This is a genomic window from Pedobacter sp. CFBP9032 (assembly GCF_034045265.1).
GTDB lineage: Bacteria > Bacteroidota > Bacteroidia > Sphingobacteriales > Sphingobacteriaceae > Pedobacter.
In genome coordinates this window covers 57,672-115,342 of record NZ_JAXCWE010000011.1, presented here as the reverse complement: position 1 = coordinate 115,342, position 57,671 = coordinate 57,672, and the positions used below count along the sequence as shown (strand labels likewise).

Genomic DNA, 57,671 nt, shown 5'->3' with positions numbered 1-57,671 from the left:
TTGCGACTAATAAAAAATAATTGAAACTGCTTTCAGGGCGAAACAGTATGGTAAATTTAACCTCTTCCCTACGTCGGCATTATCCGAATCAGGTCGTTTAAGGTAGAAAGATTAAAGGCTTAAAAGTAGAGGGTAAATCATCTACCTTATGGCCATCTGTCTTCTACCTTTTTTGGGTGTAATCTCAGCCTCCGATTGCAACAGGTGTTGCACCATTCGAAAGCACCCCTTTGAGTAAGGCAAATATAAGTTTTAAATTGATAGGTTTTTGTTCTATATGGAATTTACATTCCAACCTACCTCGGGCAAATTAATCGCATATTGTTGTTCCAAGGATAGCGACTGGGTTAAGATTAATTTATACCTATGCGTTTTCGGTTCGTGAGACACCAAACCGATCGATGTCTGGGAATAGCTATAGCATTGAGATTCTTCATTGTTCCTCCTCCCAGTGATAACCTATGTTAAAACAACCCTAGCTGGCCTTTATCATCTATCTCGATATCATTAGGATTGGTGATTTCAAAATCTACCTTCTTTGCGGGCTTTTCCGCTGCTTTTGGCTTCTCTTTCACTTTGGAATCCTCTTTCTTCAAAGTTGCAGGTTTTGGTTGCTCAGGAACTATTGGTTGTTCAGTTACTACTTCTACAACAGCAGGTTCTTCAACTGTCTTTTCTACGGCTTTAACTGACTCTGGAGCAGGCTTTTCGCTTACCAACTTTTCTTCTGGCACAACCATCTCTTCAACAGCGGGCACTATCTTGCGTTCAAACTTAGGTTTCGGCGGCTCTACCATTGGTGTTTCAGCTATCTCCCCGCTAACTTCTGGCTTAGGAGTGTCTTCGATTGCGTCAGGCTCAACAAGGTCTTCAACAATTTCTGGTTCCGCTACCTCAACTTCCATAACCTCATTTAAACCGCTATTATCTCCACCCTCTTCGTTTTCATCCAGTTCTTCAACTTCTGGTTGAGGTTCTTCTAATACAACCTTTTTCACCTCATGTGGAGATAATCGATTACCATTCGCTTTCAAACCTTTCACATCAATTAATTCAGAAAGCATTAAATCTAATGTCTCCGGAATTTGCGTTTTACCTTTCAATACATCCACAACCACCTTTGCTGCCGGGTGTGCAGTTAAAAACAAGAGCTTGGATTTCTGCTCTTCACTAATGAAAATCGTTTTTCTACCTACAGATTGTAACTCGAAAACAAAACGTTTAATGAAATAATTCTGGGCTTTACCTTCAAAATGAACAGCTGCAAAAACTTTCTCCGGATCAAATTTTTCAATCAGAATCAAACCATCATCAAAGTGATTGCTCAATTCAAAAGAACTTAATTCGTAATAGCCATCTTTATGAACCTGTAAAATGCGGTCGTCGCCATCAAATTCACCAAGATATTTACCTCTGCCATCAACGTTTAGTCGTTTTAATAAATCATCATACCAGATCTTTAATCCTGATAAAGTAGAAACGCCTTTACTCTTCAATGTAACCTTCTTGATCGGGAATTTTGAAATAATATTTCCTTGCGAACCGCGACCTTTGATTGCCACCTCTGCAAAATCCTGATCGAATTGCAGTTTACGCAATTTTGAATGCGGTTTTAGTGCAACATTAATAATTTCAGCTTCACCGTTAGGGTTAGCCGTGAAATATAAAACTTTAGAACCTTTGGTTCCTTTGGTTAAATCGTATTCCTTATCTCTTGTTACGCCAACAACGGCAAAACGTTTAATGTATGATGTTCCGGTACCACCATCTTTATAAATCATATTGTAGATGGTGCGCTCATCGTTCTTTTTAAACACCTGAGCGTGAATAATCCCCTTACCTACAAAGGTTTTATCGGCCACTTTGGTAATCATACACTTTCCATCTTCACGGAAAACAATCACCTCATCTATATCTGAACAATCGGCAATAAATTCATCCTTACGTAAACCCGTACCAATAAAACCATCTTCACGGTTCATGTATAACTTCACGTTTGCCAGGGCTACTTTCGATGCTTCCACCCGATCAAAAAGGCGGATTTCGGTTCTCCGTTCCCTTCCTTTTCCGTACTTGTCTTTCAACCGTTGAAACCAGGCAATGGTATAATCAGTAAGGTGTCTCAAATGATTTTTAACCACCTTAATTTCATCTTCCAGATTTTTCATCTGCTCATCTGCCTTTTTCACATCAAAACGGGTGATGCTACTCATTGGCTTATCGATGAGTTTTTTGAAATCCTCCGGTAAAATTTCGCGATAAAGGGAAGGTTTGAAAGGATCAAACAACAAGTGTAAAACCTCAACAACGGTATCGAAATTACTCGAATTTTCATATTCAGGGTTTTTATACATGCCCTCCTGAATAAATATCTTAAGCAGCGAACTAAAGAAAATTTTCTCCTGCAGTTCATGCAATCGAATCTCTAATTCCCGTTTTAATAATCTTTTGGTATGCTTTGTATTTTCAATCAGAATGTCGTTCACACTTAAAAAATGTGGCTTATCATCCTGAATGATACAAGTATTTGGTGAAATCGAAACTTCGCAGGCGGTGAAAGCATATAAGGCATCAATAGTTACATCAGGCGAGATACCAGGTGCCAAATGAACAATAATCTCTACATGAGCAGCTGTACTATCCTCAATCTTTTTGATTTTGATTTTGCCCTTATCGTTAGCGGCCAGAATACTATCAATCACCGAGCTGGTGGTGGTGCTATAAGGCACTTCCGTAATCACAAGCGTTTTCTTATCCTTCTCTGTAATTTTTGCCCTAACCCTGATTTTGCCACCACGCTGACCTTCATTGTAATTCGAAAAATCGGCCATGCCCCCGGTAAAAAAATCGGGAACTATATTTGGCCGGATATCTTTAAGCACCTCAATGGATGCATCCAGCAGTTCATTGAAATTATGCGGCATCACTTTCGTGGCCAAACCTACCGCAATACCTTCTGCCCCTTGTGCCAATAACAAAGGGAATTTAACCGGTAAAGTAATCGGTTCGTTATTCCGCCCATCGTAACTTAACTGCCACTCGGTGGTATCCGGATTAAAAACCACTTCGTTAGCAAACTTCGATAAACGTGCCTCGATGTAACGGGGAGCAGCTGCACTATCGCCAGTTATGGGATCGCCCCAGTTCCCCTGCATGTCTATCAGCAAATCTTTCTGACCAATCTGCACCATCGCATCGCCAATGGAGGCATCACCATGTGGGTGATATTTCATTGTATTTCCGATTACGTTAGCGGCTTTATTGAAACGCCCATCATCCATTTCCTTTAATGAATGCATAATGCGGCGTTGAACGGGCTTTAAACCATCATGAATGTGCGGCACGGCACGATCCAGAATTACGTAAGACGCATAATCCAGAAACCAGTTTTCGTATAAACCGTTAATTGGGGTTATGGTATGTTTGTGTTCTTCGTTTACGTTTTGGTCTAATTCTTCACTCATTTACTTACAAAAATTGGCAGCCGTAAATATAGGAAAAATGATGTGACCGAGTGAATAGAGGTTATGCACATTTCGATGTTAGAAAAGCTGCTCATTTTAATTTGGAAAGCAATATTTCTAGCTTTTTTTAATGTTCTTCCTGCTTTACGCTAAATCTGTTTTGCACCTCTTTTGAAGAATAATAATTTATACTCTACAAAAAGATATCGCTGCAATCAGGTTTAAATGGCAAGTTGGTGCAGATGGCCAGAAAAAACCTTCCCAAAGCCGATAGTTAAAGGTAAATTCGAAAAAAGCTAAAACGCTGAAAGACAGCAACCTGATATGAGCGCTAATACTTAAAGACAAGCGCTGAACATTTCATTTGCTCACGCAAAACTATTCCGTTCCCATCAATAAACCTGATACATTCCAGGCACTGGCATACGAACCTTCCGGAAGCCCCATTGGAATCGCGACCTTGATCGTATGTGTTCCTGCCTTCAAATCACCTAAAGGAATGATGTTCGGATTTGTTACGGTTCCCGGGCACCAGTTCGAACGGCTCAAATCTGACGAAGACAACCCGGTTTCAAAATTTCCGGATGCCGGATTAGATAAGCGGTAAGAACCACAGTCCATTCGCCAGGGCACAAAAGCAAACGTTTCTTTGCCATCCAAAATGATGGTGTTTTTCTTTGGTACAAATTCATCTCCACCACCCCAACCACCATGGCCGGTAGTAATGTAGCGCAGTTTAGCGTCTTTCAAATCTTTGGCAATGGTAAAAGAAACTTCCAATCCTTTTTCGCTACTGAACATGGTAGCATACTCCTGACCGGCCATTTCCATTACATTGGTAGAATTAAATAAAGGCAGCAAAACCTCTTTCTCAACTTTCTCCTGCCTGTCTTTATGTAAAGTAATATTCATTGATACGCGATGGCCACCTTTATCATAGTTACCAATAAAAACAGCTACCCAAACTTCTTTGCCATTCATTAATGGAAAAAGTTCTGATACATCTTGCCTGTAGTAAACTTTTTCTGCCCAATTTTTATCTTTCAGCTTGAGGTTATTATATTTCCCAACACCAAAAGGCGTAAAAAAACGCATCAACTCAATAACCGGATCGTAATTCGCGGTTGCAATAACCCCCTGGTAGGTTTTGCCATTTCCATTATTATAAACAGGCAAAGCTTTCACCGAACTCTTCAACGCGTCCATTAAACTGAGCGATTTATCAGTGGGGATGATAAATACAGAACCTGTCCGATCATAAGCATCGCCATTAGATTGCTCGGTTAAATCAACAAAAACATTCGGCCTGGATTGCAGTTCTGGGAACTTTACTTTCCTGGCAATCACGGTTCCACCTGCAAACCTGAAAATGGAATCGTTTGATTGTGGTTTGTCTATAAAATTGATCGTTTCATGATTAAAAACGTTCAACGTAGTAAACCTGCTTTTCCATAACAGGTCTTTATAAGATAAACCATCGGTTAACTTTAAATGTGCTACATCAATAAATTTATAACTCTTGACCTCTTCAATCTTAGTAGCCGTAACATAACTGTTTCCGTTACGAACCTGTTCTAAAACCAGCCCAAGACTTTGCCCCAAAGCCGTTGGTGCTGCTTTAATACCAGCATCGGTAGTATACCACAATTCGATGGTATTCGAGTTAACCACCGTTTTTGCTTTCTTGCAGTTATAGCCAAGAATCACTTTAGTTTCATTGCTAAACTCAAAAGCCTGCTTTGCTATAGCAGAACTATCTGCAAATGCAATCTGGCTTTGCTTAGTCAAGCTAGCCATCTGAAATAAGATATTTTCTGGTTTGGCAACAACACTCTGCTCATAAGGATAATTCGATCCGTTGCGCTGGATGTTTTGCGAAGTAATTAAATTCTGCTGCTCGTTAACTATAATTATTGTTGGGTTTCGATCTTCTTTTGGTTTCCCGTCAGCAGATCGGCTATAAGTAATCTGATAGGTAGCCTTTGGTTTTAAAGCTTTTTGAGCTTGTGCAACAACTGAAATGACAAGCAGAAAACAGAGGATAGAAAATCGTTTCATATATGGAGAAAGACCAAATATAAGCAAGCGAAATCTTATCTTTCTAACCGATCTTCCACAAAAGAAAATGGCAACAAACTCTTTACACTCGGCACCTTTAAAATCTCGCCATTCAGACAATAAAAAATTACCGCAATTGGCATTGTTTGCTTCCGTTCGAACTCTGCCATTACCTGTAAGCAACCTCCACAAGAAGTAACAGGTTTAGTAATTTCAAAATTATCCGTTTGAGCGGTAATGGCCATACTTTCGATAATTGCATCAGGCTGATTAGAACCAATTGCAAACAACGCCACCCGTTCTGCACACAATCCGGATGGATAAGCAAGGTTCTCCTGGTTACTTCCTAAAATAATTTCTCCGGATGACAGGCGAATAGCCGTACCCACCCTGAACTTGGAATACGGAGAGTAAGATGTGGCTAAAGCCCGCTCCGCATTTTCACATAGTTCCTTGTCGTTTTCTGGCAATTCACTGATACCACTGTATTGTTCAAAACTTATATTCAGATTTAATAATTTCATTTTTAATATTTTACGAAACCGCCTATGTTAAATTTTTGTGGCGGGCGAACAATTTAGGTTATTTTTTGTATTATTTGTAAACACGCTATTAAAATTAATTTTGATAGCGTGTTTATAGTATTATAAAATCACCAAACACCATCCGCTTTGAATAAATACGTACGTAAAAGTTTAAAAGTTTTACTTTGGGTAATCGCTACGATAATTATCCTGATTGTAGGTATTGCACTCTCACTCAACATTCCTGCAGTACAAAACTTTGTTAAAGGAAAAGCAATTAATTATCTCAAAACTAAAACCAAGACTGAGGTTAGTTTAGAAAGCATCAAGATTGCATTACCGAAAGATGTAGTATTAAACAAATTTTATATCGAAGACAGAAAAGGAGATACACTTCTTTATGCAGAGAAATTGGCGGTAGATATTAGTCTTTTTAAACTGTTAAAAAACACTGTTGAGATTAATAACATCGAGTTAAAAAATATCCGCGCAAATGTAAAACGGATTGATCCGGATACCACTTTTAACTTTTCTTTCCTGGTGGATGCTTTCATGAGTGATCAAAAAAAACCTGAAGAAAAAGTTGACAAGGATACTACCTCAACGCTTAAATTCTCTGTAGATAAAGTTTCTTTCGAAGATATAGGCATTACCTATCGTGATGATGTTGCTGGTAATGATGTAAAACTTTATCTCGGCGCACTTAAAACCAAATTGAAAACGTTCGATTTGGCTAATCAGCATTATGTAATCAGCAACCTTAATTTAGATAATACATCTTTAAGCTATCTGCAACAGAAACCGCTAACGCAACTGGTGCAACACCTTACCAACAGTGTAGATAGTACAGAAAAAGAAACAGGAAAGCTTCCTCTAGTAGAGGTAGAAAATTTCGCTTTTAATAATGTGAAAGTGAATTACGATGACCAGATCTCTACTACCAAAGCGATAGCCAACATAAATGAACTGGGCTTAGTAAATTTAAAGGTTGATTTAACAAACAGTAAATATGCTGTTGAAGATGCTAAACTGAATAAATCCAATATCCTTTTCGCTTTCAAACCAGCAGCAAGCAATGATTTGAAGACAGTTAAAGATACCGTTGTTCCTGAAAAATCTTCATTAGGATTGATCATTAAAAACATTAGCCTTGCTGATAATAATGTACAATTTGATAATCTGGGTGCCAAGGCTGCTCCGAAAGGAATGGATTTCAACCACCTTAAAATTAGCGGACTTACTTTTGGCGCAGGAGATGTAAGTTATAGTGCAGATGGAATTAAAGCCAATGTAAAAAATGGATCGTTAAAAGAGAAAAGTGGCTTTGCACTAACTGAGTTGAAGGGTAATGCTATTTATAACGATAAACAGATTAAGCTGAGTAATTTCGTTTTAAAAACACCAAATACTGATATTGAAAACGCTACCGAGTTAAATTTCACCTCAATGGAGGACTTAACTAAACATCCGGAGCGGGTTAAAATGGCTTTAAGTTTAAAAAACACCACTATAGGACTTAAAGATGCAGGCTATTTTAGTGATGCCATTCCTGCCAGTTACAGGAATGAAAAGATTAAAATCAACACTGAAGTGAATGGTTATTTGAACGACCTTAAAATTCCACGCTTACAAATTACCGGGTTAAAGAATACGCAAATAGACATTAGCGGTACGGCCAAAGGTTTACCAGATGTAAATAAGACCTATCTCGATCTGAACATTAAAAAACTCTATATCACCAAGGGAGATATTTTAGTTGTTGTTCCGAAAAAATCTCTTCCACCATCTATCGAACTGCCGAATGTAATAAACGCAAGAGGTAAGTTCACCGGATCAATGACAGATTTTAATACCAACATGAATATTCAAACCGATATGGGTGGGGCTGTTGTGGTGGCTGGTATGAAAGGACCAAAAGGCCGTGAAAGTTATCAGGCAGATATTAGCCTGAATAATTTCAACGTGGGTAGATTGTTGAAAATGCAGCCTAAATTAGGTCGTGTGTCAGTTAAAGCAGATGTTGCTGGTACTGGTCTGGATCCAAAAAAGATTAACGCAAAGTTCAATGCACGGGTATTAAGTGCCTTTTATAATAAATATACTTATCGCAATTTGAAACTTGCCGGTACGTATGCCAATCAGAAAGTGGCCATTAAAAGTAGTATGCCAGATAGCAATGCAAACTTTGCTTTGGATGCCAATGTTAACCTTGCCGGAAAATACCCTGCTATACGAGCAGATCTAAATTTAAAGCAAATTAACCTTCAGGCATTAAATTTCAGTCCGACAGTTTTAAGTGCTGCGGGTGTTGTAAAGGTTGATCTGGCCACAGCAGATGCAGATTATTTAAATGGAAATATTGACATTACAGGACTTCAGGTTGCAAAGGATGCACAACGAATCAATGTAGATACCATCTCTGTTTTTGCTAAATCTACAGATACAGAAAATCTGCTAACATTAAAATCAGAAATTTTATCAGCAAAGCTGGATGGTAAGTATCAGTTAACGAAAGTGAGCAATGCCATCATCAATGAAATTAACAAATATTACGCTTTTGGCGAGGTAACGAAAATCCCGGATCAAAGAATGCGTTTTGCCGTTCAGGTTTATGATTCTAAATTATTAAAACAATTCGTTCCTGAATTAACTGTATTTAAACAATCCCAGTTTTATGGATTGATTGATACCCAAAAAGATAGTTTGCAGGTTAAAGGTAACTTCCCGCAAATTGTTTACGGCGATTTCAAAGTGGATACTACCGTTTTAAACATTAATAATGATAACAATAAGTTAGATTACGCTTTAACAGTTAAAGCACTTCAAAGTCCGTCAGTTTCACTTTTCAATACCGAAATCAGCGGTGATGCGGCAAACAATTTATTAGGTTTAAATATTTTCCTTCGCGATAGACAACGAAGAGATAAATATGTAATTGGTGGAAACTTCCAATCGATTAATAAAGATTACAAATTCACCTTAGATCCTCAGAAACTATTACTCGACTATCAAAAATGGGTAGTTTCACAAGACAATTATATTCAGTTTGGCTCATCAGGAATCCTGGTTAATCAGTTCCAGATCAGCAATAACGGTCAGTCGCTATCCATTAACAGCAATCCAACACAACCAAATGCACCACTATCTGTTGAGTTTAAAGATTTCCAGTTAGAGACCTTAACGAAGTTTGCCGAAACGGACACGACTTTAGTTGGCGGACGTTTGAACGGAACAGCAAATGTGAAAGACCTGGCGACTAGTGCTAAATTCGAGGCCAATTTAACGATCGACCAATTACGTTACCAAAAAGACCAGTTGGGAACGTTGCGTTTAGCCGTAAATAATGATACCCAAAATGCTTTTGAAGTTAATGTTGCGTTAACTGGTGTTCATGATTTACGTGTAAATGGGTTTTACTATACAGCGCCACAAAGTGCACTGGATTTAACCGTAAATATTGATAAGATTGAGATGAAAAATATTGAAAGCTTATCTGCAGGGCAATTAAAAAATGGAACCGGAACGCTTACTGGCGCGCTTACGGTTAAGGGGGCACTAACCGCTCCTAAAATCCTGGGTGATTTAACTTTCAACAATGCCGGCATTAATGTGGCCTACGTGAATTCCTATTTCAGGATGCCGAACGAAAAGATTTCCTTCACCAATGAGGGAATTTCATTTAATAACTTTACGTTAATTGATTCACTTAACCAGAAAGCAACCATTAATGGAAAGGTATTGACAACTGATTACCGGGATTATCGCTTTGGTTTGGATATCAAAATGAATAACTTCCGGGTGATTAACTCTACTGCCGCAGATAACGATATGATTTATGGTAAGGTTTTCCTCACTACTGACATTAAAGTTAGGGGAGATTTAAATCAGCCTGATGTGAATATGAATATCAAGGTAAATAAAGATACCAGGTTTTTCTTTGCCTTACCTACCAGCGATCCATCTATAATTGATCAGGATGGAATAGTTCAGTTTATTGATGCAGATGCGCCGCCATTTAATGGGCAGAAAGCGCTAAAGATAGATAGTATTAGTAAATCTCCGGTAAAAGGAATCAACCTTGTCGCGGCGATTAGCATTGATCCAGAAGCAGAACTTAATGTGGTGGTAGATCCATCTAATGGCGATGCATTGAATATAAAAGGTGATGCAAACCTAAATGCCACAATGGATCCAAGTGGAAAAATAAGCATGACTGGCCGATATGAAGTGATAGATGGTTCTTATAACTTATCTGTTGGTCCGTTAGGTAAAAAAGCATTCAAACTGGTAAAAGGAAGCACTATTGTTTGGACGGGCGAGCCTACCTCTGCTAATGTAAACTTAACGGCCCTATATGAAGTAAACGCTGCACCAATCGACCTACTTAATCAGCCTGATTTATACGAGGCAAGAACGAAATTACCATTTCAGGTTTATTTAATGATGAAAGGTGAATTATTAAAACCAATTATATCTTTCAGACTGGATTTACCTGAGAATGAACGTAATGCTTTAGGCGGACAAGTTTACACTAAGTTAATTAATGTAAATAGAAATGAAAGTGAATTGAACAAGCAAGTGTTCGCTTTACTTGCGCTGAATAGATTTATAGCCAATAATCCTTTCGAAAGTTTAGCTGGCGGCGGCGGAGGGGTTTCAACACTTGCCCGTTCCAGCGTAAGCAAGCTTTTAACTGAACAGTTAAATAACCTGACTTCTGATTTAATTCAAGGTGTAGATCTTAACTTTGGCGTAAATTCTTCAGAAGATTATTCAACAGGTTCGATGCAGCAAAAAACCGATCTTGAAATTGGATTATCTAAAAAATTACTAAATGATCGGTTAACAGTTACCGTTGGAAGCTCATTTGCTTTAGAAGGTCCACAGGCACCTGGAGAAAAATCTACGGATATTGCAGGAAACGTAAATGTAGAATACGCATTATCAGCAGATGGAAGATATAGGTTACGGGCATACAGAAGAAATCAAAACGACGTAATTGTTCAGGGCCAGATTATTGAGACAGGTTTAGGATTTACCCTTGTTGTAGATTACAATAAATTCAGAGAGATATTCCAGAAGAAAAGAAACAGAAGAACAAGAAACATTGAACAGAAAGCACAAAATGAGAAAACTAACTAGACCTATCCTATTTTTATTGGCCTGTTTAGTTTACGCGGGCTGTAGCAGTACCAAATCTTTAAAACCAGGTCAGATTTTATATACTGGCGCTGATGTAAATATTAATCCGGATTCTTCTGGAAAAATTGATGATGAAAAGCAGGTAAAGGCAGATCTAAAAAGTAAAACCCGGCCAAAGCCTAATAATAAATTGAAATTAGCCATCTATAATTTTGCCGGTGAACCGAAAAAAGCTAAGGGAGGTTTAAGAAACTGGATCAGAAAAAAAGGTGAAGCACCTGTGCTGTTGAGTGAAGTAAAGCTAAAGTATAATAACGATGTATTAACCAGTTATCTTTTGAGTGAAGGGTATCTTCAGGCTACGGTTACAGGCGATACCGTAGTAAAAGAGAGAAAAGGAAAAGCCATTTATACAGCAATAACTGGTGAACGATATAAAATCAATAGCATAACGTTCCCGCCAGATACGGGCACATTGACCAAAATTATTAATAATAATAAAGGCAAAACCCTGTTAAAAGTAGGCGACTATTATGATTTAGATGTATACAAAAACGAACGGATTCGAATTGACAACGATTTAAAAGAAAATGGTTTCTTTTATTTCAGCCCGGATTACCTGATTATGCAGGTAGATAGCACCATTGGCAAAAACCTAGTAAATATATCAGTTAAGGTGAAGGACATTGCTCCTGATGCAGGCTTGAAACCATATACGATCAAAAACATTAATATTTACCCGAGTTACTCCTTAAGGAGAGACACTGTTCTAAGGCGTTTAAAACCGTTAGAATATAAAGATTTTAATATTTACGATGACAGAAAAACCTTTAAACCGAGGCTGTTCGATCGTTTAGTATTTTTCCAAAAAGGAGAACCATATAACCGTAGGGATCACAACCAATCTTTAAACAGAATGGTGAACGTGGGTGCTTTTCAGGATGTGCGGGCAGAATTTCTTCCAGTTGATAGTTTTAAGAACAATGAGCTTGATCTGAATATCTATTTAACACCACTAAAAAAGAACTCGTTAACTTTTGGTGTAACCGGAACGAGTAAATCAAACAACTTTGTGGGTTCTGAAGTTAGGGTAACGCAAACCACCAGAAACCTTTTTAGAGGTGCCGAGCAATTGGATTTAAGCGTAGCCGGGGGCTTTGAAACACAAACAAGAGGAACATCATTAGGTAAAAACTCCGTGTCGCTTACTACCGAGGCGAAGTTAACCTTCCCAAGATTCATCATTCCATTTTATAAGCCAAACAGTACCACCGCTTTCATTCCTAAAACCATTGCTTCGGTTTCCTATCAAATGCTGAACAGAGGCGGTGAATATACCTTGAATGCTTTTAAAGGTGAATTTGGTTATAACTTTAAAGAAAACCAATATAAGGAACATAATTTTAATCCTATTTCGGTGAGTTATATTTCTACGGGCTTTCCGAGCACTGATGTGAGAGATAGTTTATATGATGCAAACCCACTCCTTAGATCAACCCTTGAAAATCAATTCATCATTGGTAGTAATTATAATTTTACTTACACCAATCAAATGGAGACTAACCGCAGAAATAATACTTTCTTCTTTGGAAGCATAGAAACTGGCGGAAATTTATGGGGAGCTTTTGTGCCGAAAGATGATGAAGGCAGGCGTGCAATCTTCAATGTGCCGTTATCGCAATTTGTTAGATTGGAAGCAGATTTAAGAGATTACTATAAGGTTACCAGAAATGTAACCTGGGCAAATCGTTTAAATTTTGGCTATGGTTATGCCTATGGAAACAGTACTTCCCTACCCTTTGTGAGGCAATTTTTTGCTGGAGGAAGTAATGATATCAGGGCTTTTCCAGCCAGGACATTAGGACCTGGGACATACAAAGTGGGTGAAGATGCTACCTTTGCAGATCAGGGTGGAGACATCAAAATGATGCTAAATTCAGAATTAAGATTTAAATTGGTTAGCGTTTTATATGGTGCACTATTTGTAGATGCTGGAAACATTTGGTTAAGAAAAGAAGATGTAGGGGTTCCAGGCACTGATGATACTGGCCGCCCAGGTTCCGAATTTAAACTTAAGAATGCTTTAAATGAATTGGCGGTGGGTACCGGAGCTGGCTTACGGGTAGATGCAACCATTTTTGTGGTTCGCTTAGACGTAGCTTTCCCTGTTCGGAAACCTTATCTGCCAGCAGGACAACGTTGGGTATTTGATAATATAGCCTTTGGAGACAAAGCCTGGAGAAGAGAGAATTTAATCTTTAATATTGGAATAGGATATCCATTTTAATTTTTCGAATGAAGTTAGTTAAGAAGATCAAACATTTTTTTATTGCCCTATATCATTTATTCATAGCTGCCGGAAAAGGCTTTATGGAAGATCGGGTAATGAAACTTAGTGCAGCGTTAGCTTACTATACTATATTTTCGCTCACTCCTTTAATTATTATTGTTTTATCTGCAGCTACCATTTTCTTAGGCAATAAAAGTAATACGGATACGCGTGATAAGTTTTTCGCGCAGGTTACAGATATGGTTGGTCAGGATGCTGCAACGCAAATTCAAGGTTTTGTTGAACATTCAACCAAAAGCGGACAATCTACAATAGGCCTTATAATCGGGATAGGGACACTTATTATTGGTTCTACAGCAATTTTTATTGAAATTCAGGATAGCATCAACATGATCTGGAAGGTTAAAGCCATCCCTAAAAAAGGCTGGCTGAAAATGTTGACTAACCGGTTGCTTTCTTTCTCTCTGATCGTTTCGATGGGTTTTTTGCTACTGGTTTCATTAGTGGTCAATAGCGTAGTGGTTGGTCTGGGAGATAAATTAATTTCATTGCTTTCTAAAAGTCAGATTGACGAGGTAATTCCTGTTGCTGATGATACCATGGCATTGATTATTTACATATTAAATAACGTGATTACACTCGCTGCAGTTACCGCAGTATTTACCGTAATTTTTAAGGTACTCCCAGATGTGGTGATTAAATGGAAATCTGCTATAATTGGTGCATTATTTACAGCCGTACTTTTTAGTTTGGGTAAATATTTAATTGGCATTTACATTGAAAAGGGCAATCCTGGTTCTGCATTTGGTGCAGCAAGTTCAATCATTGTGATTTTACTTTGGATCTACTATACTTCTATAATCCTGTATTTTGGAGCTGAATTTACACAGGCTTACTCTGAGAAGTTTGATGGGGGTATAGCGCCAAGCAAATATGCTGTGTTTACGAAAATCACCATTGTAGAGAAACAGGTAGATGTTCTTCCGCCTCAGCATCCTGAAGATACACTTAATCCTCCGGATAAATAATCTGGTGATTCATATAATCAACATGCAAAGTTTGGAAGAAACCCATAGCTGGATGCCATCATTTTGGGTAATTGGAACTTTACATCGTCGATCGAGTTGAGAAGTAATAGTGTGAGCAGACATAAAAAATTCACAAGCACCATCACGCACATTATGTTAATTTAGGAGATCTATTTTATTTAGCTAACTGATAAACTTCAGGATTTTCTCCAATAGTTCGTGTTCAAGAAATGGTTTCAAAACCAATTCATTCATTCCAGAGGCAAGGTATTTTTGTCTATCCTCTTGTAAAACATTTGCAGTTATGCCAAGTATAGGTGTATTTCTTTTATAAACTTCTGCATGTTTTCTTATTTTATGCGTAAGTTCAATCCCACCCATTTCTGGCATTTGTATATCAGTTAAAATAAGATTATAATCATTTACAGAAAATAAGGCATAGGCTTCTTCTCCATTGTACACCGCATCAAAGATGATTTTGTATTTTTTTAGGATTGTGCTGGCCAGTAAAATATTTAAGATACTATCGTCTGCCAGCAAAATTCTTTTTCCAGCCAGGCTTGCAACTTCATCATAGCATTTTGGCAAAGGATAATTGGTTGCAATTGGTTTAGCAGCTAGTGGATACAATAGTTCAAAAGAAAAAGTAGAACCTTCATTTTCAGCACTTTCTACACTTATTGTTCCACCTTGAAATTCTACAATTTTCTTGCAGATGGCTAAGCCGAGCCCAGTACCTTGCTGCCTTTCTTTTGTAGATGCATAATACACCTGCGCAAATTCATCGAAAATAATTTGCTGATCTGCGGCTCTTATACCTAAACCAGTATCCTTGATACTTACTTTAAGTTTGGCTTGCCCTTCCTGAGTGATGGTTAAATCTCCATTCAGCTTCACAGTTCCATTTAAGGTGAATTTAATTGCATTGCTTAACAAATTCATCACCACTTGTTTTAAGCGCAGAGGATCACCAAGTAAGTAAACATCTTTACTGATATTCAACTCCATATTAAAGCCAATTTCCTTCTTTATGGCTTGGACACTCATACTATCAAAAACATCTTTTATGGCCGTATAAGGTGAGAAAGCAACCTGTTCTAACACAACTTTACCGGTTTCGTATTTCGAAAAATCAAGAATATCATTTACCACCTCCAGTAGCATTATAGAGGAAGTTTTGATGGCGTAAACCTGTTCCTTTTGCTCGGTTTCCAGGTTAACCTGAGTTAACTGTTCGGAAAATCCAACAATGGAATTTAAGGGGGTTCTGATTTCATGACTCATGTTAGCCAGGAAACGGCTTTTCGATACCGCATAAGATGCTGCTTTATCACTATGTGCTATTAATGTTTTCTCATTTTCATAAAAATGATAAATCATATAAAAAACAAAAGCCAAGAGGCCCGTGGCCAGCGCAAGCAATACTTTGGTAAACTTATCTAAATTTTCTACCTCGTTAAAGGCATTTATATCTGCAATTTTTTGTGCGGATGTGTTATAATCTCTTTCAATAGATTTATACTTTTTCAGCTCATTAACAATTTTAAAAATCAACTGGTAATTAATCGTAAGCAATTGCTTTTCCTTAATTTTAAGTCTGTTATTGGTAAGATAGAGTTTAAGGTAATAATCGTTAATGGTATTAAGCTGTAGCTTATTGTAAGTTAAATTCAGCGATGAGGTATCAACAGAAATGGTTGTTCTAACGATTGTTGATTTTGCGCTATCTGTCTCATTGGAACTTTTACCGTTAATAGCAGCGATTACACGGCTAAAAAATCGTTTTTTTTGATGGCTGGCTTTCTTTGGCTTAATCGTATCAATTTTTATGATGTTTTTAAATTGCCTTGTGGTGAAAAGCTTAGCCTGAGATTTATTTTTTTTTGCTATCTCACCAACTTGAACAGAAAAATTAATCAGACTATCTGAAAGCCTTTTTAAACGTATAAACTGCTGTGTCCGGAGTTTCTTTTGTCCAATTAACCGATCAAAATCTTTAGCAGAAGAATCATTCTCTTTATAGTTTTTAAGTTCGATGGTTTTCATTATTAAGGAGATTTGTTTAATCTCCTTAATAAATAAATTGTAGTAATTCCGATCCCCACTAACGATATACATTCTGCAGCTATTATCTGCATTGTAAAGTTTAAAGATACAGCTATCTAATTTTGCATAATCGTATTGCACCTGAACAATTTTCTTCACCGACTTTAGCAGTGGTATATTAGAGAAATTCACAAATAAAACTGCCGTTATACCGAAAATCGCTAAAATTGAAGATACGACTATTAAATACTTTCTTGCTGAACTTTTTGTGGGTTTCAAATACGTTGATTTAATTTGTGATTATATCAACGCCGAATTTTATGCTACTTCATCAATAATTTTAGGTTCTTCTTCTACCTCATCTTTTTCTACGCGTAAATTTCTAATAATGTGCTGCTGCCTGTCGGGAGTATTTTTTCCCATATAATATTCCAGCAAGCTTTTAATGGTCTGATCTTTCAAAATAACAGGATCAAGCCTGATATCTTTACCAATAAACAAACCAAATTCATCAGGAGAAATCTCACCTAGCCCTTTAAAACGAGTGATTTCTGGTTTATTACCTAATTTTGCGATGGCATTTCGACGCTCTTCATCACTATAACAATAAATAGTTTCTTTCTTATTTCGAACCCTGAATAATGGGGTTTGTAAAATATAAACATGCCCTGCTTTTACTAAATCAGGAAAAAATTGAAGAAAGAAAGTCATCATCAGTAAACGAATGTGCATTCCGTCTACATCTGCATCAGTTGCAATAACAATATTATTATAATGCAGACCTTCTAAACCATCTTCAATATTAAGTGCATGCTGCAATAAATTAAATTCTTCATTCTCGTAAACCACTTTTTTGGTTAACTCATAACAATTCAGCGGTTTACCTTTTAAACTAAAAACTGCCTGGCAATCTACATCCCGGGATTTTGTAATGGAACCCGATGCGGAATCTCCTTCGGTAATAAACAACGTGGTTTCATAACGCTTTTCATGCGTAGTGTTGAAATGCACTTTGCAATCGCGAAGTTTCTTGTTGTGTAAGGAAGCTTTCTTCGCCCGGTCGTTTGCCAACTTTTTAATGCCAGCAATATCTTTACGCTCACGCTCCGATTGGTTAATCCGCTTTAAAAGCGCATCTGCCACATCCGGATTTTTGTGCAGGTAATCATCCAGTTCCTTTTTGACGAAATCATTGATAAATGTAGCTACAGATGGCCCTTCTGGTCCCATGTTTTGGGAACCCAGTTTAGTTTTCGTCTGCGATTCAAAAACAGGTTCCTGCACGCGTACAGAAATTGCTGCAATGATAGAGGAACGCACATCCGCAGCATCAAATTCTTTTTTAAAAAACTCCCTTACGGTTTTTACCACTGCCGCACGAAAAGCAGCCTGATGGGTTCCGCCCTGTGTAGTGTGCTGTCCGTTAACAAATGAATGATAATCTTCGCCATATTGCTGACCATGCGTCATGGCAATTTCGATGTCGTTACCAATCATATGGATAATCGGATAACGAATTTCTTCTGGCTTATTAAATTTAGAAAGCAGATCGTACAATCCTCTTTCCGAAAAATATTTCTGGTTGTTAAAATTTACAGTTAAGCCGGTATTCAGGAACACATAGTTCCACACCATACTTTCTACAAAATCAGGAATGTAGTGGTAGTTTCTGAAAATCGTTTCATCTGGATAAAAGGTAATGGCTGTACCATTTCGCTGAGTAGTATCGATAATGGGTTGCTCATTAACAATTTCCCCTTTCGAAAATTCGACTTTTTTACTTTTGCCATCACGATAGGATTGTACAGTGAAACTAGTAGATAGTGCGTTTACCGCTTTCGTACCTACCCCATTTAATCCTACAGATTTCTGAAACGCATTACTATCGTATTTACCACCGGTGTTAATCTTACTCACACAATCTATCACTTTACCTAATGGAATACCGCGACCATAATCCCGAACATTTATTTTTTGCTCTGAAACCGTAATTTCGATGGTTTTACCAGTCCCCATCACAAACTCATCAATAGAGTTATCTACAATTTCCTTTAACAAAACATAAATTCCATCGTCTTGTGCAGAGCCATCACCTAACTTACCGATATACATACCGGGCCGTAATCTGATGTGTTCTTTCCAATCTAATGAGCGAATACTGTCGTCGTTATAAACTACTTCTGCCATAAATTTTTAATTGTTATCAAGTTGATAGAACTTCGTGATTACACAAAGGAGCTAAACCGAGGGATGTTCGGAGCAAGCTTTAACGTTCAACATGACAATAGTTTTGGGATGATTTGATATCGAATAAAGGAGAAAAATACAATGATCTTTCTACAAAAATCGAATAGCAAAATTATTATACAATAATACTTCTATTCTTCGAAGCTAGCAAATGAAAATTTCAACATTAAAATGATTGGATGTGGATATTGGTTTGGGATATGTTTTTCGCTGGTCATTCCTGTTTATTCTCCATTTTCCTATTCCCTATTCTCCATTTCCCGTTCTCCATTTCCACTTTTACCCCTTATTCATTTTTTCCCTATCTTCAGCCCATAATTTATTATCCATTTAATGCAACAAAAAAAGCAACTTTCGCTCTTTGATTTATCCATGATTGTGGTCAGTTTGGTTATCGGCATGGGTATATTTCGTACGCCTGTAAACGTGGCAGCAAAAGCCCAGATTCCCGAACTATTTTATCTGGCCTGGTTTATAGGCGGCTTTGTGGCGTTTTGTGGTGCGTTAACTTATGCAGAAATTGGCTCAAGATATCCGGTAACAGGTGGTTATTATAAAATTTTTTCTGCGGCTTATCATCCTTCTATTGCTTTTGCCATCAACTGCATTGTAATTATTTCAAGTGCAGCGTCGGTGGCAGCAATTTCGATTATTGGTGCCGAATACTTAGGTAAAATTATATTCCCTGCAGATATGCAAACCGATTTCTACAGGGTTGCGATTGCGATCACGACCATTCTAACTTTCTATTTCATCAATTTGCTGGGTTTAAAAGCGAGTGCTAAAACCCAAAATGTGTTAACGATTGTCAAAATTGCCTTAATCTTACTGCTGATTTGTGCCGTCTTTTTTGGCTCACAAACTCAGGGCATAGCACCCGTATTCAAAACTCAAACCGGTGCCATACCTATTTGGTCTGATTATGGAAAAGCCTTAGGTTTATGTTTAATTGCCGTTTCGTTCTCTTATGCAGGGTATGCACAAACCATTAATTTTGGAGGAGAAGTAAAAGAAGCCAAGAAAGTTATTCCCCGTTCAATCATTATTGGCCTATCAATAATCGTATCCCTTTATCTAATTATTAATTATGTTTATGTAAAAGTAATTGGCTTTGAAGAATTGAAAACGGCTGAAAGTATTGCGGCAATTCTGGCCTCGAAAATATTTGGTCCGGCGGGTTTTAAAATGCTTTCAGTGATTATTTTTGTCTCCGTAATGGGTTACGTTAATGTGAATTTATTAAGCAACCCAAGGGCGATGTTTGCCATGGGCGAAGAAGGGGCACTGCCGAAAATATTCAGTAAAATGAATAAAAAAACAGAAGTAATTACTTTAAGTTTAACCGTTTTTACGCTCATTGCTGTAGTCATTATTTTCTATGCCAAAACCTTTGATAAGATTCTAAATTACACCATTTTCCTGGAAAGCATCAGCATGGCGAGTTCCGCAGCCACTATTTTCATTTTAAGAAAAAGAACGGCACATCTTGATCAGAAAACAATTTATACAGTTCCGCTTTACCCCATTTTGCCAATTATATTTATTGCGGCTTATACTTTCGTAGCATTTAGCATTTATGCAGACGACCCAAATGCCGCCTTGAATGGTTTGTATATTTTTATAGGCTTTCTAGTTATCTATTTTGCTTCCAGGTATTTTAAAAAATAAGTGATTAATCAGTTTTCTAAACGCCAATTAATCAGCGCTAAATCGCGTTCGCTGCTGTTTTTCGAGCATCAAAAATAATGGAGTCTTAAATCCACACCCCATTAGCGAAATAACGATCAGTTGTAAGACTTAAACTTTCTGGGTAACCAATTTCAGGAAAAAAAACCTTACAAATTGAAGAGAATAAAATGTAAAGCAAAGCTGTTTTTACCAATAAAAAATAAGACCTTGCTTTACAAATTACTTGACCAGATTAATGAACAAAACACTCTCCCTAAAACAAGAAATTGCTTATGCTGCAGGAATGATTGGTTGGAGCACAATGACTAACATCATCATTGTAATGCTTCCATTTTTCTACCTGCCACCAAGTAATTCCGGCCTACCTGCCTTAGTTCCACAGCTTGTTTTTTTGGGTGCATTTAATATTTTATCCATCATTGCTGCTTCCGGTAGATTAGTCGATGCCATATTCGACCCTTTTATTGCCGGTAAAAGCGATGCCAGTGAAAACCCAAACGGCCGACGGATGCCTTTTATGAAATGGGCAATTTTACCCGCCATGATATTTTGTGGATTGGTTTTCTATCCTATTGAAAAGGGAGAAAGTTTACATAATGCCTGGTGGCTCACGATTACACTTTGCTTATTTTTTGTTTCGGTAACTACGTACATTATTCCGTATAATGCCTTACTAGCCGAAGTAACCAATACGCCTCGTCAAAAAGTTAAATTATCCAGTTATCAGCAGGTGGGTTTTGTAATTGGTATTATCTTTTCTGCCTGTACCAACAACTTCGCAGATTTAGTTCAAAATCATTTTGATGTTGCAAACCGAAGCGAGGCCGTACAAATTGCCATCTGGGGTTTGTGTATTTTATCTGGCCTGGTTATGCTGATGCCAATATTCTTCATTAATGAAAAGGAATTCTCTGTGGCAAAGCCCACTCATGTTCCCCTTTGGCCTGCCATAAAAAACACCTTCAAAAATAGCAATTTCAAGTATTATTTAATTTCTGATTTTGCTTTTTATACGGCTTTGAGTATCATCTCCAGTGGCCTATTATTCTTCTGTACTGTTTTGCTTGGCTTACCAGAATCAGAAGGCGGAAAATTTATGGCTGCAATGGTTTTTGCTTCACTTTTATTTTATCCGGTGGTTACATTAGGATCAGCGAAAATTGGCAAAAAACCGTTTGTTTTGCTGGGATTCGGTGTACTTTGCATCATTTTTGTAACTATCTTCTTTCTTGGGAAGCTCCCGCTCAGACCTTACACTCAAATTTATCTTCTGGTACTTTCAGCATCTTTTCCACTTGCTGCCTTAGGCATTTTACCTACAGCAATCTTAGCAGATATCGCCCAAAAAGATACGATCGCAACAGGTGAGAATCATGAGGGTATGTTCTTCGCCGTAAAATACCTATTTGTGAAACTGGGTCAAACCTTAGGTATTGCCGTTTTTGCTATGCTTACCATCTATGGAAAAGATCCTGGAAACGACTTTGGACTACGGTTAAACGGAGTGGTTGGTTTTGCCTTATGTTTGATCGCCCTGGTGGTTTTTAGCAGGTTTAAAGAAGAAAAGTAAGCGGGTAAATTCAAGCTAAAAATAAAACGCATGGAACAAATTGCTCCATGCGTTTTGTTATAAATAGTTTCGATAGTTAGTATCCCGGACTCTGTTTTAATGTCCCGTTACTTCTATCAATCTGATCTTGTGGAAGTGGGAAATATTCATCTCTTGATTCAATTGTTACGCCATTTAAATAATTGAAATACCTTCCTTCAAAAGCAAAATAGCTTTCGAGCGTTTGTTTTGCAATTCCCCAACGCACCAGGTCAAAAAAGCGGTGTCCTTCCATGGCCAGTTCAAGTCTGCGCTCAAAACGAACGACATTCCTGGCGTAAGTTGCATTTGGAAAAGAAGGATAAGGATTAACTTTATAAGCCGCGGCTGGCGCACCATTAATAGTGGCCGGGGTTATTTTTGCTGCACGAAGTCGTACCGCATTCACCAAGGTTAATGCCGTAGAAAGGTCATTCGTTTCAACGGCACATTCTGCCGCCATTAAATAAACATCACTCAAACGAATCAGGTTTACATTTAAACCAGTTACGTTCGTCATGCCCGGACCGGTACCTGATGCAATCTGCGAAGCTTCAATTGAATTTTTTACAGCAACAAAAGGACCTCCGTTACTGGAATCACGAATCCAGCTATCACCGGCCATAATTCCCCAATCGCGATAGGGTACACCACGACGGCCAATTGTAGACTCTATTCTTGGATCAAATGCGATGGTACGATCTACCTGATAACTTGCTTTTGCAGTTGCTGATAAATTTAAATCTGAGGTATAAGGATTGGTTCTGTAACTACCATCCAATAGCGGTAATCCTGAAGCATCTACTTTAAAGGCATTTGCCAGATCAATAGTAGGCTGGAAAAATCCGCAGCAATTGATCGGTGTTACTCCTCCATAAGGAAAGTTAAGCATATCACCAACGTTACCGTTATCGCCACCGGTGCCATCTGTACCAACTGAATGCTCTACCGCTACAATAGCTTCCGGACCACCCTCTTTAGTAATATCAAAATTATCAGTATAAGGCATATTTACCAAACTGCCCTTTGCTACAATTACGGCATTAAGTTGAGCATAAGCTTCAGCATAACGTTTTTGGTACAATAAAACCTTTCCAAGATAAGCCTGAGCAGCATATTTATCCATACGCCCCTTTTGATTTTTTGGCTTAGTGGTGTTCAGATTTGCCACTGCAGCCTGAAGATCTTCAATGATATTCGGGTAAATATCTTTATCATTTGGAACGATCACTCCGTTTGAAGCTTCGGTAACATAAGGTACAAATTTAAAAACCCTAACCAGAAAGAAATAATAATGTGCCCGGAGCAATCTGGCTTCACCTTGAATTTCTTTCGCCCTGCTATCCGAAAACTTGGTAGCTCCGCTTCCGGCTTGTAGGGTTGCAAGTACTTTTAATGTATTGTTACAACGCTGAACGCCTTCAAAGCACCTGTCATATAAGTTAGAAAGATTATCATTTGTACTGGTAGGAGAATGTTGTTCTATGGCATTCATTGGCGGTTGATCACCATTACTACTCCCCTTATGTGCATTATCAGAAGCAACCTCACCAAATAGCCACTGGCTTGGAGCTGCACCATAATTACCCCATGTGCCATTATTATTGCCATTGAGAAGACCATATGCACCAAGCAGTAAACCTTCTACCCCATCCTGGGTGGTTAATTGCTCTGCTGTAAGTTCAGCCTGTGGGTTTAGCGAAAGAAATTCCTTTTTGCAGGATACGCTACTTAAAATCAATATGGAAAAGAAAATATATTTTATATGTTTCATCGTAAAATCTTTTAATTAAAATCCAACATTTATACCTAATAAAAACTGTCGCGGTGATGGATATACCCCTTGATCAACACCTGGAGCGGTGAAACCATCCGTAATCTGACTAACCTCTGGATCTACACCCGTGTATTTAGTGATGGTAAATAAGTTACTGGCTGCCACATATACCCTGAATTTGCTGATCCCTGCTTTTGCACCAAAAACCTTATTTGTAGGGATCGAATACCCAACCTGAAGATTTTTAAGCCTTAAGAAACTACCATTTTGAATGTAATAACTCGAAGAAGCAAATTCTACATCAGATGCACCAGCATAAGCAGATGGAATAGTGCTGGTCGGGTTGCTCGGACTCCAGGCATTTAACAAACGGGTACTTTTAGCGCCATCAAAGGATGGAAAATCGGTAAAGTAACGAGTGGCCTCAAAGATATCGTTGCCCTGTACACCATATAAAAATGCTGTAATATCAAAATTATGATAAGAAGCATTCAGATTTACGCCGTAAGTGAAATCAGGATTTGGATTTCCAATAATTGTACGATCTTTTGGGTCAATCACACCATCTCCGTTAATATCCTGGTAACGTAAGCCGCCTACACGAGCCCCCGTGTATGATGGGTTATTCTGAATGTCTGCTGCACTTTGATAAATTCCGTTGGTTTTATATCCATAGAAAGATCCAAATGATGCACCTTGCTGTAAAACACTGGTTTGCAAACTTCTGTAATTACCATATACCTGGTTAAAAATTCCGGGAGCAAGCTGGTCAATTTTATTTACGTTTCTTGAAAAGTTAACGCCAAAATCAAACTTAAAAGGATTATCAGCTTTTCTGCCATAGTGGTAGGCCACGTTAAATTCAACCCCTTTATTGCTCATATCGCCAATATTAACAAACGGTGAACTTCCTAACCCAACTACACTTGATGGCAAAGGCAGGTTGTAAAGCATATCGGTAGTTTTTTTATTGTACCAATCTACCGATCCATCAAAAGCACCTTCAAATAAGGTAAAATCCAAACCTACGTTCAGGGCCTTTAAGGATTCCCATTTAACATCCGAATTCAGATAAGCATTTTGCCATACCCCGGTAGTAAGCGTATTCCCTCCACCAACGGCATAGGCTGCATTAGTAATCGAACTTTGGTACCTGTTGATATACTGATATGGCGGAATCCGTTGATTACCGGTTTGACCATAACCTACACGAAGTTTTAAATCAGATACCCATTTAATATTTTTCAAAAATTCTTCTTCTGATAATCTCCATGCAACACTTCCTGCAGGATAAACACCATATTTATTTGCCGGACCGAAGTTAGATGATCCATCTCTCCGAACGGTTACGCTGGCCAGATAGCGGTCATTAAATGAATAATCAACCTTTCCAAATATGGAGAAAAGAGAACCGATAGAACCCGTACTGGAGTTACTGATATTGGATGATCCGGTATTGAGGTAATAGTAATCCTGATCACCTAATAAAAAGAAATCGTTTCTTGATCCATTTAACTGCCTTGATCTTGAACGTATGGCTTCAGTACCTACCAACACATTTAACTTATGCTTTTCATTAAAGGTTGCGCTATAATTTAAGGTATTAGACCAGGTCCATTCCGTATTATATCCCTGATATTCGCTTAAATTATTGGAGTTATTACCTTCTGAAAATTCAAGATTTGGATAACGCATAGACAGGCCGTTATAGTTCTCATAACGTACACCGAAATTGGTTCTTAACACCAAACCTTTAACAATATCGCCTTCCGCGAACATGTTGCCAAAGAAGAAATTGCTTTTGTTTACGTTATCTTTTGCTCTGTAAAGGAAAGCAACAGGATTTTCTGCATTTCCAAGCTGACTTCCCCGGCTACCTGCAAAATTTCCATTAATGTCATAAACAGGAATAATGGTGGGAATCCGATAGGCCCAACCCAGTGCACTTCCCTGATCCTGATAGCCGCCGGGTGTATTTGGATTTACACCAAAACCATATCCTTCAGAATAACTGTATTGTGCATTTTCACCAAAACGAATACGTTTATTGAATGCACTCACAGTAGTATTGGTACGAATATTATAGCGTTTAAAGCCTGTATAATCTATGGTTCCTTTCTGGTTAAGATAACCAGCAGATAAGGCATAGGTTGCATTTTCTGAACCGCCTGTTGCACCCAGTTGATAATTTTGTACCGGTGCTGAACGGGTAATCTCATCAAACCAGTTCGTTCCTGCTTTATTGGCCCTTGTAATCTGATAAAAAAGCGATGGATCACGGCTGTAATTATATCTCGATGGATCAGCATCAGCTGAAGTAACATCCTGGCCTAAAGCAGATCCTGCTACTAAATATTCGGGTAATACAGGAGTTGTGCCAGATCCATAATTTCTCCCTGCCGCAATTGCTTTTCCAGCATTGGTATAGCTATCAAATACATATTGTGCATACTGTTGCGGGTTCATCATTTCCGGAAAACTATTTTTCCTTGGTACCTGTGTTCCATAATAAGAATCAACGGTAATTTTTGGCGCACCGGATGTTCCCTTTCTGGTGGTGATAATTACGACCCCATTGTTTGCTCTGGAGCCATAAATGGATGCCGATGATGCATCTTTAAGCACCTGCATACTTTCGATGTCATTCTGGTTTAGCCAGGATAGCTTGCCTTCGAAGGGCACACCATCAATCACATATAATGGCTCATTATTATTAATAGTACTCGTTCCCCTGATCCGAATTTGAGGGGTAGAACCTGGCGCACCATCATTAATAATCTGTACACCGGTGGCTTTCCCTTGCAAGGCCTCTACAGCACTTGCAGCTGGCTGCGCTTTTAAAACGCCCATATCTACTACTGCTACCGCACCTGTTAAATCTTTTTTACGTTGTGAGGAATAACCCGTTACAACCACTTCTGTTAGATTGTTATTTTCTGCTTGGAGTGTTACGGTAATATTGGTTTGGTTACCAACGGTTACTTCTTTGTTAGAAAAGCCGATAAACGAAATGACCAGCACATCTGTAGGCTTCGCACTGATGGAAAACGCACCATTGGCATCTGTAGTTGTACCTCCGGCTGCATTTTTGAGTTTAATGGTTGCTCCAATGATTGGAAGCTGATCATCACTGGCAATAATTTTACCAGTAACTTTTGTTTGGGCCGTTGCGCCGATGGCATACAACAAACCCAAGCACAGAAGAAGAAAGCCCCTCCTGAAAATGGATAGATTTTGTGTCATAGTTTATATATTGGTTAGTATTAGTTTTTTGGTTTGAATGAACCAACGCAAAAGAATTGGCTTAAATTCAATCAGGCGCCTATCAGTAATTCCTGTGAAAAATAAAAGTGTGATGTCGGTTTAATCGAAAATAAGAAAATACGACTGAAAGAAAGCGTAGTAAACCGCTTGAAAAGTAAGGTACATGTAGTCCCATAAATAATGATTTAGTTGGTTAGAATTCGTAATTTTAATCAGACATCATAAAGCAAAACTGCACAACGCTGATTACAAACTAATTACAATTTAACAAAAATTATATAGGCAACCAAAAACAATATTTTTTTTTAGGTTAAGTTTAGCTAATTATTTATCGTTTTTGAGTCTTAATCATAGCCTGAAGCATCTAAATCTTCGTAAGATAATTTTCTCACCCGCTTCCCGATAATTTCTGTATCTTTGCCGCTGAAGCAGGAATATGGGCTTGCCATTCTAAATGGCATATTCTCTCCGCAAGTTAGTCCTTCAATAAATGATTGTTCTAGCTTCTTCGATAAATATTACATAGAAACATACATGTTATTCAAAGAATTAAACCTCATAGCGCCAATTTTACAGGCACTTGAGAAACAAGGTTATACACAACCTACACCAATACAGGAGCAATCCATCCCCACTATATTAAAAGGTAAAGATTTACTAGGCTGCGCGCAAACCGGGACGGGTAAAACAGCTGCTTTTGCTATTCCGATGTTGCAGTTATTGCACGAAAAACATATCAATACCAAAGCAAATAAAAACATTAAAGCTTTAGTATTAACACCAACCCGCGAACTAGCGATACAGATTGAAGAAAGTTTTAAAGCTTACGGAAGCAATTTAAATTTGCGTCACCTGGTCATATTTGGAGGTGTTAATCAACACTCGCAGGTAGAAGCGCTTAAAAAAGGTATCGATATTTTAGTGGCAACCCCAGGTCGTTTACTGGATTTAATGAACCAGGGTTTCATTAGCTTAAGCACCATCGAACTTTTTGTTTTAGATGAAGCCGACCGTATGCTGGATATGGGCTTTATTCACGATGTGAAGAAAGTAGTTGCAAAATTACCTGCAAAACGTCAGACTTTATTTTTCTCTGCAACTATGCCAGATGAAATTCAAAAGTTAGCGAATACGATCTTATCTGATCCAACCAAGGTGGAAGTTACGCCAATTTCTTCTACTGCAGAAACCATCGTTCAATCGGTTTACTTTGTAGATAAGCCCGATAAAAAGAAGTTGTTAATCCATCTCCTTGAAGATAAGAATATTCAAACTGCTTTGGTTTTTACCAGAACAAAACATGGTGCAGATAGAATTGTTAAAGATTTAGGCTTCGCAGGTGTAAAATCTGCAGCTATCCATGGGAATAAATCTCAAAATGCCCGTCAGCGTGCATTAACTGATTTTAAGGATAGAAAAATACGTGTTTTAGTGGCAACCGATATTGCTGCTCGTGGTATTGATATCGACCAGTTATCACATGTTATCAACTACGAATTGCCGAATATTCCGGAATCTTACGTCCATAGAATTGGCCGTACTGGTCGCGCAGGGGCAAACGGAATTGCGATTTCTTTTTGCGATGCGGAAGAAAACGAATACTTATTAGATATTCAGAAACTGATTAAAATCACTTTGCCAGTGGTTGATGACCACCCTTACCCATTAAGTTGGGAAAGTATGTTGGCTAAAAACCAGGTGAAGCGTAAACCACAAGCCCAATCTAAAGGTGGTGGCGGCGGTGGCGCCAGAAAAAGTGGCGATGGCAACATGAGCGGGAAACCACGGAATGCAAGCAGTCAGCGCAAATTTGGTGGAAACAGAAATAAGGCGAGATAAGGCTAAAAGCGGAAAGACTAAAGCAGAAAGACTAAAGCGAAAAGCATAGAGGCCAAAAAAAACCCAGGTTGTTAAAAACAGCCTGGGTTTTTTGCTATTTGATATTAGCCATTGGCTGAAGCCAATGGCGATGAATAGGCAGATTGGTTAAGCATGGCAGACAAAAGGATATATTTAAAAAGATTTTTTAGCCATTGGCTGAAGCCAAAAAGAGCATAGACTAGCTAATAGGCTGGACTTAATAAGTATTCTGATTGAAGTGAACGCTTCGTCTTTCGTACTCAAAAAAAGATCTTTCAAAAACTGTGAGCCAGAAATATATTAGATAAGCGAAACGAAACTCAAGGCTATTACCTGTAACTTAGAAATAAAGAACAGGAATCATCGGCTTAAAAAAACTCTGCAAATGAAAAATAAAAAAGAGGCCGTGATCTGCGCGCGCGCAAATCACGGCCCTTTTATAGACAATGGTAAAAAGCTTTCAGCTTCAGTCTTATCGTTTTAAGCTTAACAAGCTTAAACCACTACATTGATAATCTTTCCTTTTACAAAAATGACTTTCTTCGGTGCCTTGCCATCTAAAAACTTTTGAAATTGCTCATTAGCAAATAAAATGGTTTCCACTTCTGGTTGGGCTAAAGTTAAACTCAAGTTTAAGTTCATCTTCATTTTACCATTTACAGAAACAGGATAAGCAAATTCATCTTCCACCAGGTGTTCTGGATTAAAAACCGGGAAAGCTGTATACGATAGCGTTCCTGCATCATTACCCAATTGTACCCAAAGCTCTTCGCAAATGTGTGGCGCATATGGCGATAAAATCACTACCATATCTTGCAGAATACTTCGTTTGTTAGATTTAAGATCTGTTAATTCGTTTACTGCAATCATAAAGCTCGATACGGAAGTATTGAACGAGAAACGTTCAATGTCATCCTGAACTTTTTTAATAATCTTATGTAAAGTTTTCAGCTCCGCTTTTGTAGGTTCAGCATCTGAAACTGCGAATTCCCATGCTTCGTTATGGAATAATCTCCAGAATTTACGTAAGAACTTGAAAACACCTTCAATTCCATTGGTATTCCAGGGCTTGCTTTGCTCCAACGGACCTAAGAACATTTCATACATCCGCAAAGTATCTGCACCATAACGCTCAATCAAATCATCCGGATTAACCACGTTAAATTTTGATTTAGACATTTTCTCAACCTCTATACCACAGATGTATTTTCCGCCCTCAAGAATGAATTCTGCGTTTGCATACTCTTCTCTCCAGGCTTTAAATTTATTAAGATCTAAGGTATCATTCTCCACAATGTTAACATCAACATGAAGCGCAGAGGTTTTGTATTCCTTCCTTAATCCTGCAGAAACAAAAGTATGAGTTGGCTTTCCATTCTCATCATTAATGCGATAAACAAAATTACTTCTACCCTGGATCATCCCCTGGTTAATCAGTTTTTTGAAAGGTTCCTCCTCTTTAGTATAACCTAAATCTTTCAAAAACTTGTTCCAGAAACGGCTGTACAATAAATGACCAGTGGCATGTTCAGAACCGCCAATGTATAAATCTACAGCTTTCCAATATTCAACCGCTTCTTTTGAGGCAAAGTCAGCATCGTTATTAGCATCCATGTAACGGTACCAGTACCAGCTACTTCCAGCCCAACCTGGCATGGTGCTCAACTCATAGTTTTCGCCATCTTTTGGCACCCAACCTTCAGCCCTCGCCAAAGGCGGTTCGCCTGTTTCAGTTGGTAGGTATTTATCTATTTCTGGCAATACTAAAGGCAATTCTTCTTCCTTGATTAAATAAGGTAAACCATCTTTAAAATAAACCGGAATGGGTTCTCCCCAGTAACGCTGACGACCAAAAATCGCGTCGCGCTGGCGGAAATTAACTTTCGCCTTGCCTACACCTTTCTCCTCTAACCAGTTATTCAAAAGCGGTACCGCTTCCTTATAAGTTAAGCCGTTAATGAAACCTGAGTTGATATAAGTTCCTTCTTTGGTAGGGTCGGCTTGCACATCAATATCTTTCTGCCCATCCAGAATCTGAATAATCGGCAGATTGAAATGCGTTGCAAATAACCAATCGCGCTGATCGCCACTTGGCACACCCATCACCGCACCTGTTCCGTAACCAGCAAGTACGTAATCGGCAATCCATAACTGAACGCGTTCGCCATTCACCGGATTAATTACATAAGTACCAGTAAAGGCACCCGAAACGGTCTTGGTATCCGCCATGCGGTCTAATTCTGATTTCTTTTTCGTTTGAGCAATGTAATGCTCAATATCCTGTTTTTGCTCAGGCGTAGTCAATTCTGCAACCCATTCATGCTCGGGTGCCAGAACCAGGTAAGACACACCAAAAATGGTATCTACACGGGTAGTGAAAACCTCAATATAGTCTGAAGTCCTAAGTCCGGAGGCAGGAGTCTCATTCGTAGACCGTAAATCTTCAATTTTAAATTTAACTGATGCGCCCACACTCTTACCGATCCAGTTGCGTTGCATTTCTTTAATGGGTTCAGGCCAATCGATGGTATCTAACCCCTGCAACAATCTATCCGCATAAGCAGTAATTCTCATGCTCCACTGCATCATCTTTTTCTGTTCTACCGGGAAGCCACCGCGTTCAGAGAAGCCGTCTTTAACTTCATCATTGGCTAAAACAGTCCCCAAAGCAGCACACCAGTTTACAGTGCTTTCTCTAAGATAAGTTAAACGGTATTTCAGTAGTTCAATCTGTTTTTCCTCGTCGGTAAACGTTGCCCAGTCACTTGGTAAGAAGGATCTTACATCGTCATCACATGCAGCTTTAACATCAGCAGAGCCAGCCGAGTTAAACTTTTCAATTAAAGTGGTAATATCTTCTGCACGATCATTCTCCAGGTTATACCAGGAGTTGAACAGTTGCATAAAAATCCACTGCGTCCATTTATAATAAGATGGTTCACTGGTGCGCACCTCTCTGCTCCAATCAAAAGAAAAGCCAATTTGGTCTAACTGGCGACGGTAGGTTGCGATATTTGCTTCTGTAGTAATGGCCGGATGCTGACCAGTTTGTATGGCATATTGTTCTGCTGGCAAACCGAACGAGTCGTAACCCATTGGATGCAAAACGTTAAAACCTTTAAGGCGTTTATATCTCGAAAAAATATCTGATGCAATGTAACCCAGTGGATGACCAACATGTAAACCTGCGCCAGATGGGTAAGGAAACATATCTAACACATAATATTTCGGTTTTGTAGAATTGCTTTCGGCTTTAAATGTTTGATGATCTGCCCAAAATTTCTGCCACTTTTGTTCTATTTCTTTGAATTGGTAATCCATTGCAGGTTTTAAATTTTTAAAGGAGCGAAAATACGGAAATAAAGGGGCTTAGTAAAAACAAAACAAGTTAAAACGTTAAGTTATTTATTATTATTTTCGTTAATCAAAATGAGTGGTTATAACACATATCTCAATCGAAAATAAAAAATACGCCTCATCCGCGAAGAAAGTTACAAAGCGCTGCAAAAGTCTGCAGCTTTAAAACATCATCCTGAAAAGACTTTTTCCATTGCCAAAGCAAAAGCGCTTAGCAAAAGGTTAATCAGGAAATGATCAGCAGAAAAACAACAAGTAAAGAATCTATTGTCGAAAGCATTAACCTACCAATGGGTGTCTCACTACCAACAGATAAATAAGTAAATTTTAGCCCAGCATAAGAAAGCGCCATTGGCTATCAAAAACCAATGGCGCAAGCAAACACTAGGGATTAGACCTTTTATCTCGTTAAGTAATAAGTTTTTACGATATTGGTTTTATCAATTTTAGCCGTAAACTGAAACTGTGTACCGGTAATCGTTGCTACGGTGCAATATGAAGCCCCTTCGGGAAAAATCATTGAGAATTCATCCCCTAACGAGGTGGTATAATTACCAATGGTACGTTGGTTCGTCAAACTTAATTCAACCTGATCATCATTATTAGATTTGAAATCCATATAGTCATCTTTCGTATAATTGAAGGTTCCATTTAGATTTTGGTTGGTATATCCCGATACTTCTATCTTATTTACGATCCATTTTCCCATTATCCGGGCTTTTAAGGAAGTAGTATCTTTCTTACAAGATAATAATGCCGAGGTTGCTATAAAAAGCAATCCAATCAGGGTAATTTGTTTTTTCATTCAGAGTAGATTTAGGTTTTATTACAATTATTAACGTCGTTTTTCTGAATTTCGTGCGGATTATGAAAAAAGTCTACCTTTAAAATTAATAATGTTATACCTAAACTAAATCGTTTACCAACGCGTTAAAGTTCATTTAGAATAGCTTTATATTGGTGTTTATCAGGTATAATTTCTATTTTCGCAAAAACTAAATTGAAATACATGGAAGAATTCGAAGTAAGTGATGCATCTAAGAAAACCAAAACCGTATATATCTCTACGATTATCAGTATTGCGCTGGTTTTATTAATGCTGGGCCTGCTTGGGTTGGTACTTGTACATGCCAAAAACCTGTCTAATTACGTAAAAGAAAATATTGTACTCAACATCATTGTTGATGAGGGCGCAAAGGAGACAGACGTTCTAGCTTTTCAAAAGGAATTGAATGCCAATCGTGCGGTAAAGCAAACCCAATATGTAAATAAAGAGCTGGCAGCAAGAAACCTTACGCAAGATTTAGGTGAAGACTTTGTTAATTTCTTAGGTTACAATCCGCTTACCTCTACTTTCGATGTTTATTTGAAAGCTGAATATGCCAATAATAAAAGCATAGAAGGTTTAAAACAAAGCATCGCTAAAAATCCAGTTGTGAAAGAAGTGGTTTACCAAAGTTCTTTAATAGACATGGTGAACAAAAATATCAATACCATTGGCTTAATCATTTTAGCATTTGCAGCACTGCTATTAATCATTGCAATAGCACTGATTAACAATACTATAAGATTAGCCATCTATTCACAGAGATTTTTAATTAAAAGTATGCAGCTGGTTGGTGCAACGAAAAACTTTATCCGACGTCCTTTTTTATTATACGCAGCTTTACATGGATTAATTGCAGCTTTCATCGCCATCATTATCTTGTTAGCTACTTTAATTTATGCACGTAAAGAAGTTCCAGAAATTATTATCCTAAACAATTACAAAGAATTTGGCTTTGTATTCGTTGGCTTAATTATTATCGGAATATTTATTACCGGCATCAGCACCTGGTTTGCAGTAAGCAGGTATTTACGTTTAAAATCTTATAATCTATATAGATAATGGCATTAGAAAAAAAGACAAGTCCGATCACAAAGGACGCCAAAAGCGAATTGGTTTTTACCAAGAAAAACTATCAGTTATTGTTGATTAGCATTGGAATTGTGGCTTTAGGCTTCATTTTAATGATGGGTACAACAGGCGATATTTATGATTTCAGAAGAACCTTACTGGCGCCGCTTGTTGTTCTTTTTGGGTTCGCTTTCGGCATTTACGCTATTCTCAAAAAGTAACCAACTTAAATGTACCGGAGAAACTGAATTAGGTTACATGATTTTAGTCAGACTATCTGTATTGGATTTTTAAAAATCCTTTTAAGATTGGCTTTGAGTAAACATTTACAACTAACCTACCCTTTTCTCCACTCATAAAAAAATATATGAATTCTTTTGAAGCCATCGTCCTTGCTATTATTGAAGGGCTGACTGAGTTTTTGCCTGTATCAAGTACCGGGCACATGATTATTGCCTCTTCCTTTATGGGCATCGCGAGCGATCCATTTGTAAAATTGTTTACTATTGCCATTCAATTAGGGGCTATCCTGTCTGTACTGGTATTGTATTTCAAAAGATTTTTTAAATCCATCAACTTCTATATCAAATTGCTGGTTGCCTTTATCCCGGCAGCAGTTTTTGGTTTACTATTGAGCAAGAAAATAGATGAACTATTGGAAAGTCCGATGGCAGTTGGAATTTCATTACTTGTTGGCGGCGTAATTCTGCTTTTTGTAGACAAGTGGTTCAATAAGCCAACCATTCATGAGGAAGAAGAAATCAACTACTTAACTGCGCTAAAAATTGGTTTTTTTCAATGTATCGCCATGATTCCCGGGGTTTCCCGCTCTGGAGCAACCATTATTGGTGGTATGACACAGAAACTAAGCAGAAAGTTAGCTGCAGAATTTTCCTTTTTCTTAGCCGTTCCTACCATGTTTGCCGCTACAGGCAAAAAGTTATTCGATTTTTATAAGGAAGGTAACACCATTACACACGAGCAGGTTAACCTGTTGGTTATTGGAAACGTAGTGGCCTTTATTGTAGCGCTCTTAGCCATCAAAAGCTTTATTGGTTTCTTAAATAAACATGGCTTTAAAATGTTCGGTTATTATAGAATCGTCGCAGGCCTTGTAATTATCATATTGTTGCTGAGCGGCCACTCGATGCAAATTATTTAATCTGTATCTTTGCGCAAAAAAGATTTGTGAGTACAGAAAATTCAAAGTTCAAAGATTTCAATTTTGCCGAGGGCGAACTGCTTTTAATTAACAAACCATACAAATGGACATCTTTTGATGTGGTAGGCAAGATCCGCAACTCTTTAAAACCATTAAAACTAAAGGTAGGTCATGCAGGCACGTTAGATCCCTTGGCAACCGGCCTGTTAATCATCTGCACCGGAAAGTTAACCAAACAGATAGATACCTTCCAGGCAGAAGAAAAAGAATATACAGGTACCATGGTTCTTGGTGCCACTACACCATCATTTGATCTGGAAACAGAAGTTGATCAAACTTTCGATATTTCGGCCATTACCGAAGAGCAAATTTACGCGGCCACAACACCTTTTACCGGAGATATTGAGCAGTACCCACCAGCCCATTCGGCGGTGAAGATTAACGGCGAACGTTTATATGTTAAAGCACGTTTAGGGGAAGAAGTAGAACTGCGCAAGCGCTTTGTAACGGTTCCGGCTTTTGAAATTACCAGAATTGAACTTCCGGAAATCGATTTCCGCATTGTATGTAGTAAAGGTACTTACATTCGTTCACTGGTTTCTGATTTTGGCAAAGCATTAAACAGTGGTGCATATTTATCAAAACTTACCCGCACCAGAAGTGGAAACTTTTTACTCTCAAATTCGTTTGAGGTTTTGGAGCTTGTTAATTATATTCGTAGCAAGAAAGAAGAAATTAAAATTCAAGAGTAAAAGATGAACCGAATTAAAAACAAGAATGCCCGGTTTGCAAAAGAAATTATTTTGATTGCTGCAGGGGTTACTTCAGCTTGTTTTGGTTTAAAAAGTTTTTTAATGCCCAGTCATTTTATCGATGGTGGCGTTACAGGTATTTCACTACTATTAAGCACTTTAACCGGCTGGAACCTCTCCTACCTCATTGCCATTATCAATATTCCTTTTGTGATGCTGGGTTTCAGACAGATTGGAAAAGGCTTTGCAATTAAAACCGCCATTGCCATTGCAGCCTTATCTGTGGCCTTAATCGTATTGCCCTTTCAGCCCATTACCCACGATAAATTGCTCATCGCTTTCTTCGGTGGATTATTCCTGGGTGGAGGAATTGGCCTGGCCATGCGTGGCGGATGCGTAATTGATGGTACCGAGGTACTCGCACTTTACATCAGTAAAAACAGCATTTTAACCGTCGGTAATATTATCCTTATTTTAAACATTATCATCTTTGCTTTTGCCGCCTACTTTTTAAATATAGAGACTGCGCTATACGCTATACTAACTTATTTATCAGCCTCTTATACTATCGATTTTATTGTAAACGGAATAGAGCAATACACAGGCGTTACCATTATTTCAGAACATCAGGAAGAAATAAAAAGTTATATCATTACTGAAATGAAACGCGGTGTAACCATTTACAAAGGCGAAGGTGGCTATGGAGAAAGGAAAGACATCGACATTGTTTTTACCGTGGTAACCAAACTGGAAATGAGCAAACTGCAAACAGCCATCAGAAATATAGATCCCGATGCTTTTGTAATACAACAACAAATTGCAGATTTAAAAGGTGGCGTGGTGAAGCGTCATGCTTTGCATTAATAAACATAATTATAGAAATTTGGGCGTGTCCCCAAGCGATGCAAGGGGTCGGGCTGTACGCTATATCTTTTTCGTTTTTTATCCCCTTCGTTATTGAGGAAAAACAAAAAAGGATGCCGCTTCCATCCCTCACGCAAAACCCATAGTTAAAAAGATTATTCCATTGAAAATATATCATAACCTATCAGAATTTACTAAGCTCAACAATGCAGTAGTTACCATCGGTACTTTTGATGGCGTTCATTTCGGACACCAAAAAATTATTAAACAATTGGTTGCAAAGGCAAAGGCCACTCAGGGTGAAAGTGTTATTTTAACGTTCTTCCCACATCCAAGGCTCATCATCGATCCGGAAAACCAGGACTTAAAAATGATCAACACCATTAATGAAAAGGCAGAAATTTTAAAGAGCCTGGGCGTTGATCATTTAATCATCACACCTTTTACCCGCGATTTTTCCAACCAACTGCCAGAAGACTACATTAAAAATACCCTGGTAAATAATATCGGAACCAAACACATCATCATTGGCTATGATCACCGTTTCGGAAAAGACCGCTGCGGCAATTTAGCAGATTTGAAAGTTGCAGGCACTCATTTTGGCTTTACAGTAGAAGAAATTATGGAACAGGATATCCACGATGTAGCCGTGAGTTCAACCAAAATCCGCCAGGCACTTTTAGCCGGAGATGTAGGCCTGGCCGCAGATTATCTTGGTTATGCCTTTTCCATTTTCGGACGCGTAATAAAAGGTGATAAAATTGGCAGAACAATTGGCTTTCCTACTGCAAACATTTTTGTAGAAGAAACCTATAAGCTTATTCCGGGAGATGGCATTTATGCCGTAACCGTTGAGATGGAGGTGAGGAGTTTGGAGTCTGAAGTCGGAAGTCTGAAGTCTGGAGTTGAGGCACTAGAACCTTCAACCTTAAACCTTCAACCTTTCAAAGGTATGGCATACATTGGTCAAAGGCCAACCATTAACGGCATGACGAGAAACATCGAAGTCAATATTTTCGACTTTAATCAGGAGATTTATGGGCAGGATATCAAAATGAATTTCTTAAAATTCCTCCGTCATGATGTGAAATTCACGGGCTTAGATGCATTGAAAATACAACTTCAACAAGATAAAGAAGATACATTAGCTTACTTTTCATCGCTCGAATAGCTAAACTTAATCTAAATTTAACTTTCAAAAAACCCTCATTTTCGCTATATTAGCAGCAATGAGGGTTTTTTATATCATATTTTTTTTCAGTACGCTGTTGAGTTTCGAGAGCTTTGCTGCTTCAAAAAAAAATACTGCATTAAAAAGTCATTCTACACAGATCACTACGTTTTCCAAAAGATACAACCTGAAATTCAATTTTGGGATTGCTGCCGATCAGGAAAATATCCAAAAAGATTTAATCAATAATACCGTAGTTAAAATCCTTTTGGATCTATTTGCTGTTCTTCTTATTGTAATGCTTCTATCCTTACCTGTTAAAATAGGTGATTCGATTTTGAAGCGATTGAAATACAATTACTGGTGTTTACTTGAAATGCTTTACCCGAAACACGTTTTCTGGTAATTCTTTGAAGTTCACCACCATCAGGTGGAATTGCAATAGCCGGTTTTTGCCGGAAATGTTTTACCATAATACCGATTACCATAAATGCATTTACCAGATTTAATTGCCGATTTAGGATTAATCCTCGCCGCAGCAGGGATTACCACACTCATATTTAAAAGAATAAAGCAACCCTTAGTGCTGGGTTATATTTTAGCAGGCTTACTTGTTGGCCCGCATCTGGATTTTTTTCCTTCAGTTACCGATACCAAAAGTATTAACATCTGGGGCGAGATTGGAGTAATCTTCCTTCTGTTTAGCTTAGGGTTAGAATTCAGTTTCAAAAAACTCGTTAAAGTAGGTGGCTCGGCATCAATCACCGCCATTGTAGAAGTTGTTTTCATGCTCCTTATTGGCTTTTCTGCGGGTAAACTGATGGGGTGGAAAACCATGGACAGTATTTTCCTTGGTGGTATCCTATCCGTTTCTTCCACCACCATTATTATCAGGGCTTTCGAAGAGTTGGGTGTTAAACATAAGAAATTTGCCGGTTTAGTATTTGGTGTACTCATTGTAGAAGATTTAGTGGCGATTTTATTGCTTGTGCTCCTCTCAACACTGGCGGTTAGCCAGCAATTTGCCGGTACTGAAATGTTAATTTCGATTGCTAAACTTGCTTTCTTTTTAGTGCTTTGGTTTTTAGGTGGAATATTTCTGATCCCTTCTTTCCTTAAAGCCACCAGAAAACTCATGAACGATGAAACTATGTTAGTGGTTTCTTTGGCCTTATGTCTAATCATGGTACTCCTAGCCGTTAAAGTCGGTTTTTCTCCAGCTTTGGGTGCTTTCATTATGGGTTCTATTTTGGCAGAAACTACACAGGCTGAAAGAATAGAACACCTTACCAAATCGGTAAAAGATTTGTTTGCAGCAGTATTCTTCGTTTCAGTAGGCATGCTGATTGATCCGAAAATTTTGATCGACTACGGCTTACCCATCGTTATCGTAACACTTGCTACTATTCTAGGCAAATTTTTAAGTTCAAGCCTTGGCGCCTTACTCTCTGGTCAACCTTTAAAAACATCTGTTCAAGCCGGGATGAGTTTAGCGCAGATCGGGGAGTTTTCTTTCATCATTGCCACACTTGGATTAACCCTGAGGGTAACCAGTGATTTTCTTTATCCAATTGCCGTGGCCGCATCAGCAATCACTACTTTTACCACCCCATATCTGATTAAACATTCTGAATCGTTTTATAACTTCCTGAATAGAATTTTACCAAAAAAATGGCTCGATGGTATCTCCAGGTACAGTTCCAGCACTGCTGGAATGACCACACTGAGTGATTGGAAAATCCTTTTGCGTGGCTATGCTTTTAACACCGTAATCCATTCCGTTATCATCGTAGCCGTTATCTTTCTGGCATCGCGCTATATTCAACCCTTTATTGCAAACAACGTTGTAAATGGAATGAAATCGACGATCATTAGCCTGGTTGTTTCATTTATCATCATGGCGCCTTTTTTATGGGCCTTATCAATCAGGAGAATCCAGAAAACTGCTTATTCGCATTTGTGGCTCAGTAAGAAGTTTACCCGGGGACCGCTCATTGCAATTGAAGCATTTAGAATTGCGTTAGGGGTATTTTTTGTAGGCTTCCTGGTATATGAATTCTTCGACACCTGGGTAGCTGCCGGAATTGCCCTCGTACTTATAGTATTAATGATGTTTATCTTCTCCAGAAAACTTCAGGCATTTTATAATAAACTGGAGAAACGTTTTATTTTAAACCTGAATGCGAGAGAAAACCAAAAACCAGATATTTTACCCTGGGATACCCATTTAACGGAAATAGTGGTTTCTCCTGAATCGGAAGTAGTAGGCCAAACGCTTGCCAGCCTAATGATTCGCGAAAAATACGGCGTAAATATTGCCATGATTGAACGAGGGAGAACCCATATCCCAACACCTGGAAGAGACGAAAGATTATACCCGAATGATAAGCTACTCTTGATTGGTGCAGATGATCAGCTGGCAGCGGCAAAAGCAATTTTAGAAGTAGATATTCCAGAAACTGAAAGCGAGAAAAACTTCCCGGATAAGGAAATGACTTTGCAGAAGGTTGTAGTCAACACGGAATCTCCTGTTTATGGTTTAAGTATCAGAAATGCAGGGATCCGTGAAAAAGCACAGGCACTGATTGTAGGAATTGAACGCGGAACAGAAAGAATATTAAACCCCTCATCTGATTTCACTTTCGATAATGGTGATGTTATCTGGATTGTGGGGAATAATAAGAAGATTAAAGAGGTTATATAGCGGGTTGGAGTCTTGAGTCCGCAGTCATGAGTCTGGAGTCGATATTGCCTTACGACTTTAGACTCCCGAATAAAGACTTATTTTTTTTATCTTCGCATACAACCCTACCTATGAAAGTTGATATAGAAAAAAGTGAGTTTCTTGATGAAATGATTGAGCAGTGGCAACATGATGGCTTAATTAACGAGGAAACAGGCAGCAAACTTCGACAAAGCTATGAAGCCAAAAACTTCGACTGGTTAAGACTTGCCCAGTATGCCTTTTGGGTAGCATTGGCTTGCGGCTTTATTGCTTTAGGATCGCTTTTGATTGATAATTCTATTCTTAATTACCTCAAACGTGTTTACAATACTCCAAACATCGTTATTGCTTTGGTCTCTGCATGCTTGGCGGGCTGGCTTTATATTTTAGGTTTCCGAAGGAAGAAAAAACTACCTAACCTTCGGTTTAGCAATGAAGCAATTGTGTTTTCGGCCATTTTACTCACGGCAAATGCGATTGCCTATTTTGGTAAATCGCTGGATAATGGCTCTGGAAACTTCACTGTTCTTATCTTAATTTCGGTATTTATTTACGGCGGATTGGGTTATTTTTTCAATTCAAAGCTAATCTGGATATTTGCATTAATATCCTTAGGTGCCTGGTTCGGTACTGAAACAGGTTATCTGAGCCGCTGGAACTATTATTTCCTCGGCATGAATTATCCGCTTCGGTTCGTGATTTTTGGTGCTGCGCTAACGGCATCATCCTTTATTATGAAAGCAATTCCGAAAACAAAGCAGTTTTTTCAGGTGACTTATCTAGCTGGAATGGTTTATTTATTTATTTCACTTTGGGCTTTATCGGTATTTGGCAACTTTGCCAGTTTGGAAGAATGGTATGCGGTTAGGCAATTAAACTTATTTTATTGGGCGTTAATTTCTGCTGCAGTTTGTGTAGCAAGCACTTTATATGGCCTAAAATACCGCGATGATATTGCCCGCGAATTTGGAATCACTTTTCTTTTCGTAAATCTCTATACGCGCTATTTTGAATACTTCTGGGACAGCTGGCACAAAGCACTCTTCTTCTCTGTACTCGCAGCTTCATTCTGGCTCATTGGTAGAAAAGCAGAAAAAATCTGGAATGTAGAATTTTTGAAGTGAAAGATGTATACATCCTCTTTAATAAAAGGCAACCTAACTAAATGAATTATTTAAATTAGGTTAGCAATCACTGGCTATAGGTAAAATCAAAAACAAAGATGATCTATTATCTAATTAAAAGCGGAGCAAGTATATTATGGTTTTGCGTATATCCATTTGTTGGCTATATGATCAAAAAGTTCTTTTCAAAATCAAAAATCATTGTCTTACTTGTCTTATCATCTATACTTTTCTGTCCAATTTTAGTTGGATATAGCTACGTACAACCACTATTAAATGAATCATTATTTCTTATAATTATTTCTTGCACTTATAGCCTGATGATTAAAGATACCAAGTGGCAATTAACCAGTATAACTTCACTATCAAGTTTTCTGTTTTTAGGCTTTGTAATTTTTTTTGGAAAAATGCTTGTAACATTAAAGAAAAAGAATCAATGGAATATTGGAAATTATAAAATTGAATATTTTGAAGAAAGAGGCTTTTCTGGAGGGCCACTCCTTGTTTACAAATTAAACAAATACACGGAATTTCCAGTATTTATAAAAGAAATAGAAAGTAAAGAAGACACTGATACGATAAATAATTGCATCATAAAATTTCCGACGAGCAAATTCCAATTCAATAAATGTACAGGTGGCAGAAGTAGTAAATTGCAACTTACTATAGAAATACCAACTGCCCCCACACCAACACATTAACATAAAAAAGAGAGCATTAATTAAGCAATAAAGATTGCTTTCTGAAAACCGCTTTAATAAAAACTGCGCTAGTTTGACGTCTTGTTTTTTGCTCCTTGAAGATCCTTGTGTTAACATTTTCCGATTCTTCATCGGTAATGCCCCTAGTTTTTGCACTGCTCTAACCGCTATGAGGTTGACAGAAAATAAAGAAAAACTATTTTAATGATGATTTCACTATACACGCTGGGTATTTTCTATAAACTTTTCGTACTGAAATCATTCGTCTTACTGAACTAGATTTAGTTTTCTATTTCACGAAAAACTTCAGACTAAAGACTTAGGACTAAAAACTAACCACAATTACAAAATAATAACAACCTGTTTCACGATTAAATAAACCGCGAGTACATATAGAAATATCGCAATAGATTTATTAATAATCAAACTGCTTAATGCAAATTTATCCTGAATAAAAGTTGCAAAATGAGCATAAACATATAGGGCACCCGCAGAGCCGAAGCCAGATCCAATAGCGAAAACGATCAGCGACAAATAATCAGTTTTTATCCATTCGTGCAAAATCACGTAATTGCCAAAAAATAGCCAGAAAGGAATCTGAACCGGGTTTAACACCCCAAGAATTAATCCATACAAAACACTACCACTTCTTTTATCGTCCTTTTTATTACTGGTTATTGGCACCTTTTTACGGTTAACCCAGGTAATAGTACCCATGGTAATAAACATCAGAATCATAAAGCAATCCACTAAAGTACCTAAACGTACTTCACTTACTGCTTCATTAGGATTAATGTCGCTCATGGCCCAACGTGCAAAACGCATCATCCCAAACGTAAAAAAAATTTCTACGCAAGAAAACGAGAGGATAAAATACCACACCTGCCGCATGCCTTTGTTAATGGCCAGCTGTGCAACGGTGAGATTGATATTGCCAGGAGGAATATAGCCCATGGCGTTGAGAGCAATGCCTATAAAAAACGTTAGAAAAAGCATTGCCGAAATTATGGATTTAAATTCAAATGCGTTGCTAAATATTTACCTGTGTAAGAAGTTTTCTCTTTAATCAAATCTTCTGGCAAGCCTTCAAAAACCAATTTACCACCACCATCGCCACCTTCAGGGCCAATATCAATTACCCAATCTGCACATTTAATCATGTCCATATTGTGTTCAATTACTAAAATAGTATTTCCCTGCTCTATCAAAGTATTTAAAGCTTTTAATAGCTTTTTAATATCATGGAAGTGTAAACCAGTGGTTGGCTCATCAAAAATAAATAGCGTTTTATTGGCATTGTTCCCCTTAATTAAGAACGATGCGAGCTTAATTCGCTGTGCTTCCCCACCCGATAAGGTATTTGAAGACTGCCCTAAATGCACATAACCTAGACCAACATCTACCAATGGATTTAATTTATTTAGGATCTTCTGTTCATCTTTGAAAAATTCGACAGCCTCATCGATTGTCATATCTAAAATCTCAGAAACATTTTTTTCCTTATAAGTAACATCTAAAACCTGTTGTTTAAAACGTTTTCCGCCACAAGCCTCACAAGGCAAATAAATATCTGCCATAAATTGCATTTCAATTTTCACCTCACCTTCACCCTGACAAACATCGCAACGCCCACCTTCCACATTGAAAGAGAATGCAGCAGGCTTTAATCCTGCAGCTTTCGCAGAAGCCAATCCTGAAAACAAAGCACGAATATCATCCCAGGCTTTTACATAAGTAACCGGATTCGAACGACTGGAACGTCCAATCGGATTCTGATCCACCATCTCCACGGCACTTACTAAATCAGTATTTCCGAAAATTCCATCATAAGCACCTGTTTGCTCACCCGCATAATTACCAATGGCTTTTTGCAAAGCAGGATAAAGAATTTTCTTTACCAAACTGGTTTTTCCAGAGCCTGAAACACCACTCACTGCAGTGAAAACACCGAGTGGAAACTTCACATCAATATTCTGAAGATTATTTTCGCGGGCACCTTTAATCAGGATATGATCTTTCCATTTACGGCGCTTCTCCGGAATAGCAATTTTTTCAATGCCCGCCAGATATCGGCCGGTTAAACTATTAGTATCCTTTAAAATTTCCTCGTAATTTCCACTAAAAACCAAATTCCCGCCATGTGTACCTGCTTCCGGACCAATATCAATAATATAATCAGCAGCACGCATCATTTCTTCTTCGTGTTCTACCACGATAACGGTATTTCCAACATTCCTTAAAGATATCAGTACTTCAATTAATTTGTTGGTATCGCGCGGATGGAGTCCGATACTGGGTTCATCCAGCACATAGATAGATCCCACAAGACTACTGCCTAATGATGTTGCCAGGTTTATTCTCTGCGATTCCCCACCAGATAAGGTATTAGATAACCGATTCAGTGTTAAATATCCTAAACCTACATTGTTCAGGTAAAGGAAACGGTTATCGATTTCAGCCAATAAGCGTTTGGCAATTTTAGCATCATTTACGCCTAATTTTAAATCATTAAAGAAAACCAAGGCCTTAGCTAATGGCATCAAAACGATGTCGATAATGGACTTTTCAGCAATCTTTACATAAGAAGCATCCTTCCGCAAGCGAGAGCCCTGGCAATCGGGGCAAGTTGTTTTTCCGCGATAGCGGGATAACATTACCCGATATTGAATTTTATACGTTTGCTCTTCCAGTTCCTTAAAAAAGGCGTCAAGTCCGGCAAAGTGTTTATTACCTGTCCACAGTAACCGTTGTTCTTTAGCCGTTAACTGACTAAAAGGCCTGTGAATTGGAAATTCGAACTTTGGAGCCACTTTAACAAAATTCTGCAGCCAAACACTCATCTTCTCCCCTCTCCAGGGCGCAATGGCATTATCGTAAACACTTTTACTTTTATCGGGAATCACTAAATCTTCGTCGATACCAATTACGTTCCCGTAACCTTCGCAACGTTTACAAGCGCCATATGGATTATTGAAAGAGAAAAAATTAGGTGTTGGCTCTTCAAAACGAATTCCATCCAATTCAAACCGATCGCTGAAATGTTTAGTATTTCCTTCGGCCTCTACATAACAATCCCCTTTACCTTCAAAGAAAGCAGTTTGTGCAGAATCTGCCAATCGGCTTAAAGTTTCTTCTTCCTGATTAACCACAATCCTATCGATGAGAATCTGTACCGTTTTATCATCGGTTAGTTCTGCATCCTTAAAATCTGCATCATCAAGCACAGATTCGATTTTCAGAATTTTCTCTTCAATCAGCACCCGCAAAAAACCCTTCTGTAATAAGATAGCGAGTTCCTCTTTGATGGTTCTATTATTATGTGGGTAGAGCGGACAAAAAATGGTAACCGTGGTATCTTCCGGCATGGCGCCCACATAATCTACCACAGAACTTACCGAATCTTTTTTTACTTCTTTACCAGATACCGGAGATATTGTTTTCCCGATCCGCGAGAAAAGTAATTTCAAATAATCATAAATTTCTGTCGAGGTGCCTACCGTAGAGCGGGGATTGGATGTAATTACTTTTTGCTCTATTGCAATAGCGGGTGCAATGCCTTTAATATAATCAACATCGGGTTTATTCATCCTTCCCATAAACTGACGGGCATAAGATGATAAACTTTCTACGTAACGGCGTTGTCCTTCGGCATATAAAGTATCAAATGCAAGCGAAGATTTCCCCGATCCAGACATGCCTGTTACCACCACTAATTTATTTTTAGGGATAGCAACATCTATATTTTTAAGGTTGTGCACACGGGCACCTTTAATGATTATATTTTTATGCGGATCTTTTTCGGCCTCTTTTTTGCTCATGTAGTGTTAAGAATATATTATAAAACCCCAGAAAGTAATTTGGGTTTTGAGATGATACAAAAATAGGGTACTAAGGCGGTTAATTTATTTTTTAACTTTTATTTTTTGCATTTTGATAAAAAAATAACTTTCTTTGAACATTAACGACCTCAGAACCAAACCAACTCAATCAAAAAAACATAGGAGATAAGCTATAGAAATTAAACATCTACAAATTAATTTTTAGCAAACAGTACGGGATTTAGTGTAGGTAAACCTATGAATTTACAATCATATAACGATCAGGACCTCGTAAAGGTATATATTACCGGAAACGAGAACGGATTACAGGAACTTTTACGAAGACATAAAAGCAAGATTTATACATCTATCTACTTATTGGTTAAAGACCAGTATCTGGCAGAGGATATTTTTCAGGATGCGTTTATTAAAGTAATTAATACCCTGCGATCAGGAAGATATAACGAAGAGGGAAAGTTTTTGCCTTGGGTAATGCGTATTGCGCATAACCTGGTTATTGATCATTTCAGAAAAGAGAAACGAACACCAATCATCACCAGTTCTGATGGAATGGATGTCTTTAATACACTACAGTTTTATGACGAGAGCGCCGAGGATAAAATGCTTCGCGATCAAACCCATAAAGATTTAAAGGAAATGATTCATTTATTGCCTGATGAGCAGAAAGAAGTGCTTTTAATGCGTCATTATGCAGATTTAAGTTTCAAGGAAATTGCCGATTTAACTGATGTAAGCATCAATACCGCATTAGGCAGGATGCGTTATGCCCTGAGCAATCTTAGAAAAATGCTTAAAACGAAAGAGATGACATACAAAGGGTAGCACAAATGTTACAGTTTTTGTAGTAGGGTATAAAATAAAGCATCTGAACTATCGTTAAGTTTATAAACTTATCACATTTCATTGCTTATGACAAAAACCTCTACATCAAACACTAGTGTAAACTTACCTATTCAAAACATGTTTCAGCCAAAAACTGACATCGAATCTGACGCAGAAATCAGCTTATTTTATGATCAAATAAAAGGTAAGCTGGATCGCTTAGCGAAAAATCCTCAGGACGAAACCATCCGGAAGATTTTAGCTTACAGCAGCAAGAAGTAAAAACTTACATGAGTTAAAAAGGCTGTTCTACAAGTGTAGGGCAGCCTTTTCGTTTTTTCATCATGCTGTAACTTATCTTCGAGTGCATTTAAATAAAGATTAATTCAGATCTTGATTACGATTGCCTGCAGTGAATATTCTATATCATTACCCTACCGTAAGAGATGCCGCTTAAGGAAGCCAGGCGTGATTGGTTTGCTCAATTTGTATATTAGAAAAAATGAAAAACGCAATTGAATAATTACTTCTGGGATGAGAAAAATCTTTGGTGGAATTATTGACAGGGAAACATTGAAAGGTGTTTGTCTTAGTGATGTAGCGCCTACTGGCTATCCAGCTACAGACGCAGCAATCGAGGCCTATGTAGAGAACTATTGTGAGAATTTAGCAAACGGCCATTAATTAAGATGATGAAGAGAATATTAATAATAATAGGTTTCTTCGTTGGAATTCAAGGTTTGCATAGTCAAACCCTGAGTTGCAAAATTGAAGGAACACTGATTAATCAAGCTGCTTACAGGTATGCTTATCTATATTTCAATGATAGTAAATCTACCTTATTAACTGAAATAAAGGATAACCATTTTTTATTTGAAACTCCGCAACCAGGCATTTTTACTACTGCTCAAATTTTTTTAGGATTTGATTCCCTCAAAACGCTGCAAGATTTAGTTAAAGAGCGACGCATGGGGATAAATGGAGTAAGGCCAGTTGTAGTGGAAAATCTCAAAATTATTGTAAACACTGACATGCCAAATGCAAAAATCTTCGGAAGCGACTTGAATAGAGATTTAGATGAGATGTACCAGGCAGTCAAATCTCTTGAATATAAAAATTTCATAGCGCAACACTTGGATTCTCCAGTATCCCTACATCTTATCGACACACTCAGCAAAGTTAATAAAGTGAAACTCCCATTCGGAGAATCTGTCCAATATGATGTTGAAGGTTTTTATAATATGCTTTCTGATCAAATCAAGGCATCGACATATGGTAAAAAAGTATGGAATAATATTTCAAAGAAATAACTAGTTTTAATATTATCTATCTGCCAATTGATAGAGCATAGCAATAAAACCAGGGTTACGCACTTAAATTCTAACTTCGTTATATTTTCTTGATATAGAAGCCCAGAAATCTATCCCTCGCCTGTTTCACTCATCTACCACTAAAAACGGGTATTATTTTAAGCATCTGGTATTTCTTGAAAAGAACCTTCTAAAAGTACAGGCTTTAAATAGTCAGGTATTAAAGCAAAAGAAAATTCAACAATTAGAATCTGCTAACCGGGAGGAGAAATACAACGCTTATACAAAACTTTATTTATTTCTAGAATCAATAACAGCACCTTTTAAGATGTCCCGATTTTTACAATTAAAAATCCAAAAAGCCTTACCTTTGCATAGTGTAATTTTAACACTAAGCACACTATGAATAAAAATCTTCTTCCACTAACGCTAGGTGGTTTGGGTATCGGCATCACAGAGTTTGTAATGATGGGTTTGCTGCCCGACATTGCAAAAGATTTAACCGTGAGTATACCAAAAGCCGGACATTTAATTTCGGCTTATGCCCTTGGTGTGGTTATTGGAGCGCCTCTGCTAATTATGATTGCAGGAAAGTATCCGCCAAAGAAAATACTCATCGCTTTAATGGTAATGTTTACAGCCTTTAATGCATTCTCTGCCTTTGCACCTACGTTTAATACCTTATTTATTGCCAGATTACTCTCAGGTTTACCCCACGGTGCCTTCTTTGGAGTAGGTTCTGTAGTGGCCAGTCGCATTGCACAAAAAGGAAAGGAAGCACAGGCCGTTTCTTTAATGTTTATGGGTTTAACTATTGCCAATATTATAGGCGTGCCACTAGGCACGTACATCGGTCATAATTTTTCGTGGAGGATTTCTTTTGCGGTGGTGGTTGCTGTCGGACTGATTACTTTATTGAGTCTCAAATTATGGCTTCCAGCTTTAGAGGCAGCTAAAAACCGCGATTTGAAAGCCGAACTCAGTTTCTTCAAAAAGAGGGAAGCCTGGATTATCATTTTGATGATCTCTATCGGTACAGGTGGTTTATTTACCTGGTACAGTTATATTGCACCACTCATGACAGACGTAGCACGCTTTTCACCAGAAGCGGTTACTTATATCCTTATGCTTGCTGGTTTGGGCATGATGGCAGGAAATTTCATCGGCGGCTTACTGGCCGATAAATATTCCCCAGCTAAAGCATCAGCCGTATTATTATTGGCTATGGTGGTTGCCTTAACCATTGTGCATTTTGTTTCTGCAAACCAGGTACTGGCGCTTGTAATGACATTTATAACAGGTGCGGTTGCCTTTTCACTTGCTGCACCAATCCAGATGCTCATGATTCAATCTGCCAAAGGTTCTGAAATGCTGGCCGCATCTGCAAGTCAGGCGAGTTTTAATATTGGAAATGCCTTAGGTGCATTCTTCGGAGGATTACCTCTGGTTTATGGCTTCGATTATACTTCTCCCGCCTATGTAGGTGCAGCAATGGCACTCATTGGTGCATTTTTCGCCTTCTGGCTGATCAAAAGTAAATCAGGCAAAGTACTCGGAGCATCGGAGCAAAAATATGCGGTGATGCACTAATTTCCTCGAATCATTATGCATTGAGCAAAGATAAATGGTAACTCAACAATTTGCTTGCTATATTTGCCCCATGCTAAAAAAAGAACGTTATAAACTTTTTGTAGAACATTTCTCGGCCAAACAGCCAGATGCAGAAACAGAATTACATTACAACAATCCGTACCAGTTATTGGTAGCGGTAATTCTTTCTGCACAATGCACTGATAAGCGGGTAAATATGGTTACACCTGCCTTATTTCAGCGTTTTCCAAATGCAAGGGCATTGGCAGAAGTTACGCCAGATATCGTTTTTGATTACATCAAAAGCATCAGTTATCCAAATAATAAGGCAAAACACCTGGTTGGCATGGCCAATATTTTAGTTAACGAGTTTAATGATGTAGTACCTTCGGGAATAGATGATCTGCAAAAAATGCCAGGCGTAGGGCGTAAAACGGCTAACGTAATTGCTTCCGTAATTTATAACGCACCAGCAATGGCGGTGGATACACACGTATTTCGGGTAGCTAACCGATTGGGATTAACATATGGCAAAACGCCGTTGGCTGTTGAAAAAGACCTGGTTAAAAATTTACCAGAACACGATATTCACATTGCACACCACTGGCTCATTCTTCATGGGAGATATGTTTGTTTAGCCAGAAAACCTAAATGCGAAGTGTGTGAGATTACCTTTATGTGTAGGTATTTTGAACGATTAACTGCTCAAAAACAGCGGGATGAACTTAAAATAAAAATAATTTAACTTTACTATTGACATTAGCTAAAAAACAACTAACTTAGCTAAATATTTTAGCAATACAAGTTACCAACACATTTATATTTAGCCGACAATTCAATTATATTTACGTAATCAAATCAAAAAAAGAAAATGGCAAGCGCAAATCCTGATAAATTAAAAGCATTACAGTTAACTCTAGATAAATTAGAAAAATCTTATGGTAAAGGTACCATAATGAAACTTGGCGATACCGCTATCGAACCGATTGACTTCATTTCTACAGGTTCAATAAGTTTGGATATTGCCCTGGGCATTGGTGGAATTCCAAAAGGAAGAGTAATTGAGATCTATGGTCCGGAATCTTCTGGTAAAACCACTTTAGCTACCCACATCATTGCCGAGGCACAGAAAAAGGGTGGTATAGCCGCATTTATTGATGCAGAGCATGCTTTCGATCAGTTTTACGCAAAAAAATTAGGAGTAGATACTGACAACTTATTAATTTCCCAACCAGATAATGGTGAGCAGGCATTGGAAATTGCTGATAACCTGATTCGCTCTGGTGCTATTGATGTAATTGTGATTGACTCTGTTGCCGCATTGGTTCCTAAAAGTGAAATTGAAGGTGAAATGGGCGACAGTAAAATGGGTTTACATGCCCGTTTAATGAGTCAGGCCTTACGTAAATTAACCGGAACCATTTCCAAAACAGGATGTTGCTGTATCTTCATCAACCAGTTACGTGATAAAATTGGGGTGATGTTCGGGAATCCAGAAACTACAACGGGTGGTAACGCCTTGAAATTTTATGCTTCTGTTCGTTTAGATATCCGCAGGATTTCTCAGATTAAAGATTCAGACGAAGTTTCTGGTAACCGTGTAAAAGTTAAAATCGTTAAAAATAAAGTGGCTCCACCTTTCCGTATTGCAGAATTTGATGTAATGTTTGGTGAAGGTATTTCGAAAAATGGTGAAATCGTAGATTTAGGTGTCGACTTCGGAATTATCAAAAAAGCTGGTTCATGGTATTCTTATGGAGATACTAAATTAGGACAAGGTAGAGATGCAGTAAAACAATTGCTGAGTGATAACCCTGAATTAGCAGATGAACTAGAAATCAAGATTAAAGCTGAAGTTACGGGCGAGAAACTAGCTGAAAAGTAAGTTCCAATAAAATGATCACAGTAAAGGCGCTGCGAATTACTTCACAGCGCCTTTACTGTTATAAATCCTATATGGAATATTTAGACTAGGCAATTCTATAACAAACTTTTAAATTGTTAAGATTCTCTTATTAGCCCACGTTTTTCTCGTTATTGAAATTAATTCTGGCTGAATATAGCACTAAAATCTTTGGTTACATAAACAATAACCAATAATGCAGAAATAAGCAAGGCACCTAAAATAATCACACCCCAGCTTCCGTTCAGCTTATTTTTATCTTTTCTGATCAGGTAATATAAAATTCCGATAAGTGGTATCGCGCATACAATCCAAAATATCAATGATGCTCCAGTCATGTCTATAAATTCAATTTAATTATTTCTATTTTGAAGTTTAAGATTGCAATTGTGTTGCTTAGCTAATTCTTTCCCCAACGATCTAAACACCTCCCCCATCTAACCAACTAACCTATCTAAACCCCTAACCTATCTAACCGTCTAACCTATCTAACCCCTAGCCCTTCTCAACCAACCTAAAACTCCATTCTCGCCATAGGCGATACTTCCTGTCCTACAAAATCTTTCACTAAAAATTTCTGATAACCAGCAATAGCAATCATTCCTGCATTATCAGTACAATATTGAAAGGCTGGAATATAAACCTTCCATCCAAGCGCATCTGCAGTTTCTTGTAATCCACTTCTCAAGCCGGAGTTAGCGGAAACGCCACCAGCAATGGCCACTTCATTAATGCCATACTGTTTAGCCGCTTTTTTTAACTTATTTAGTAAAATCTGCACAATGCTGTGTTGAACAGATGCACAAATATCATCTAAATTTTCGGCAATAAAGTTTGGATTTTCCTTTTCCTGTTTCCTGATGAAATAAAGAATTGAGGTTTTAAATCCACTAAAGCTGAAATTGAGTTCTGCAATCTGCGGTTCAGCAAACTTAAAAGCTTTAGGATTACCCAATTTAGCGTGCTGATCAATTAATGGTCCGCCAGGGTAAGGAAGCTGCAAGATTTTTGCCGTTTTATCAAAGGCTTCTCCTGCTGCATCATCAAGGGTTTCTCCCACAATCTCCATATCGAAATAATCCTTTACCAGCACAATCTGTGTATGTCCGCCAGAAACGGTAAGGCATAAAAACGGAAAGTTTGGTTTTGGATCGTCAATAAAATGCGCCAGGATATGGGCATGCATATGATTGACAGAAATTAATGGTACATTTAATGCAAGTGCAAAAGATTTAGCAAAGGATACTCCTACTAATAGGGAACCTAGCAAACCTGGCCCACGTGTAAAGGCAACAGCATTTATGTCCTGTTTTGTAACCTTTGCATTCTTTAATGCCTGCTCAATAGTTGGGACAATATTTTGTTGATGTACCCTGGATGCCAATTCAGGGATTACGCCACCATAATTTTCGTGAATAGTTTGGTTTGCAATAACATTGGCCGTAATTTTGCCGTTGTTACATATAGCGACTGAAGTATCATCGCAAGAGGACTCGATAGCAAGTATAACAGACAAATTATTTAAATTTTTAAGCTGCAAAATTATTAAAAAACTATTTAAAATACTCCTTTGGGTAATTGCATCAATAATTTTGCTGCTTGCGCTTATTATTTTCTCATTACAGTTTAAGCCCGTTCAAACGTACGTTGCTCAAAAAGCAGCGGCATATTTGTCAAAAGAGCTTAATACGACTATTTCCATTAAAAGCCTTTACATTAAGCCTTTCAAATCTGTCGTGCTCGAAGATTTGGTAGTGCTCGATTTGCAAAAAGACACCTTACTCCGCACCCCGCAGTTTATGGTTGACATTAATCAGCTTTCTATTAAGAACAAGATAATTGATGTCAATACCATTCAAATTAATAATGGCCAATTTTTCCTAAAGGATTTCAAAGATAAGTCTTCTAATCTCGATTTCATCATAGACTACTTTGATTCTGGTAAACCTAAGGTAAAGAAAAAGAAAACCAAGCCATATGATGTGAAGCTTGGCCGCCTTATTTTAAACCAATTTGCATTTCGCTACACCAATTACGCGGCGAAAGATACCACTCAAGGCAAAACGGTAAACTTTGATAATGTTGATGTTAAATCGCTAAGTGGAATCTTCGAGGGGCTTGACATGAAAAATCACCTCCTTAAAACCAATGTTAAGAATCTGACATTGAAAGAAAAAAGTGGTTTTTACCTCAAGAATTTAACAGCAGAAGCCACCCTAGATAGTAATGCAATAGAACTGAAAAACCTGTTATTGGTTACCAATAATAGCCACCTCACGAATTACTATCAAATGAAATATAAATCTCTTAAAGATTTTAATCATTATGTAGATAATGTGAGGATGAAGGCGGTGTTCAAAGATAGCCACCTTTCTTCCAAAGACATTGCTTTTTTTGCACCAGAACTCAATGATGTGAAACTGGAATTGGATATAGACGGTCAGATTACAGGATTAGTAAATAACCTAAGGGCAAAAAAGCTATCTATCAAAGCAGGAAAAGCCACTTATATTAAGGGCGATTTCATTCTGAAAGGCCTACCGAAGTGGCGCGAAACTTTCATGGATATGAAAATTGAAATGGCCGGAACGAACAAAACTGATTTGGATGCCATTCTTGCTGATGTTACCAATAGCAAGAAAAAGGTTATTCCGATGATCGTAAATAAATTTGGCAATATCAATTTCAACGGTAGTTTTACGGGTTTCCAAAATGATTTTATTGCTTACGGAGAGTTTAAAACAAAGCTGGGTCGAATCGTTTCCGATGTAAATATGAAGATTGATAAGAACAATATTCCTTCTTATACCGGTAATGTTAAAACTTTCGACTTTAATATTGGCAATTTAATTGATGAAAAATCTTTAGGAAGAATTACATCATCACTTTATGTAAAAGGTAGAGGAACAGAACTTAAAAACCTCACCGAAAAAATCAACGGTGATGTAGATTATATCGATTTCAACGGATACAGATATAGCAATGTGAAAATTGACGGTACTTTCGACAAGAAATATTTTGACGGAAAACTAAGTATCGACGATCGGAATTTGAAACTTGTTTTTGACGGTGGTGTTAACCTGAATCCAAAACTTCCGGTGTTTAACTTCAATGCCACCATCTCAAAAGCAAAACTCAAAGCATTAAAACTACTTAAAGATTCTTTAATTGTTGATGCAGCCTTTAGCACCAATTTCTCTGGCACAAACCTAAATAACATTGAAGGAAGTTTGCTGATTGAAAAAATCAGGCTTCAAAACCCTAAAGGAATTTACAATGTAGATTCGGTTCAATTAATGGCAGAAGGCACTGGTATTAATAGAACCCTGAATATTAAATCAGACATTTTAGATGCGAGTATCTCTGGTGAATATGACCTTAACTCAATTGCTTCGTATTACAAAGCAATAGCGAAAACTTACATCCCATCGCTTAAAGCAGACATTATAAAGTACAATAATCAGATTTTTAAATTTGATCTCCGGGTTAAAAAGTTCGAGCCATTGGCGCAGTTCATCTCCCCTGGATTGGAAATGGAAGAAGGCGCCACCTTATTGGGTGATTTTGATTCGAGGAATAATACGGCTACCCTGACCGGGTTTGTTAAAAAACTAAAATATAATGGCATTGTAGTGAACAACATCATCCTGGATGAAAATACGACCAAAGAACAACTTCAGTTAATTGTTACCTCAGATCGTGTTCAGTTAAATGACAGTTTATTTATTAATGACGTTAACGTTTCAAACATTCTTCGCAACGATAGTCTGGCCTTTAACATCAAGATGTCTAATTCTAACGAAGTCAATCAACTGGATTTGAACGGACTCGTTGAGTTTACTAAAAACCAGGATACCACTGCCCGCTTAAGCTTGTTACCTTCTATTTTAAAGATAAATAGTGAGGAATGGCGGATACAGGAAAAGGTTAGAATTGTGCTGAACAATGGCAAAACGCTTATCAGCAACTTTGATTTGACCAATGGTAATCAACAATTAACCATTGATGGTTTACTATCGGATGATCCTAAAGACCTGCTTGATGTTGGATTTAAGAACTTCAGGTTAAAAACATTAAATCCCTTCACGAAAGGCTTCGGCGTAAAACTTGATGGAAATGCAAATGGAAATACAAAACTCTATGGCATTTTAAAGGCGCCAAGGGCTACCGATGATCTAAAAATCGATTCGCTCAACTTTAACGACATCTATATTGGAACCCTTCGGGATACCTCATCTTTTAGTAGCGAGAGTAACAAAGTAAATATTTTTACCAGAATCACTGCTGATAATACGGAAACCTTTAAGCTTACCGGAAACCTGGATCTGAATGAAAAACTGATCGACATGGATGTGAAGATGAACGATAGTAAGCTGACCATTTTAGAGCCATTCGTAAAAACGCTGGTTTCCAATCTGAAAGGAAATATTTCTGCGGATCTAAGTGTAAAAGGTCCATTAGATAAACCTGCCATTAACGGATCACTCTCGCTTGATGAGGGGCAATTGATGGTAAATTACCTCAAAACAACTTATGTCATAACAGATAAAGTCAATGTTACGAATAGTGTAGTTAACCTCAAAGACTTCAAACTTCGTGATTTGGAAGGCCACCTGGCAAATGCCACCGGAACCGTAGATCTAAATAACCTTAACGACCCAACTTTGGATATAGAGGTGAAGGCCACTGATTTCATGGCCTTAAATACCACTTCGAAAGATAACTCGGTGTACTTCGGAAAAGCCTATGGTACGGGTGTATTCAACTTTAATGGCCCTACCAGCAAAATGAAGATCGATATTAAAGCCAGAACCGGAAACGGAACGGTTTTCAATTTACCTTTAAACAGTTCGGAAACAGTATCTGATAAAGACTTTATTAATTTTATCAGTCGCGATTCGAGTAAAGTGGTGAAGAAAACCACTAGTTTTGACGGCTTAACACTTACTTTTAAACTTACTATAGATCCCAATACCACTGCTAATATTTTCACCACTTTGGGTAATCTGAGTGGAAAGGGAAATGCAGAGTTAAACCTGAATATTAATAGCTTGGGCGATTTCGAGATGTCTGGCGATTATATTATTGAAACCGGTAGTTTTGATTTTACCGCACAAGAGGTTATTAATAAGAAATTCGAAATCAGGCAGGGTGGTACCATTCGGTGGACAGGGAACCCAACTGCTGCACAAATTAATCTAAAAGCAATTTATGCATTAAGAGCAAACTTAAATGAGCTCTTTAAAGCCGCTAACCGCGATGCGAGTAGTTTGGCCAACCAACGCGTAGATACTGAAGTAGAAATGGGATTAACTGGCCTCCTATTACAGCCAGAGATTAAACTTGATATTAATTTCCCGTCGCAGCCTTCTATTAAAGAACAGCTTCAAACTTATTTAAGCGACCAGAATAATCTTAACTTACAGGCCTTTAGTTTAATTATCAGACGGAGTTTTGCTTCCGGAAATGGTGGCGAA

General features: G+C 38.0%; 37 protein-coding genes (1 of these 37 only partly in view). 24 read left to right on the top strand and 13 right to left on the bottom strand.

The window, feature by feature from the left end; translation table 11 throughout:
- Positions 1–464 precede the first annotated feature (464 nt).
- The 3 genes from SOM16_RS18470 to SOM16_RS18460 form a co-directional block, all read right to left on the bottom strand.
- On the bottom strand, positions 465–3,464 hold the full coding sequence (locus SOM16_RS18470; RefSeq protein ID WP_320465478.1) for a DNA gyrase/topoisomerase IV subunit A: 3,000 nt from the start codon (positions 3,462–3,464) through the stop codon (positions 465–467).
- Positions 3,465–3,842: 378 nt separating this feature from the next.
- Entirely contained in the window at positions 3,843–5,522 is a 1,680-nt protein-coding gene (locus SOM16_RS18465; protein WP_320465477.1) for a GLPGLI family protein, read from the bottom strand.
- Between the two features lie 35 nt (positions 5,523–5,557).
- Positions 5,558–6,046 carry a cytidine deaminase gene (locus SOM16_RS18460; protein WP_320465476.1) on the bottom strand — a complete coding sequence of 163 codons (489 nt, stop codon included), beginning with the start codon at positions 6,044–6,046 and terminating at the stop codon, positions 5,558–5,560.
- A 147-nt stretch (positions 6,047–6,193) separates the two neighbouring features.
- Between SOM16_RS18460 and SOM16_RS18455 the strand changes: the two genes are divergently transcribed.
- The 3 genes from SOM16_RS18455 to SOM16_RS18445 are packed head-to-tail and all read left to right on the top strand — an operon-like array spanning position 6,194 to position 14,506.
- Positions 6,194–11,188 (top strand): translocation/assembly module TamB domain-containing protein, encoded by a 4,995-nt coding sequence (locus SOM16_RS18455; protein WP_320465475.1) that lies wholly within the window; start codon positions 6,194–6,196, stop codon positions 11,186–11,188.
- Positions 11,172–13,475, top strand: coding sequence for a BamA/TamA family outer membrane protein (locus SOM16_RS18450; protein WP_320465474.1), 2,304 nt, complete (start codon positions 11,172–11,174; stop codon positions 13,473–13,475). The genes SOM16_RS18455 and SOM16_RS18450 overlap by 17 nt, the downstream gene beginning before the upstream one ends.
- An 8-nt stretch (positions 13,476–13,483) precedes the next feature.
- Positions 13,484–14,506: a YihY/virulence factor BrkB family protein gene (locus SOM16_RS18445; protein WP_320465473.1), complete on the top strand. Its 1,023-nt coding sequence runs from the start codon at positions 13,484–13,486 to the stop codon at positions 14,504–14,506.
- Between the two features lie 183 nt (positions 14,507–14,689).
- Here SOM16_RS18445 and SOM16_RS18440 read toward each other — a convergent pair whose 3' ends face one another.
- Together SOM16_RS18440 and SOM16_RS18435 are read right to left on the bottom strand one after the other, a co-directional pair.
- Entirely contained in the window at positions 14,690–16,831 is a 2,142-nt protein-coding gene (locus SOM16_RS18440) for an ATP-binding protein (RefSeq protein WP_320465472.1), read from the bottom strand.
- A 39-nt stretch (positions 16,832–16,870) separates the two neighbouring features.
- Complete coding sequence (locus tag SOM16_RS18435; RefSeq protein WP_320465471.1) at positions 16,871–18,739, bottom strand: DNA topoisomerase IV subunit B; 1,869 nt, start codon at positions 18,737–18,739, stop codon at positions 16,871–16,873.
- Between the two features lie 393 nt (positions 18,740–19,132).
- Here SOM16_RS18435 and SOM16_RS18430 point away from each other — a divergent pair, with 393 nt between their 5' ends.
- Positions 19,133–20,467: an APC family permease gene (locus SOM16_RS18430; RefSeq protein WP_320465470.1), complete on the top strand. Its 1,335-nt coding sequence runs from the start codon at positions 19,133–19,135 to the stop codon at positions 20,465–20,467.
- A 256-nt stretch (positions 20,468–20,723) separates the two neighbouring features.
- Positions 20,724–22,058, top strand: coding sequence for an MFS transporter (locus SOM16_RS18425; protein WP_320465469.1), 1,335 nt, complete (start codon positions 20,724–20,726; stop codon positions 22,056–22,058).
- Positions 22,059–22,134: 76 nt separating this feature from the next.
- Here SOM16_RS18425 and SOM16_RS18420 read toward each other — a convergent pair whose 3' ends face one another.
- Both SOM16_RS18420 and SOM16_RS18415 read right to left on the bottom strand, forming a co-directional pair.
- A complete protein-coding gene (locus SOM16_RS18420; protein WP_320465468.1) occupies positions 22,135–23,850 on the bottom strand; it encodes a RagB/SusD family nutrient uptake outer membrane protein in 1,716 nt (571 codons plus the stop codon).
- Positions 23,851–23,865: 15 nt separating this feature from the next.
- A complete protein-coding gene (locus SOM16_RS18415) occupies positions 23,866–27,096 on the bottom strand; it encodes a SusC/RagA family TonB-linked outer membrane protein (protein WP_320465467.1) in 3,231 nt (1,076 codons plus the stop codon).
- Positions 27,097–27,651: 555 nt separating this feature from the next.
- Here SOM16_RS18415 and SOM16_RS18410 point away from each other — a divergent pair.
- Positions 27,652–28,956 carry a DEAD/DEAH box helicase gene (locus tag SOM16_RS18410; protein WP_320465466.1) on the top strand — a complete coding sequence of 435 codons (1,305 nt, stop codon included), beginning with the start codon at positions 27,652–27,654 and terminating at the stop codon, positions 28,954–28,956.
- Positions 28,957–29,472: 516 nt separating this feature from the next.
- On the opposite strand, the gene leuS is transcribed toward SOM16_RS18410, so the two are convergent.
- Together leuS and SOM16_RS18400 are read right to left on the bottom strand one after the other, a co-directional pair.
- A complete protein-coding gene (gene leuS, locus SOM16_RS18405; protein WP_320465465.1) occupies positions 29,473–32,298 on the bottom strand; it encodes a leucine--tRNA ligase in 2,826 nt (941 codons plus the stop codon).
- Positions 32,299–32,734: 436 nt separating this feature from the next.
- Entirely contained in the window at positions 32,735–33,139 is a 405-nt protein-coding gene (locus SOM16_RS18400; protein ID WP_320465464.1) for a hypothetical protein, read from the bottom strand.
- 204 nt (positions 33,140–33,343) lie between these two features.
- Between SOM16_RS18400 and SOM16_RS18395 the strand changes: the two genes are divergently transcribed.
- From SOM16_RS18395 to SOM16_RS18350, 10 genes are all read left to right on the top strand, one after another.
- The gene (locus SOM16_RS18395) at positions 33,344–34,222 is read left to right on the top strand and encodes a cell division protein FtsX (protein ID WP_320465463.1); all 879 of its coding nucleotides are present in this window, start codon (positions 33,344–33,346) and stop codon (positions 34,220–34,222) included.
- Entirely contained in the window at positions 34,222–34,452 is a 231-nt protein-coding gene (locus SOM16_RS18390; RefSeq protein ID WP_320465462.1) for a DUF3098 domain-containing protein, read from the top strand. Before SOM16_RS18395 ends, SOM16_RS18390 begins: the two co-directional genes overlap by 1 nt.
- Before the next feature lie 146 nt (positions 34,453–34,598).
- On the top strand, positions 34,599–35,393 hold the full coding sequence (locus SOM16_RS18385; protein ID WP_320465461.1) for an undecaprenyl-diphosphate phosphatase: 795 nt from the start codon (positions 34,599–34,601) through the stop codon (positions 35,391–35,393).
- 26 nt (positions 35,394–35,419) lie between these two features.
- Entirely contained in the window at positions 35,420–36,145 is a 726-nt protein-coding gene (truB, locus tag SOM16_RS18380; protein ID WP_320465460.1) for a tRNA pseudouridine(55) synthase TruB, read from the top strand.
- A 3-nt stretch (positions 36,146–36,148) separates the two neighbouring features.
- A complete protein-coding gene (locus SOM16_RS18375; RefSeq protein ID WP_320465459.1) occupies positions 36,149–37,009 on the top strand; it encodes a YitT family protein in 861 nt (286 codons plus the stop codon).
- A gap of 163 nt (positions 37,010–37,172) precedes the next feature.
- On the top strand, positions 37,173–38,180 hold the full coding sequence (locus SOM16_RS18370) for a bifunctional riboflavin kinase/FAD synthetase (protein ID WP_320465458.1): 1,008 nt from the start codon (positions 37,173–37,175) through the stop codon (positions 38,178–38,180).
- A gap of 58 nt (positions 38,181–38,238) precedes the next feature.
- On the top strand, positions 38,239–38,586 hold the full coding sequence (locus SOM16_RS18365; RefSeq protein WP_320465457.1) for a hypothetical protein: 348 nt from the start codon (positions 38,239–38,241) through the stop codon (positions 38,584–38,586).
- An 84-nt stretch (positions 38,587–38,670) separates the two neighbouring features.
- Positions 38,671–40,884, top strand: a complete 2,214-nt coding sequence (locus tag SOM16_RS18360) for a cation:proton antiporter (protein WP_320465456.1) — start codon at positions 38,671–38,673, stop codon at positions 40,882–40,884.
- Between the two features lie 110 nt (positions 40,885–40,994).
- Entirely contained in the window at positions 40,995–42,029 is a 1,035-nt protein-coding gene (locus tag SOM16_RS18355; RefSeq protein WP_320465455.1) for a DUF2157 domain-containing protein, read from the top strand.
- 320 nt (positions 42,030–42,349) lie between these two features.
- Positions 42,350–42,730: a hypothetical protein gene (locus tag SOM16_RS18350; RefSeq protein ID WP_320465454.1), complete on the top strand. Its 381-nt coding sequence runs from the start codon at positions 42,350–42,352 to the stop codon at positions 42,728–42,730.
- 342 nt (positions 42,731–43,072) lie between these two features.
- Here the strand turns inward: SOM16_RS18350 and SOM16_RS18345 are convergent, their stop codons facing one another.
- Together SOM16_RS18345 and uvrA are read right to left on the bottom strand one after the other, a co-directional pair.
- Positions 43,073–43,726, bottom strand: coding sequence for a LysE family transporter (locus SOM16_RS18345; protein WP_320465453.1), 654 nt, complete (start codon positions 43,724–43,726; stop codon positions 43,073–43,075).
- A gap of 8 nt (positions 43,727–43,734) precedes the next feature.
- Entirely contained in the window at positions 43,735–46,548 is a 2,814-nt protein-coding gene (gene uvrA, locus SOM16_RS18340; RefSeq protein WP_320465452.1) for an excinuclease ABC subunit UvrA, read from the bottom strand.
- 258 nt (positions 46,549–46,806) lie between these two features.
- On the opposite strand from uvrA, the gene SOM16_RS18335 reads away from it, so the two are divergent.
- From SOM16_RS18335 to recA, 7 genes are all read left to right on the top strand, one after another.
- Entirely contained in the window at positions 46,807–47,391 is a 585-nt protein-coding gene (locus SOM16_RS18335; RefSeq protein ID WP_154278928.1) for an RNA polymerase sigma factor, read from the top strand.
- A gap of 138 nt (positions 47,392–47,529) precedes the next feature.
- Positions 47,530–47,673 (top strand): hypothetical protein, encoded by a 144-nt coding sequence (locus tag SOM16_RS18330; protein ID WP_320465451.1) that lies wholly within the window; start codon positions 47,530–47,532, stop codon positions 47,671–47,673.
- A gap of 252 nt (positions 47,674–47,925) precedes the next feature.
- On the top strand, positions 47,926–48,075 hold the full coding sequence (locus SOM16_RS18325; protein WP_320465450.1) for a hypothetical protein: 150 nt from the start codon (positions 47,926–47,928) through the stop codon (positions 48,073–48,075).
- Between the two features lie 5 nt (positions 48,076–48,080).
- Positions 48,081–48,701 carry a hypothetical protein gene (locus SOM16_RS18320; protein WP_320465449.1) on the top strand — a complete coding sequence of 207 codons (621 nt, stop codon included), beginning with the start codon at positions 48,081–48,083 and terminating at the stop codon, positions 48,699–48,701.
- A gap of 402 nt (positions 48,702–49,103) precedes the next feature.
- On the top strand, positions 49,104–50,291 hold the full coding sequence (locus SOM16_RS18315; protein ID WP_320465448.1) for an MFS transporter: 1,188 nt from the start codon (positions 49,104–49,106) through the stop codon (positions 50,289–50,291).
- A 70-nt stretch (positions 50,292–50,361) separates the two neighbouring features.
- Positions 50,362–51,036: an endonuclease III gene (nth, locus tag SOM16_RS18310; RefSeq protein WP_320465447.1), complete on the top strand. Its 675-nt coding sequence runs from the start codon at positions 50,362–50,364 to the stop codon at positions 51,034–51,036.
- A gap of 126 nt (positions 51,037–51,162) precedes the next feature.
- Positions 51,163–52,176 (top strand): recombinase RecA, encoded by a 1,014-nt coding sequence (recA, locus tag SOM16_RS18305; RefSeq protein WP_154278924.1) that lies wholly within the window; start codon positions 51,163–51,165, stop codon positions 52,174–52,176.
- Between the two features lie 158 nt (positions 52,177–52,334).
- Here the strand turns inward: recA and SOM16_RS18300 are convergent, their stop codons facing one another.
- Together SOM16_RS18300 and tsaD are read right to left on the bottom strand one after the other, a co-directional pair.
- A complete protein-coding gene (locus SOM16_RS18300) occupies positions 52,335–52,532 on the bottom strand; it encodes a hypothetical protein (RefSeq protein ID WP_320465446.1) in 198 nt (65 codons plus the stop codon).
- Positions 52,533–52,708: 176 nt separating this feature from the next.
- On the bottom strand, positions 52,709–53,710 hold the full coding sequence (tsaD, locus tag SOM16_RS18295) for a tRNA (adenosine(37)-N6)-threonylcarbamoyltransferase complex transferase subunit TsaD (RefSeq protein ID WP_320465445.1): 1,002 nt from the start codon (positions 53,708–53,710) through the stop codon (positions 52,709–52,711).
- A gap of 154 nt (positions 53,711–53,864) precedes the next feature.
- Here tsaD and SOM16_RS18290 point away from each other — a divergent pair, with 154 nt between their 5' ends.
- Positions 53,865–57,671 carry the 5' portion of a translocation/assembly module TamB domain-containing protein gene (locus SOM16_RS18290; RefSeq protein WP_320465444.1) on the top strand. It continues 546 nt past the right edge of the window, so the window shows 3,807 of its 4,353 coding nt (coding positions 1–3,807); it begins with the start codon at positions 53,865–53,867; the stop codon falls past the right edge of the window.

What these genes read in the sequence shown, in the direction of transcription:
- SOM16_RS18425 (WP_320465469.1), top strand. Translation starts at nt 20,724, where the DNA reads ATGAACAAAACACTCTCCCTAAAACAAGAAATTGCTTATGCTGCAGGA.
- SOM16_RS18420 (WP_320465468.1), bottom strand. Translation starts at nt 23,850, where the DNA reads ATGAAACATATAAAATATATTTTCTTTTCCATATTGATTTTAAGTAGC.
- SOM16_RS18430 (WP_320465470.1), top strand. Translation starts at nt 19,133, where the DNA reads ATGCAACAAAAAAAGCAACTTTCGCTCTTTGATTTATCCATGATTGTG.
- SOM16_RS18350 (WP_320465454.1), top strand. Translation starts at nt 42,350, where the DNA reads ATGATTAAAGATACCAAGTGGCAATTAACCAGTATAACTTCACTATCA.
- SOM16_RS18395 (WP_320465463.1), top strand. Translation starts at nt 33,344, where the DNA reads ATGGAAGAATTCGAAGTAAGTGATGCATCTAAGAAAACCAAAACCGTA.
- SOM16_RS18460 (WP_320465476.1), bottom strand. Translation starts at nt 6,046, where the DNA reads ATGAAATTATTAAATCTGAATATAAGTTTTGAACAATACAGTGGTATC.
- SOM16_RS18385 (WP_320465461.1), top strand. Translation starts at nt 34,599, where the DNA reads ATGAATTCTTTTGAAGCCATCGTCCTTGCTATTATTGAAGGGCTGACT.
- SOM16_RS18335 (WP_154278928.1), top strand. Translation starts at nt 46,807, where the DNA reads ATGAATTTACAATCATATAACGATCAGGACCTCGTAAAGGTATATATT.
- SOM16_RS18345 (WP_320465453.1), bottom strand. Translation starts at nt 43,726, where the DNA reads ATGCTTTTTCTAACGTTTTTTATAGGCATTGCTCTCAACGCCATGGGC.
- SOM16_RS18360 (WP_320465456.1), top strand. Translation starts at nt 38,671, where the DNA reads ATGCATTTACCAGATTTAATTGCCGATTTAGGATTAATCCTCGCCGCA.
- SOM16_RS18375 (WP_320465459.1), top strand. Translation starts at nt 36,149, where the DNA reads ATGAACCGAATTAAAAACAAGAATGCCCGGTTTGCAAAAGAAATTATT.
- SOM16_RS18445 (WP_320465473.1), top strand. Translation starts at nt 13,484, where the DNA reads ATGAAGTTAGTTAAGAAGATCAAACATTTTTTTATTGCCCTATATCAT.
- SOM16_RS18400 (WP_320465464.1), bottom strand. Translation starts at nt 33,139, where the DNA reads ATGAAAAAACAAATTACCCTGATTGGATTGCTTTTTATAGCAACCTCG.
- leuS (WP_320465465.1), bottom strand. Translation starts at nt 32,298, where the DNA reads ATGGATTACCAATTCAAAGAAATAGAACAAAAGTGGCAGAAATTTTGG.
- nth (WP_320465447.1), top strand. Translation starts at nt 50,362, where the DNA reads ATGCTAAAAAAAGAACGTTATAAACTTTTTGTAGAACATTTCTCGGCC.
- uvrA (WP_320465452.1), bottom strand. Translation starts at nt 46,548, where the DNA reads ATGAGCAAAAAAGAGGCCGAAAAAGATCCGCATAAAAATATAATCATT.
- SOM16_RS18470 (WP_320465478.1), bottom strand. Translation starts at nt 3,464, where the DNA reads ATGAGTGAAGAATTAGACCAAAACGTAAACGAAGAACACAAACATACC.
- SOM16_RS18415 (WP_320465467.1), bottom strand. Translation starts at nt 27,096, where the DNA reads ATGACACAAAATCTATCCATTTTCAGGAGGGGCTTTCTTCTTCTGTGC.
- SOM16_RS18465 (WP_320465477.1), bottom strand. Translation starts at nt 5,522, where the DNA reads ATGAAACGATTTTCTATCCTCTGTTTTCTGCTTGTCATTTCAGTTGTT.
- SOM16_RS18300 (WP_320465446.1), bottom strand. Translation starts at nt 52,532, where the DNA reads ATGACTGGAGCATCATTGATATTTTGGATTGTATGCGCGATACCACTT.
- SOM16_RS18315 (WP_320465448.1), top strand. Translation starts at nt 49,104, where the DNA reads ATGAATAAAAATCTTCTTCCACTAACGCTAGGTGGTTTGGGTATCGGC.
- SOM16_RS18365 (WP_320465457.1), top strand. Translation starts at nt 38,239, where the DNA reads ATGAGGGTTTTTTATATCATATTTTTTTTCAGTACGCTGTTGAGTTTC.
- SOM16_RS18325 (WP_320465450.1), top strand. Translation starts at nt 47,926, where the DNA reads ATGAGAAAAATCTTTGGTGGAATTATTGACAGGGAAACATTGAAAGGT.
- SOM16_RS18320 (WP_320465449.1), top strand. Translation starts at nt 48,081, where the DNA reads ATGATGAAGAGAATATTAATAATAATAGGTTTCTTCGTTGGAATTCAA.
- SOM16_RS18410 (WP_320465466.1), top strand. Translation starts at nt 27,652, where the DNA reads ATGTTATTCAAAGAATTAAACCTCATAGCGCCAATTTTACAGGCACTT.
- SOM16_RS18450 (WP_320465474.1), top strand. Translation starts at nt 11,172, where the DNA reads ATGAGAAAACTAACTAGACCTATCCTATTTTTATTGGCCTGTTTAGTT.
- SOM16_RS18355 (WP_320465455.1), top strand. Translation starts at nt 40,995, where the DNA reads ATGAAAGTTGATATAGAAAAAAGTGAGTTTCTTGATGAAATGATTGAG.
- SOM16_RS18435 (WP_320465471.1), bottom strand. Translation starts at nt 18,739, where the DNA reads ATGGCAGAAGTAGTTTATAACGACGACAGTATTCGCTCATTAGATTGG.
- recA (WP_154278924.1), top strand. Translation starts at nt 51,163, where the DNA reads ATGGCAAGCGCAAATCCTGATAAATTAAAAGCATTACAGTTAACTCTA.
- SOM16_RS18330 (WP_320465451.1), top strand. Translation starts at nt 47,530, where the DNA reads ATGTTTCAGCCAAAAACTGACATCGAATCTGACGCAGAAATCAGCTTA.
- SOM16_RS18390 (WP_320465462.1), top strand. Translation starts at nt 34,222, where the DNA reads ATGGCATTAGAAAAAAAGACAAGTCCGATCACAAAGGACGCCAAAAGC.